Genomic DNA, 57,671 nt, shown 5'->3' on the forward strand with positions numbered 1-57,671 from the left:
TCGCCACGCCCGCTTCCTTCAGGCGCACCGCCTCCTCCACCGCGATTTCGTCGAACGGATTCATCGACATCTTCACGCTCGCGATGTCGACGCCACTGCCGTCGCTCTTCACGCGAACTTTTACGTTGTAATCCACTACCCGTTTGACGGGGACAAGCACCTTCATGCGGAACTCCCTTGATTCAGAAAACCCGGGCGGCGAGCCACGACGACGGCGCCAGGCCCCCGGGAACGTACGACCTTACTCGATCTCGCGCCCTTTCGTTTCAGGCAACAACAAGGCGGTAATCAGCACGACAAGATAGGCACCGCCGGCAAACATGCCGATGGCCGCACCAAGACCGCTGGTCTTGGCCAGATAACCGACCAGACTCGGGAATAGCGCACCGAAGCCGCGCCCGAAGTTGTAGGTGAAACCCTGACCATTGGCGCGCACCGCCGACGGAAACAGCTCGGTCAAGTAAGCCCCCATGCCGCTGAAAATGCCCGACGCCGCGAAGCCCAGCGGGAAGCCGAGGATGAGCATCTGATCATTGCTCAATTGAAGCTGGGTATAAGCGTAGATGGTCACGCCCGACAGCACGGCGAAAATCAGTAGGTTGGCCCGACGCCCCAGACGGTCGGTCAGATAAGCCCCCGTCAGATAGCCGATGAACGACCCCAGAATAATCACGAGCAAATAGCCGCCAGTGCCGATGACCGACAGATGACGCTCCGTCTTCAGGAACGTGGGCAGCCACGTCGTCACGGCGTAGTACCCGCCCTGCACGCCAGTACACAGCAACGCAGCAAGCGCCGTGGTCTTGATGAGCGACGGCGAGAAAATCGCCCATGCCGACGTGCGCTGGGCCGCGGCGGCTTCCTGCTTGCGTGTGCGCTCGAACAGCGCCGGTTCCGGCACATTCTTACGGATGAAGAGCACGAACAGCGCCGGAATCACGCCAATCCAGAAGAGTACGCGCCAGGCATAAGTCTCGGGCAGCAACGAGAAAGACGCCGTGTAGCACAGCGCCGCCACCGCCCAGCCGATGGCCCAGCCGCTTTGCACGGTGCCGACGGCGCGCCCGCGATACTCGGTGCGCACGATCTCGCCCATGAGCACCGACCCCACCGCCCACTCGCCGCCGAATCCCAGCCCCTGCAACGCGCGCAGCACGAAGATCTGCTCGAAGTTCTGTGCGAAGCCGATCAGGACTGTGCAGATCGAGAACCAAAGAATCGTCGCTTGCAGAATGCGCACGCGCCCAAAGCGGTCGGCGAGCACGCCCGCCAGCCACCCGCCGATGGCCGAGAACAACAGGGTCACGGTGGCCAGCATGCCGGCCTGCGCCTTGTCGATCTGGAAGACGGTGATCAACGTCGTGATGACGAAGGTGAACACCATGAAGTCGAGCGCGTCGAGCGCCCAGCCGCCGAACGCCGCAACAAACGTGCGCCGCTCCGTCTTGTTCATCTGCCGATACCAGTCCATCTTGTCTCCTCGTGAAGTTTTGAAGTGCTTTGAAGTGGGGGTCGTACGCGGGCGCGCGGTGCGCCCGACAATGCCGGCAAGGTCAGTGCATCAGGCCGTGGTCGGAAAACCGTAGAGACGCGCCGGGTTGTCCACGAGAATGCGGCGGCGTGTGTCGGCGTCGGGCGCCCACAGCGGCAGCAGATTGCGCAACGCCCCAGTGTTCGGCATACGCGTGAGCGACACATGCGGCCAGTCGCTGCCCCAGACCATGCGATCGGGGGCGTCTTCGATCAACGCTTGCGCAAACGGCGTGACGTCGTCGAACGTCGGGAAACGCTCGCTGATGCGATAGGCGCCCGAGAGCTTCACCCAGTACCCGTGATCGCGCACGAGCGCGCGCAGTGCGGAAAAGCCTGGGGCATCAAGCCCCTGCGCCACCGGCGTGTGCCCCATGTGATCAACGATGCCCGGCACCGGCAGCTTCGTCATGCGCGGCATCAGCTCGGGCAACGTGCTCACATCCATCAGGAACTGCATGTGCCAGCCAAGATCCTTGATTCGATGCGCGAGCGTTTCCATCGCCTTGAAGCCGATGCCGCCCCCGAACAGCACGTTGATGCGCAACCCGCGAACGCCCGCCGCGTGCATCGCCTCGAGTTCGGCGTCGGTCACGTCCGGCGAGACCACCGCGATACCGCGCAGACGGTCGGGATGGCGGCGCAGCGTCTCGAGCAGGTAGCGGTTATCCGTGCCGTACACGCTGATTTGCACTAGCACGCCGTAGGTCATGCCGGTGGCATCGAGCATCGCGAGGTACTTGTCTTCTGGCGCGGGCGGCGGCGTATAGCTGCGCTCGGGCACCATCGGGTACGCATCGCTCGCCGCGACCACGTGCGCGTGCGTGTCGACGGCGCCGAACGGCACCACGAACGACGGCGGATCAATCTCGGCCAGCGGGCCGAGGCACAGCGGCGCGCCGGCGGCGGGGGTGACAATCATATCGACTCCTCAAGGGATGCGAGGGCGACGCTCGGAACGTCGGGCGCACGCCGGGGGAAAACAGATCGAGCGCCGGGGACGCCGGCACTCATCGACAAAGCACGCGCTTACAGCAGCTTGCCCGGATTCATGATGCCGGCCGGATCGAACACGGCCTTGATCTCGCGCATCAAGCGCAACTCCAGCGGCGACTTGTACTTCGCGAAGGACGCGCGCTTGAGCTGCCCGATGCCATGCTCGGCGCTGATACTGCCGCCGTAACGCACCACTTCGTCGAGCACTTCGGCGGTGATCGCCTCGCCGTGCTTCGCCATGAAGTCGGCCGCCTCGCCCGCGGGACGCGACAGGTTGTAATGCAGATTGCCGTCGCCGAAATGCCCGAAGATGAAGGGACGCACCTGCGGGCACACGCGCCGCACGCGCGCTTCGGCGCTCGTCATGAAATCCGGAATCGCTTCGATGGGCAGCGAAACGTCATGCTTGAGGTGCGGTCCGTCGGCGCGCTGCGCCTCGGAGATTTCCTCACGCAACTTCCACATCGCCTCCACCTGCCCGAGCGTGGACGACACCACGGCGTCGGCACACAGATCGCGCTCGATGGCCGTCTCGATCACGCGCTCCAGCAAGGCGGCCAGCGCTAGTTCGTCCGCCGTATCGGCCAGCTCGATCAGCACGTAGCCGGGGTGCCGCTCGCCGAATGGCGCACGCACGTCGGGCACATGCGCCATCACCAGGTCGACACACTCGCCCGTGAAGAACTCGAACGCCTGCATGCGCGGGCCGCACGCCGCAAACAGCAATTCATACAAGGCCAGCGCCTGACGCGGCGACGTGACCGCGGCAATCACCACCTGACGCACGGGGGTCGGCGCATACAGCCGCAATGCTGCGGCAGTGATCACACCGAGCGTGCCTTCCGAGCCGATGAGCAACTGCTTGAGGTCGTAACCGGTGTTGTCCTTGCGCAGGGTGCGCAGACCATGCAGGATCTCGCCGTTCGGCAGCACGGCTTCGACGCCGAGCACCAGTTCGCGCGTCATGCCGTAGCGCACGACGTTCACGCCGCCGGCGTTGGTCGCGAGGTTGCCGCCGAGCTGACACGAGCCCTCGGCCGCGAGACTGAGCGGCAGCAGGCGGTTTGCATCGCGCGCGACGCGTTGCAGGTCTTCGAGAATGCAGCCGGCCTCGGCCACCAGCGTGTTGGCGATGGTGTCCAGACTGCGCACGGCATGCATGCGATCAAGACTGAGCACCACGTTCTGCGCCGACGCGTCGGGCGTGGCACCACCGCACAGCCCCGTGTTGCCGCCACGCGGCACGACCGGCGTGCCCGTGCTCTGACATAGCGCGAGGATCTTCGCGACGTCTTCCGTCGTGCGCGGACGCACAACCGCCTGGGCGTTGCCGCGATACATGCCGCGCCAGTCGACGAGCCACGGCGCAACGTCGTCGGGGGAGGTGAAAACGCTGTCGGCGCCGACGGCGTCGACAAGGCGCTGAGCGAAAGCAGTGAGGGGCATAGGGTCGCGCGTCGGGGGTTACGGTGCGGAGGATGGGATCTGACGACGGGTCAGGCGCGGGTCGACGCGATGGCGCCGGTAATGATGTCGCGCTCGGGCAGCGTCAGCCCGAGACGCGCCGAAGCACGCAGCAGATGCGAGAGCGACGCCGCGCGCGCCAGCAGCGGATCGCGCGCCTTGATGGCGTTGAAAACGGCCACGTGCTCCTGATGCACCTGCGCGGCGAGTCCCTCGTGGCGCAGCGTGTTCGAACGCGCCGCTTGCACGACCTGCCGCATCTGCAGGTTCAGGTACTGAAGAAGATCGGCGTAATAACGATTGTGCGTGGCACGCGCAATCGCGGCGTGAAACGCGGTGTCGTACTCCACGCCATTGTCGGCGTGGTACAGATTCGTCTCGAGTTTCTCCAGGATGTCGGCGAGTCGGCGAATGTCATCGTCGGTATGACGCACTGCGGCGAGTGCGGCGGCCGTGCTCTCCAGATCGAGACGCAGCTCGTAGACGCTCGCGAGGTCGGCAGCGTCTTGCCCGGCCGGCACCTGAAAACCGCTCGACGGCGTGCGCGCCTTCACGGTCACGCCCGCCCCCTGTCGGCTGTCGATCAATCCTTGCGCGCGCAGGCGCTCCGTCACTTCGCGGATCACCGCTTGGCTCACGCCGTACGTCTCGGCGAGTTGCTTGCCGGTCGGCAGCTTGGTGCCGATCGGATATGTCCCTTGCCGGATCGCCTCCTGCAACTGCTGCGCGACTTGTTCGGTCAAGGTCTTGGGCTTGGTGGTCATGCGCTCACGTCACGGAATATTTTTCTGGTTTGCATGTTATATGAAAACTTTTGACAGTCATCACCGAGTTAACCCTAGGTGCGCATCTCGTCTCCCGGTCCAGAAAAGACAAAGGCGGTGAGGGAGATTCCCTTCACCGCCTGCGTTGCTGCGCTTGATGTGCGTAGCCCTTAGAAGCCGATGAGCGCTTCCGTGACATGCCCCACATTCGGCGGCACCGCGAAGCAGTCGCTCACCAGCGCGCGCCATTGCTGGAACGCTTCCGAGTTACGGAAGTGGACGGTGTGATCTTCCAGCGTTTCCCATGTCACGACCAGGCTGTAGTGCGTCGGTTGCTCGATGGACTTGAGCAGACGCATGCCATGGCACCCTTTCGAGCCCTTGAACAACGGCGTCGCCTTGGCGACACCTTGCTCGAACGCGGCTTCGGTGCCGGGCTTCACTTCGATCTGGGCGATTTCAAAGATCATCGGATTTCCTCAGTGATTTGCGCGTGATAGCGCTTATGTCGATCGTGTTCTCGTCGCACGACGGCGCGGTTGGCAGCGCGGCATCGTCGACACCGGACGGGCAGCATGGCCCCGTGAGACCGTCAGATTCTATACCGCGCGTTCACGCGACGCATCGCATGAACGGCCGCACATCCTTTCCGCTTTTTTCGGCCAGTGCGCGTCACGTCGATGCACGGACTTCGCTCATCGACACGCCACACGGCACCATGAACGTGCAGCACGGCGCCGAAAATTTCATATCGCCAGACAAAACATCAATATCAATCAATGGGATACAAATTGCTGGCATTACTCTTGCATATCATCGTTCTTCTCCATGTTTGCACCAAAAGAGCACATTCATGCCCAATTCCAATACACCCGGCGACGTGCTGTTCCTCCTGCTCGGCGCGATCCTGGTGCTTGCCATGCACGCTGGCTTTGCGTTTCTCGAACTCGGCACGGTTCGAAAGAAGAATCAGGTCAACGCCCTCGTCAAGATCCTGACCGACTTCGCGGTCTCGGGTCTCGCCTATTTCTTCATCGGCTATCCGCTCGCGTACGGCGTCGATTTCTGGTCGAGTGCCACGGTGCTCTCCGAGCACAACGGCTACGCGCTGGTTCGCTTCTTCTTCCTGCTGACATTCGCGGCGGCGATACCCGCCATCGTGTCGGGCGGCATTGCGGAGCGCGCCAAGTTTCACCCGCAGTCCGTGGCGACGTTCTTCCTCGTCGGCGTGATCTATCCGTTCTTCGAGGGCATCGCCTGGAATGGCCATCTGGGGGTTCAGGACTGGTTCACGCATGCGCTGGGCGCACCGTTCCACGATTTCGCGGGTTCGGTGGTCGTGCATGCCGTTGGCGGCTGGATCGGGCTGGCTGCGGTGCTGCACCTCGGCGCGCGCCGGGGACGCTACAACGGCCAGGGACAAGTCGCCGCGCATCCGCCGTCGTCGATTCCGTTCCTGGCGCTTGGTGCATGGATCCTGATTGTCGGCTGGTTCGGCTTCAACGTGATGAGCGCACAGCGCGTGGGCGGCATCTCAGGGCTGGTTGCCGTGAACTCGCTCATGGCGATGGTGGGCGGCACGCTCGTGGCCATGTGGGTCGGCAAGGACGACCCCGGCTTTATCCATAACGGCCCGCTCGCGGGACTCGTTGCAGTGTGCGCGGGCTCGGACGTCATGCATCCGTTGGGCGCGCTTGTTGTCGGTGCGGTCGCCGGCGGCCTGTTCGTGTGGCTGTTCACGGTGACGCAGAACCGTCTGCGCATCGACGACGTGCTCGGCGTGTGGCCGTTGCACGGCGTGTGCGGCGTGTGGGGCGGCGTTGCCGCGGGCATCTTTGGACAGACGGCGCTCGGGGGCGTGGGCGGCGTGAGCTTCCTCGCGCAGGTCGCCGGGACCTTGATGGGCGTGGTAATCGCCTTCGCCGGCGGGTATGTCGTGTACGGCGTGATCAAACGCTGTGTGGGCCTACGGCTCGACGACGAACAGGAATACTACGGCGCCGACCTCTCCATCCATAAGATCACCGCGACGCCGGAGCGCGAGACGAACTGGTGAGTGTGTTGGCGGAAGACCAGGGGCGTTGTCGCGGTTTGCGACGACGCCTTTCCCTGCGCACTCGCACGGCGCGTTGACGTTCTGAGGTGGCGCACAGAAGGCGATGCGCCCAGTGATCGAATGCATGCGCACAGGCAGGGACGCCATCCGACCAGTCCGGCGAGGCCGACGAGAGCCACCGTCAGGCGATCATTCGGGCGAGACGGTCCCAGGCCATGTCAAGCCACAACGGCCGGCGCCATCTCCCGAAAGCCGGGCGACGCCGCAATGCGGTTCAGGTCGCCGATCAACCAGTCCAGGCAAAGGGCCGGGAGCGGCGCCAACTGCCGACGGGCGAGCGTCTTGATCTGCATCCGGCGCTGTCGCAGCAGCTCGGTGTCAAAAGGCCGCGCGACAAGCCCGTCCTGCTCCAGGCGTTGCGCCACCGAAAGATAGCCCGACGGCAGCACCGCCCCAGGAATTGTCTGCACGAAGCGATACAGTGCCCCTACGTATCGGCTTGTCACGCGTGGCACGATTTCCAACCCGGCCACATTGCAGGCGATGTCGAACAATTGCCGATTGGTGGTGCCGGCGTCCTGCAGCAACACCGGGTACGCGGCAATGTCCTGCAGGCTCACCGCTTTCTGTGCGGCAAGCGGATGGCCCTCCCTCAGCAGCGCCACCACCGGCGCCGGCAGCGTCAGATGGGCGTGCACGCCCGGCTCCGCCGCGAAGCTGAAGCCCAACGCAATCGACGCCATGCCGGCCAGCAGCATCTGATGCGCCACATCGGCCGGCACCACTTCCAGTTCGACGAGCGCTTCCGGGTGCGCCGCCAGAAACGCCCCCATCGATCGAGGCAGAAAATCGAAGGCATAGCCTTCGGTGCACGCAATTCGAATCGTGCGCAGCCGTTGGTGCTCCTCCCCCTGTATTTCATCGACGACCGACTGGGCATCGACCAGGCTGCGCTGCGCATGGCGCAGCAGCACGCGCCCCGCATGCGAGAGCTCCATGCCTCGGGCATGTCGGTCGAATAGCGGCACGCCGATATCGTCCTCGAGCTTGGAAATGTGCCGGCTGAGGGCCGAGACGGTCAGCCCGAGGCGGTCCGTTGCGGCGGTGAGCGAACCCGCCTGGGCAACGACAGAGAAGTAATAAAGCGACGGTTCAAGCAGTTTGCGCATGGCAAAAACCCGGTTCAGCGAAATTTTGAGAGCTTTGCAAAATTTTCAACGATCTGTTTTTAAATTGCGAATACAAAAAAAATTACCGGGAGGTACGCTGGGCCGTCATCAAAGTTCTGTATGCGCTCCCAGGAAATATGTCCCGCCAACACGCCCTTGACCACATCGATCGTCACTTCGCCTCCGGCGACTTCCTCGCGGATCTGCAGCGCCGCGTCGCGTTGCCCACCGAGAGTCAGCGCCCCGAGCGCGCCGCCGTGCTTCGCGAGTATCTGGAGGCTGAAGTGGCCGCACCGCTCGCCGCGATGGGCTTCACCACCGAGATCGTCGCAAATGCCCAACCCGGCATGCCGCCGCTGCTGATTGCCGAACGCATCGAGGATGCGGCGTTGCCCACGGTCTTGCTCTACGGGCATGGAGACGTGGTCAATGGCGACGACGCCCACTGGAGCCACGACCGCTCGCCCTGGCAACTGAGCGTTGAGGGCGACCGCTGGTTCGGCCGCGGCACCGCCGACAACAAGGGACAGCACAGCATCAATTTCGCGGCGCTCGCCGCCGTGTTTGCCACGCGCGGGCGTCTCGGCTTCAACGCCAAGGCCATCGTGGAGATGGGCGAGGAAGTCGGTTCGCCGGGCTTGGCCGACGCCTGTGAACAGTATCGCCAGCGCCTCGCGGCCGACGTACTGATCGCTTCCGACGGACCGCGTCAGCGCGCAAGCGCCCCGACCGTATTTCTGGGCTCGCGTGGTGCGCTGCACTTCCGCTTGCGCTACCGCAACGACTTCGGTGCTCGTCATTCGGGAAACTGGGGCGGCGTGCTGGCAAACCCGGCGACCGTCATCGCCAATGCGTTGGCAAGTCTCGTCGACGGTCAGGGCCGCATCCGCATCAACGGCCTGGCCACACCGCCGATCCCGCCCCGTGTGCGCGAACTGGTCGCCTCGATGGAGATCGGCGCCGACGCAGGGGATCCGCCGTTGGCCGAGGGATGGGGCGAGCCGGGCCTGACGCCGGCCGAGCGTGTCTACGCCGCCAATACGCTCGAAGTCCTTGCCATGCGCAGTGGCAATTCCGATGCGCCGATCAGCGCCATACCGGCCAGCGCCGAAGCGGTCTGTCAATTGCGCTTCGTGGTCGGAACGCCGTGGCGCAACGCCAAGCGGCTCATCGAGGCGCATCTGGCGCGCGAAGGGCTTGCACGGGTTGAGGTGTCGATCGAAGCGTCGGGCGCCGCAACCCGTCTGGACCCGGATCATCCCTGGACACGATGGGCGCTCGACTCGATAGCGGCCTCCACCGGCAAAGTGCCGACGCTGCTGCCGAACCTGGGCGGCACGATCCCAAACGAAGGCTTCGTCGACACGCTCGGCCTCGCCACCCTCTGGGTGCCGCATTCGTATCCGAACTGCCGCCAGCATGCGCCGGACGAGCATCTGCTGGCCGATGTGACGCACGAGGCGTTGCGCCTCATGACAGGGTTGTTCTGGGATCTGGGCGAGCAAGGGCCGGCCGTGCTGGCACAAGCACGCACCCGCTCACTGGTCTGACTGATTCGATTCGTACTGGCCGCGGCCCCGAAATGGCACGCGTTTACCCCCTTCACGTTGGCTTAATTGCACTGAAAACCCATGGAAACCGTTGCTACCCACAATGCGGTCGTGAAACCTGCGGGCAACCGGCCGCTTCGCCGTCTGATCGTCGCCAGCAGCATCGGCAACGCGCTCGAGTGGTTCGACTTCGCGGCCTACGGCTTCTTTGCCGTGACAATCTCGAGGCTGTTTTTTCCCACGCACGACGACACCATCTCACTGTTGCTGACGTTCGGCACGTTCGGGCTGTCATACGTATTCCGCCCACTCGGCGCGCTCGTATTGGGTCGTTATGCCGACAGGCGCGGACGCAAGGCGTCTTTGCTGATGTCGCTGACGCTCACCACGATCGGCACGTTGATCTGCGCGTGCATTCCGACCTATGCCAGCATCGGCATCGCAGCGCCGATCGGCATGATGATCGCCCGCATCCTGATCTCGTTTTCAACAGGTGGCGAGTTCGGCAGCGGCACGGCGTTAATGATCGAACAGCCGTCCAAGCGCAAGGCATTCCTGGCGAGCTGGCAATTTTCCAGTCAAGGCATGAGCACGCTGCTCGCCTCGTTCGCCGGTCTCTTGCTCTCGACGCAGCTGACGCCGGCGCAGATCGAGAGTTGGGGGTGGCGCACGCCGTTCGTGTTCGGTCTGCTTATCGCACCGGTGGGGCTGTATATCCGCAAGTACATCGACGACACGCTACCTGCCGAGACGTCGCGCGCCTCTCGCTCAAGCGTCGCCCCGATACGCGACTTGCTGCTGCACCATAAGGGTCGCGTTGCCCTGGCCGCCGGCCTCATGGCCGTGTCGACCGCCGCGAGCTACCTGATGATCCTGTATATGCCGACCTACGCCGTGAAGGAGCTTCACATGCCGGCATCGTCGGGCTTCGCCGCCACGGTGGTCACGGGCGCCATCCTGATGATCATGACACCGTTCATGGGCCATCTGGCCGACCGCTATGGTCGCAGCCGCATGATGGTCGCCTCGGCGGCCGGCACACTGATCACGATCGTGCCGTGCTTCTATTGGCTGATCCAAGCCCCGTCGTTCGCGCTGCTCATGAGCATCATGGTGCTCGCCGGCGTGCTCAAGGCTGTGTACTTCGGTCCGCTGGCCGCAGTGCTTTCCTCTCTCTTTCCCACGCAGATGCGCAGTACTGGCCTGGGCTTCTCGTACAACATCGGCGTGATGGTGTTCGGCGGGTTCACGCCGTGGCTGGTCACCGTCCTCATCAAGTGGACCGGCAACGCTGTGTCGCCAAGCTTCTACCTGATGGGGTGCGCCGTGCTGAGCTTGCTCTGCATTGGCATCTACCACGCGAAGACCGACAAGCACGTCTAAGGCATCAACCCGCGGCGGTAACCGCCGCAACCGTCCACGTTCGCCCCGACGCTGCTGTCGTCGCAAGACGCCCTCAGCCAGGGAAATCACTCACCGATACCCGACATCGCACTTGCGATTGTCGACCTGATTAGTACTCCAAAACAGAGGTCGATAATGTTGTTGAAATCACTCACGCACCACCACCCGTCCACTCACCGCAATGCCCGTCGAGCGCACGCGCTGACTGCCGCAAGCCTCGCTGCGGCCTGCCTGCTGTCCTGGCACTCGGCGCAGGCGCAATCGAACGTTCAGGTCTACGGCATTCTCGACGCGGGCCTGACGATGATCAACAACGCCGGCGGCAGCTCGCAGGCATTGCTCGACACGGGTGTCATGCAAGGGAACCGGCTGGGATTCCGGGGCATCGAGGATCTTGGCGGCGGCCTGAAAAGCTTTTTCACGCTCGAAACCGGCTATTCTCTGGCAACGGGCCAGACCGGCCAAGGCGGCGTTTTCTGGGGCCGAAAGGCCTGGGTCGGCTTGACGCAGGCGGGGGTGGGCACGATCACCATCGGGCGCCAATACGACTTCATGTTCGAAGCGCTCGGCGCATACAACCATGCCACGCTCAGCACCGGCGGTTACGGCAACACGCCGCTCGACAATGACCGCGTGAGCGGCCAGCGCTTCAACAATGCGGTGAAGTTCGTCACCGCGGACATGGCCGGCGTCAAGATCGGTGCGGCCTACGGCTTCGCCAACCAGGACAGCACCAATGTCGGTACGGCAGCGCATACGACGAGCTTTGGCGCGAACTACTCGCACGGACCGCTGAACGTGGGCGCGGCGTATACCTATATCGGCAAGGGTTCGGTCGCCATTACCCAATTGGTGACCAACTCGGTCACGACCAACCTCGGTGGCGCGGCCGCGAAGATCGCCGGCGTGGGTGGCACGTACGACATCACGCGTGACATTATCGTCAACGCGATGTTCACGCGCGCGGAATACGTCGGCGCGACCAGCGCCACTTCAGGCACTTTCTTCAACTATCTGGCCGGCATTGCCTGGCAGGCGACGCCGGCATGGCGCTATGGGTTCGGATACACCTACACCGCGTTTCGCGGCGGAAGTTATCAGCAGGGCAACCTGACCGCGGACTATTTCCTCTCGAAACGCACCGATGTGTATGCACAGCTCATCGGTCAGCATGCGGGCGGCACCGCGCCGCGCGCGGACATCATCAGCCTGACGGGCTCATCGACACCGAACCAGGTGCTGATGCGCATCGGCATGCGGCATACGTTCTGAATCGCGGACCGGCAATCAATCAGGGAGTTAGGCGTGACGATGCAATCTCAGTATGGCGACGACGATTTCGGTGGCTGGCTTCTCTATCACTCAGTCGGTGCGTGGCCGGGACGCCAAACGCAGATCGCCGCAGCGCTGAGCGAGTTTGCTCGCGAGTGGTGCGCGCCCGACGACCGGCACTGGGCATCGGCATTGGCCAGCAAGCAGGCGCTTCTGGCCGATCTCACTACCCTGATAGGCGCCCCGCCGCACCAGGTGTCGCAGTGGTATACAGCGCAGAACGTGACCGACGCGCTGCACCGGTTTCTCGATGCGCTCGGTCCGGCGCGCTTGGCCGGCCGCACGATACTGGTGGCGGCAGACGCCTTCCCGAGCCTGCATTTTCTGCTGTCCGGGCTGGCGTCACGCTATGGCTATGCCCTTCGCACCGTGCCGCTGCGACCGAATGCCCACTATCTGCATGACGACGATTTCGTCGACGCCTGGAGCGACGACGTGGCGTTGGCCGTGGTCACGTGGGTCTCGTCGCTGACGTCCAAGCGCGTCGACCTGCCACGGCTAGTGGCGCATGCACACTCGCGCCACAGCTTGCTGGCGCTGGACGTGACCCAAGGTCTCGGCATCGTGCCGTTCGACATCGTTCAGACGCCCGTGGATTTCCTGTGTGGCTCGACGCTCAAGTGGCTGGGCGGCGTGCCCGGCGCGGGTGTCGCGTGGATATCGCCGTCGCTCGATATCGACGCGCTCGCACCCGCCGCGCGGGGATGGTTCAGTCAAGGCAATCCGTTCAACTGGGATCTGGATCGCTTCGCATTCGCCCCCGATGCGCGACGGCTCGACACGGGCACGCCTTCGGTGCTGCCATTCCTCGCCTCGCGGCCCGGCGTGCGTTGGCTGCTCGACCAGCCGCCAGGCGCCTTGCGCGCCCACAACCGGGCGCTGTGCGACGCCATCATCGAAATGTCCGACCGCCTCGGGATCGCGCTGCTCTCGCCACGCGACCCCAGCATGCGTGGCGGTAGCGTGATGCTGGGCTTGCCCGCGCGGACGGATCCCCAATCACTCATTGCGGCACTCGCCGCGCATCATGTGCACGCCGATGTGCGCGGGACCACGTTGCGCCTGTCGCCGGGTCCCTGCACGACGATGTCCGGGGTCCAGCGAATGGCGCACGTGCTGTCGGGCGCACCGTCCGGCGTGGCAGCCCGTGCCGTTCAAGGAACGGGCACATGAGCGTTCTCACCGCGCGCCCTGCCGCCCTTGCCCCGACGCATCGCCACACGCGTCCGCGCTCGCGTGGCATTGCCTGCACATTGACCGGTCCGCCCGCAGGCCCGCTCGCCTGACGCGCATCGCGCACGCTCCACACCTCGCATGGCAATGCCGGCCGATGTCCGGCGCCCCTCCGATCCCGAGATTCGCAAGGAATCTGCATCATGAAACTGGCCAAACGCATCACCAACACCTCACCGAAATCGTTCGGCATGTACGAGATGGCGAGCCGCCTCGACGGCGACACCACCGATCTGATCCATCTCGAAGTGGGTTTGCCGCATGCCGACACGCCGCTGCCCATCAAGCAAGCGGCGGCCGACTCGCTCATGCGCGGCGACGTGCACTACAGCGACATGCGCGGCCTGCCAGCGCTGCGCGAAGTGCTCGCCGACAAGCTGCGTCGCCAGAATCGTCTCGACGTGGGATCGAACGACGTGCTCGTCACGAATGGCTTGACGCACGGTTCGTTCGCGGCTTTTTTTGCACTGCTCGACGAGGGCGATGAAGTCATTCTCCTGTCGCCTTACTATCCGCAACACATTGGCAAGATCGAACTGGCTGGCGCACGCCCTGTCATTGTCCCGCTCGACCGTGAGAACGGCTTCGCGATCGACGCACGGACCATTGCGGCCGCTATCACGCCGCGAACGCGCATGCTTGTGCTGGTCAATCCGGCCAACCCCACCGGACGTGTCTACCGGCGCGACGAACTGGAGGCCGTGGCAAAGCTCGCCATCGCGCACGATCTTGTCGTGGTATCCGATGAAGTCTATGAAGACATCACTTACGACGGGGCACAGCACATCAGCATCGCATCGCTGCCCGACATGCAGGCGCGCACCGTGACGCTGTTTGCATTCACCAAGTCCTATGCGATGGATGGCTGGCGTATCGGGTATCTCACCGCGCCGTCCTGGTTGATGCCCGGCATCGTGAAAATAACGGCGAACGACGTGACGCACGTCAACACCTTCATCCAGGCGGGCGCACTGGAGGCCATCGCCTCGCAAGGCGCAGCGCTGCGCGACATGATTGCGCAGGACGACATCAAGCGCCGCATTATGCTTGAACGCCTCAACGCGATGCCCAACGTGCGCTGCGACCGTGTCGAAGGGACGATCTACGCGTTTGCCGATGTGCGCGCGACCGGTGTGCCCTCGCAGCAGCTCGCGGAGCAAATTCTGCGTGAAGCGCGCGTGGTGGTCGAGGCGGGAAGCTTCTACGGTGGTGAAGGCGAGGGCTTCCTGCGGCTGTGCTTCGGGTCGGCGTCGCGCGACCAGGTGGTGCAAGCGATGGATCGATTGCACGCGTTTTTCGAACGTCTTGCGCATCGCACCGCAACCAACGCCTAAGCCCAGCCATGCCGATCGGGTGGGGCGGCGCCCCGGAGCCGCCCCACCCGAATCTCGGAGCGGCATCCGCCGACGGCTTCAGAAGGTGTGGCGAATGCCGATGCGCGTCACGAATTGCGAATCGGTCGACGACGCCGAGATGACAGGGGCGAGGTTGGCGTATCGGGCGTCACCTGCGGCTTTTTGCCAGACGGCCATGACATAGAGGTCTGTGTGAACCGACAGCAAGTAATCGAGAATGGCATTGACCTCGTGGTACCGAGGTTGTGCGCCTGTCGCCGCCACCTTGCCAAAGGTGTAGTTGTAGCCGCCGCCGAGCAGCAGGGCCGGCGTGAGTTGGTAACTGCCGTCGATTTCCGCCACGTGGAAGGTGACCTTGCCGCCAATGCCGGCGCCCACCGACGGATCGAGATCCTTGAACTGCGTGTTGGTGTACTCCAGCGCCACGGCCGCCTTGCCGAAGCGATAGCGTCCGCCCGCACCGAAGACCTGATACGTGCCCGCAGCAATCCCGTAGTTGCCGTCGACGGTATTGGCGGGCGTCCATACGCCCTCGGGCACGGCGGTGTAAGGGTTCTTGACGCGCAGGTAGGCCACCGCGAACGACACCGGGCCATTGTCGTATTTCACGCCGCCGGTCACGACGCTGTTGCGCTGGAAATCGCCGGCCGTGTTGCCGAAGCCGAACAGTCCGCCGAACTGAAGACCGCTGTAGGAGATGCTCTGGTACTTGACCGAGTTGCTGATGCGGAAATCGATGCCGGTGTTATCGACATCGCCGGCATGCGGGAACAAAATCCCCCATTGCCCAACGGATACGAGCGGCCCCAGATAGTCCGCCACAAAGTCATTCTGTCGGCCAATGGTGATCGTGCCGTACACCGGGTTCGTCAATCCCACATAAGCGGCCCGGCCAAACATCCGACCGCCTTGCAGCAGCGTGCCGCGCATGATGTCGAATCCATTTTCTAACCGGAAGATCGCCTTGGTTCCGCCGCCGAGATCCTCCGCACCGGTCACGCCCCAGCGGCTGCCCTGGATGATGCCGCTCACGGCCTGGGTCGACGACGCCCCACCCTGATTGTTGGCAAAATCGATACCCGCATCGAGAATGCCATACAGCGTTACGCTGCTTTGCGCATGAGCGATCTGGCCGATCGACGCAAGCACGAGGGCCGCCAGCAAGGACTTTTTCATTGGATGCCACCTTTTACGATGAGGAAAGTGCTATGGGCTCGCCCGGCGTCCGGGCGTGAGGAATTCGTCCAGGTACCGAGCGCCGGTGCTGGACGAGCAAAAAAGCGTATTCGGCGACGCCGGCTCAGGCAGCCGGCAAGACCTTGCCTGGATTCAGAATGCCGTGCGGGTCGAGCGCCGCTTTCACCGCTCGCATAGCCGCCAACTCGGCCGGGCTTCGGGTGTAGCCGAGCACATTGCGCTTCTTGGCGCCAATGCCGTGTTCGGCGGACACCGAGCCGCGATACTCCCGCACGATGCCGTAGACGAGTGATTCGACGGCGTCGACGGTGGCCGCGTCGGCGCCGGGCACCTGCACGATCAGGTGCAGATTGCCGTCACCCAGATGGCCATAGGTCAGCACGGTACTCTCGGGCCATCGGGCGCGTAACGCTGCGTCGGTTTGCTGCGCGGCACGTCCGATGTCGGCGATCGCAAAGCTCACATCGAACGCGATGAGATCGGGCATCAGAATCGGAAATTCGGCAGTCGCGTCGCGCACGTGCCAGAATGACGCCGCATCGGACTGGGATTGCGCGAGCGAAGCATTCTCGATCACGCCCGACTCGAACATCTCCCCGAGAAAATTCTCGAACGCCTGCTGGTGTTGCGGGCCATCGGCGCCCGCCGACTCCATCAGCACGTAGAACTGATGCTGGGTGTCGAGCGGCGAGCGCAGGGCCGGCACGTTGGCGAACATATAGCCGGTGAAACTGGGCCACATGACTTCGAAGGCCGACACCCCGGTGGGCAGGCATTGCTGCGCCCGCCTGAGCAGGCGCGTCACGCTGTCGTAGTCCGCCAGCCCGCACCAGGCGGTCGCCACCCCGGCCGCCTGCGCGTGCAGCCGGAGTACCGCGCGTGTGATGATGCCCAGCGTGCCCTCACTGCCGATCATCAAGTGGCGCAGGTCGTAGCCGGCGTTGTTCTTGACCATCTTGTGCGTGCCGTCGAGCACGCTGCCGTCGGCCAGCACGACCTCGATGCCCAGCACCTGATCGCGTGCCATCCCATATTTGATGACGCGGTTGCCGCCGGCGTTGGTCGCGAGATTGCCGCCAATCGTACAACTGCCGCGGGCCCCGAGATCAAGCGCAAACATGAAGCCCGCCGCGGTCGCCGCCTCCTGCACGGCCTCCAGCGTCGCGCCCGTCTGCACGGTGACCGTCGCCGAGATGTCGTCGATGGCTTCGATCTCCCGCATGCGCTCCAGGCTCAAGGCGATGTCGTTCGCTCCGGTACACGCGCCGCCGGCCAGTCCCGTCAACCCGCCCTGCACCACCAACGGCTGGCGAAAGCGGTGGCAGATGGCCAGTGCACGCGAGACATCGGCGGTCGTACGCGGACGCAAAAGCGCAAGCGGAGCTTCGCCGGGCAGGCCGCTCCAGTCGGCTGAACGACGCTCGGCAATTTGCGCGTGCAAACTGACGATGTCGTCACCGAGTTCGGCAAGCAGAACAGACAGTACGTCGGGATACGACATTGGAAGACTCCTTCGGTCGACGGGATCCACGGATGTTCAACGGCCGACAGACGATCGGGAGCGCAAGGCCGATTTGTCGGACAGCAACGCCAGCAACACCACGGCGAGCAGCGACACGGCGGCGAACAGGTACATGGCATCGTCCATGCGGTGGGTCAGCGTCCTGATCCAGCCGACGATGTATGGCGAGAAGAAGCCCGGCACGTTGCCGAGCGACGTGATGAAGGCGATCGCCAGGGCGGCAGCCTTACCTTGGTAGCTTGCGGTCGGCAGGTTCCAGAACACGGGCAACGACGCCATCAGGCCGAACATCGCCAGACTGAGTACCAGCATCGACAGCGGCACGCTGTGAGCGACCGACGGACTCGCCGCCCAGCCAATCGCCGCGAATAGCGACAACCACATCAGCACCGGACGCGTATTCTGGCGGCGATCGACAAACGCCGCGACGAGACACATGGCCACCATCGCCACTGCCCATGGAATGGCGGATAACAGGCCGATGGACAAGGGATCCGTCACGCCGGACGACTTGATGATCGTCGGCAGCCAGAATACGAAGCCGAAGAAGGACATGCCGTAGCATCCGTAAATGCCCGAGAGAATCCACACCCTCGCGGCGCGCAGCACACGCCCGGCCGGCGCATCGTCGACACCCACGCGTTCGGCGCTCAGCAGCGAGGCAAGCTGGCGCTTCTCGGCCGCGTCGAGGAACGTGGCGCGCTCCGGAGACGGCGGCAAATAGAACAGCGTGATCACGCCGAGTACGACCGAAGGCACCCCTTCGATCAGGAACAGCCATTGCCAGCCGGCAATGCCGTGCAGGTTGACCAGGCTATGCAGGATGGCCCCCGACACCGGCCCGACAACCACGCCCGCGACGGCGATCGCCGTCATGAAGATGGCCGTCATGCGGGTACGGTATTCGCGCGTGAACCAGTCGGTCAGGTAGTAGATCACGCCGGGAAAGAAGCCGGCTTCCGCCACGCCGAGCAGAAAGCGCATCACATAAAACTGCGTCGGTGTCTGCACGAACATCATGCCCGCCGAGATGAGGCCCCAACTGATCATGATGCGGGCGATCCAGCGATGCGCACCGAACCGCTTGAGCAAGAGATTGCTGGGTACCTCGAAGAGCACGTAGCCGATGAAGAAGATGCCGGCCCCCAAGCCGTAGACCGTCTCGGAGAAACCCAGTTGATCGAGCATCTCGAGCTTGGCGAAGGCCACGTTCATCCGGTCGACCTGGGCCACCAGGTAGCAAATGAACAGGAACGGCATCAGCCGCCACGCAATCTTGCGAAACAACGCCGTCCCTGCCGCTTGCGTGGGGAGGGTGAACGCGCCTGCGACATCGTCTTTGGAAACCATGCTTGCCTCTCGGGTCTGGTTGCGGGGTACCGCAAGGTATTGCGCACAATGACGGCGATCCTGCCGCCTGACAGCCCAACGGCCGCCGCTACGACTTCGCGACCGCGCACGCCTGCGCGAAGCTTTGCTTGAGCAATTCGATGTCGTTTGCCGCAACGGCCATGTGATAGCCGTTGGCGAACGCCTGACGGGCCGCCCGGGCATCGTTCGTGAAAATGCCGCAAGGTATGCCCCGTTTGCGCGCGGCCGCGAGAATGCGCGCGCAATCGCGGCCGATGACGTCGGCATCGGCGGTGCCTCGCGACAGCGACAGGTCTCCCGTGCCGATAAACAGGAAGTCGACACCCGGCACGGCCGCGATCGCCTCGACCTCGTTGACCCCTTGCACGGTCTCGACCAGCATGCCCACGGCCACCTGACGATCCGCCTCGAACATGGCGTCGATGCCTGCCAGCAAAGGCCTCACGCCACCGGCCGAGCGAGTCCCGACAGGCGGATAGCGGCTAGCTGAAACGGCGCGCCGTGCATCGTCGGCGGTCTCGATCAGCGGCACCAGCACGGCCGATGCGCCCGCATCAAGGGCCTGGGCAATGGCAGGGTGCGAATTGTCGGCGCAACGCGCGATCACCGGCAAGCGGGCGCCGATGGCCGACATTGCGGCCTCGAGCGTCCCGCGTTCCCACAGGCCATGCTGCAAGTCGAGAACGATCGCACCGGGGCCCGCATGCGCCGCAAATTCGGCCATCGGCGCACTGCCCATCGCGAGCCACACGAGATCGATCGGCCCGTGTCGCTGCAACAGCGGCTTGAGTGAGGAAAACAGCATGTCGAGACTCCTGATAGGTCGTTGCGCCGCCGGGTGCGAGTGGCACCCATATTTCTGAATTCAGAATCTAATTTTTTGTGAGATTAGAAACGAAAAAAAAGAATGTCAAACCTAAAATATCTAAACGTGAAACTCATCGGGTAAACGCCAGGAGCCAATATCGGCAGGCGATACAAGCCGAGGGTTAACGTTAGTGCGCGATCGATTTGACACGCTTGACAAGCCACTCACGCAAATCATAATCTGGATTCAGAATGCTGTTTTTCGATCAAGCAATCCATCCTCATGACAGGAGTTGCGATGGAAGTGGCACTTTTCCTGACGTTTCGCACGCCGCCATGTGCAGGCCCAGCCCCGCTCGACGAGGTGGCAGTCCGGTTGAATAACGTCGACGGCCTGCGCCGCGCGTTGATGCATACACCGTCGTCGGCAAACGATCCGTATTTGAAGGACGAAGATGCACCGCCGTTGGCCTTGCAGCTGTATTTCGACAACCTCGCCGCCCTGGAGGCAGCCGCGGCACCTGACGGCGCGTTGCAAACGTTGGCCGAGCGGCGAGCATTCCCCTGGATACGCGACGCGCATCTGTCGCAGCAGGCCATGGTGGTGCGACGATTTCCGGTGGCCGCGCCTGCCGATGCAAGCCGCAGCACGCCGCATTGCACTTATCTCGTCGCCTACGAGGGCACTCCCCGCGACTACAGCGCCTGGCTGGGGCATTACCTCACCTCGCATATCCCGCTCATGCAGCGCATGCCCGGCATTCGCGAGTTGGAGGTGTACACGTGTCTCGACTGGATCAGCGCCCTGCCCGCCCAGCGAGATAACGCGGTTCAGCGCAACAAGGTCGTGTTCGACGACAACGGCGCGCTGAGCGCCGCACTTCAATCCCCGATCCGTCACGAAATGCGTCGCGACTTCGAGGCGTCGCCACCGTTCGACGGCCATAACGTCCATTTCCCGATGACAAGCCATACCGTGCCGCTGAACTCGGCCCGCCCCCATTCGCCCGAGGTAAATTCATGAGCAGCCCCAAGTTGAACCCAATGCGCGGCCCCAGCGCGTTCAAGGTCGGCGTCTTTTCCGCCAACGCCGATGGCGGACTGGCCTTTACGAAGGTCCCGGAGCGCTGGACCGCGCAATGGGACGACGTCCAGCGCGCCGCCATCATTGCCGATCGCGGCGGCCTCGATTTTTTCCTGCCGATCGCGCGGTGGAAGGGATTTGGCGGCCAGACTCATGCGCGCGAGTGGTCGTTCGAAACCTTCACGTTCGCAGCCGGACTGGCCGGCGTGACCGAGCGCATTGCCTTGTTCATGACGGTGCATGTGCCACTGGTGCATCCGATTTATGCCGCGAAAGCGCTTGCCACCGTCGATCACATCAGTCACGGACGTGCGGGCCTGAACATCGTTTGCGGGTGGAACCCCGACGAGTTCGCCATGTTCGGCCAGAAGCTCAGTGAAGCGCCGTACGTTCAGGCCGGCGAGTGGACCGAGATTCTCACGCAGCTTTACGGCGCCACCGAGCCGATCGACTTCGAAGGCCAGTTCTATCAGCTGCGACAAGCCATCTCCAAACCCGCTGCCTTGCAAAACCCGCGCCCGGTCACCATGAATGCCGCATTCGGGCCGCCCGGGCGCGACTTTGCCGCCCAGTACTGCGACTACCTGTTCACGACATTCACCGATATCGACGTGGGCCGGCAGCACATCGCCGACGTACAGGCGCGAGGCCGCAAGGCGGGACGTGACCTGGGCGTGTACACCGTCGCTCACGTCGTTTGCCGCGAAACTGAAGCCGAAGCCCGCCAGTTCTACGACTACTACGCATTGCACAATGCCGACGACGCCGCGCTCGATCATCACATGAAGCAGAAGCAGCAATTCTCGAAGAGCCACGAAGACGATGCCTACCGTTTGTACCGGCAGCGCTTCGCCGCCGGCACCGGCAGCTATCCCCTCGTTGGCACCCCCGAACAGATCGTGGCGGAGATGGTGCGCATGCACGAGGCGGGATTCGGCGGTGCCGCGCTCACCTTTGTCAACTATGCGGAAGAACTTCCCTTCTTTTGCGAACGCGTCGTGCCGCTCATGCGCGAAGCGGGTCTGCGGGTGACGTGAGGACGCGCCATGACCCTGCCTCCCTACCTTCCCAGCGCAGCCACGCCGGCCGACTTTCGCCAGGGCATGCGCCGCCTGGCCGGCGCCGTGACCGTCATCGCCGCACGCCTGGCCGACGGGTCGCGCCTCGGTATCGCAGCCACCGCGGTGTGCTCGGTCAGCGCCGAGCCCGCAGCGCTGTTGGCATGTGTAAATCAATCGACGTCACTCGGCCGCGTCATCGCAGCGGGATTGCCGTTTACCGTCAACGTGCTGGGCGCCAAGCATGAGGAGTTGGCACGCGCCTTCGGTGGCATGCTGAACATGGACCAGACCGAGCGTTTCCGTCTCGGCGACTGGTGCGACGCCACCAACGGCGCGCCGATGCTCGCCGACGCCCTTGTCTCGTTCGCCTGCCATGTATCGCGGACGATCGTGTTCGCCAGCCATGTCATCGTTATCGGCGAAGTGGCGCAAGTGGCATTGCACGACGCCGCGCCGCTGCCGGGCAATCTCGTGTATCACGACGGCAGCTTCCGACGTATCGACAGCATGTAGAATGCCCGACGAGATAATGAATTCAGAATGCCTCTACCACGGAAGCCGCCACCATGGCCGATGACCATGCAAAAGTCGTAAAGCTACCGCGCCGGACAGCGCTAAAGCAGACCACGTTGAGCGAGACCGTCTATCAGGAGATTCGCGCGCGATTGCAACGCGGGGAAGTCGGTCCGAACGACCGGATCCTGGATTACGAGGTGGCCGACGAATTCGGCTGCACCCGCATGCCGGTGCGCCAGGCGCTGCTGCGTCTGGTGAGCGACGGCTATCTCGTCGGCACGACGCGCGGGTTTGTGGTGCCCACGCTGACCAGCGACGATGTCCACGAGCTTTTCGAGCTTCGTCGCTTGCTGGAGCCGAGCGCGGCAGCCGGCACGGTAGCCACGCTTGGCGACGATGAAGACGCGGCGCTCAAGCGCGCCTATCAAAAAGCGCGCAAGGCCTTCGAGAAGCACGACACGGTCGCCATGATCAACGCCAACGTGGAGTTTCGCGAGGTGTGGCTGGGCGCCGTACCGAATGCCCGGTTGCAGAACACCATCCGGCGTTTTGCGGATCACGCACAACAGGTGCGTCTGGCAACCCTGGATAACCGAAACACGCAAAAGATGGTGATCGAGGGCATGCGCGCCTTGCTCGAGGGTTTCCTTGAGCGTGATCCGCGGCAGATCAAGACAGCCATGCTGGAATTTACGGTAGCGGCGGAGCAGCAATACTTCGCGCAGCTCAACGGGCAGGACTGACCTGCCCAACGTGCGCCGCGCCGCCTGTCAGGTCTCGATCAACGCCAGCACGCGACACGGGCTGCCGGAGCCCCGGCGGATTTTCAGCGGTGGCGTGATCAGCAGTGCTCCGGTCGGTGGAAGCTTGTCGAGGTTCACCAGGCTCGCAAGACCGAACTTGTTGTTGCCGTGCATGTTGGCGTGACACGGGAACGGTTGCGAGAAAGCGTAAGCCTGTCCGGCATCGGTGCCGACGCCTTCGGTTCCCCAGCCCATCACGCCGCGCTCCCTGGCCAGGAAGTTCGGCAAGTCGGGGTGGCCGCCCGGCGTGTGACCACCGTCCTCCTTCATGTTCAGGAACGCCTCCGGGTCGGTACGCAGCGACCAATCCGTGCGCATCAACACCCACGCGCCGGCGGGAATGCGGCCGTGCTGCGCCTCCCACTGCTCGACCCGATTGATCGTAAGCAAGTAATCCGGATTCTCACGCGTCTCTGCCGACACATCGATGACGCAGGCCGGCGCCACGAGCTTCTGCACGTCGATCGTCTCAGTCGTGTTGTTCGGGAAGTCCTTCCCGGTAATCCAGTGAATCGGCGCATCGAAATGCGTGCCCGTGTGCTCGCCGCAGGAAATATTGTTCCAGTACCAGCCCGGACCGCGCTCATCGAAGTTGGAAATTTCGTCCAACCGGAACGGCGCGCTCTGCCCGTATTGAGGCGGGAGGGGGATGATGGGCGTGCGCGCGTGCAGCGTCTGACTTAGGTCAATCACGCGGACGGTGCCGCTTTGCAGCGCTTGTGCCAGGGCCTTGAGCATGGAATTCTCCGTAACGTCTATCGGTCAATCGTGGCAATCATCGGGCGACGGCCGCACGCGGCACGTCATGGGACGGGACAGCACGCCCGGCAGTTTGCGTGTCGGCGCGCCACTGTCCGAGCAAATTCGTCAGTTGCTTTCCGGTGTCATCGGACAACGCGGCCTCGCAGGCTTCGCGCACTCGCATGGCCGCATCGCGGGTGTGCCGCAATGCCGGCATGGCCTGCATGATCGCCTCGAAGTTGCGCATGCCACGCGCATGCGTGTCACCGTAACCTTTCACCAGGCGCTGACACTTCGCCACCTCCACGGCCAGTGCATAGTCGGCGGGCGCGATATCCACAACGTTCGCCAGCCATGCTTGCCACGCGGCCATCTCTCGACGATGGCGCAAGGCGCGACGCCGCAGGCTTCGCATCGAGGCGACTGCATACAACTGCAAGAATCCCCGCAGCGACGATGTCCGCACGATCCTCCCGTGCTGCGTGTATCGCTCGACGAGACGGCGTGCCAAGCCGGGCTTCATCAACCAGCGGCCGATGCCAGCCGGCAGCGTGTCCGCGATTTCGTCCACGCGCGGATGAAGGAACTCGTTGATGTGCAACAACTGATCCGGCGCCGCCTTCACTTCCTTCGCAACCCGTGCAAAGCGGCCACTGCGAATCTTCAAATCGGCGACCCGCACGGTGTCCTCGTATGACATCCACAGCGCCAGATGGCGCGCCGTTTCATCGAGCAGTGCCCAGGCCGGCGCGCGGTCACCCCTGTCGAGCTGGCGCACCGGCACGAGCGCGTCGAGGTATTCGTCACCGTAGGCCACATCCTGATAGTCGGCCAGTCGTCGCACGCCAGCGTGCAGGACCGGCCAGACCTCGGCCGGAAACGTTTCATGAATGCGCGCTTCCAGCCGGGCCAGACGGGCATCAGGCGAAAACGCCTTGTGTTCATCACCCGTATCGGGCTGCGCCGATGTCCCCGGCACGGCGGGAGACGCCGCGCCGGCAGCCTCGAAGCCTGCGGCGAACGCCTTCAAACTGGGCTTCACGCCGACGCCGCCTCGCTCAATGGCCGCTTCGAACGCTTCGCGCGAAAATGGCAGCACTTGAGCGCCGGCCAGCGCGCCGAAGAGAACCGCGCTCATGACACTGCCGGCACGCTCGGCAAGGGCGGCAAAGTCGGCGGCGATGAAGCGTTTGGCCGCGCCCCGCCCGGCGTCCAGCAGTCGCGTGGAATCGACTCGGCCGTCGCCCATCGCGGTCTTCTCCGTCATCGAATACACGCGATGCGTCGAGGTCAGCAGCGTGGTGCGGTCGGGCGTGACGATGCCGCGCTGCACGGCGCGCCCGGCCTCCATCAGTTCGGAACAAAGCACGATGTCGACGTCGCCCGCCACCGGCGCCAGCGCAAGAATCGGCTCGGGAGCACCGTCGATCAGCGGCACCGGATAGAACTCGACGTAGTAAATCGTGGCGCCCGTGCGCTGCGCGACGCCCGGCACAGACGTGGTCTGTGCGCGAAATCCGGCGTGTTCGGCCAAATCGACGATCCAGTCGGCGAGCACCCCGCCGCCCTCGCCGCCCATGGCGAGAATGGCGATACTGATCGGTTTGACAGGGTTATGCGACATACGCGACCTCCCGGGCTTTCACTCGACGTTGCAGTGCCGCGATGACCCGGTCAGTCAAGCGTTTCGAGACACGCTCCCACCACCCGGCGTTGCTGACGAGTTCGGCGCGGTAGAACGACGGGCACAGCACGGCGGCGTGAGACACCTCGCCGCACAGCCCGCAGCCCACACAGCTGTCGAGCACGGACGCCACCGGATCGCGGCGCAGCGGGTCGGGATTCTCCTTGACGGTGAGCGAAGGACAGCCCGACAAACGAATGCACGAATGGTCTCCAGTACAGGTGTCCGAATCAACGCCGAATCGCTCGCGCACAACGCGCCGGCCCTCATCGGCCATGCGCTTCATGAGCGGCTTGATTCGGCGCTGCTTGTTCAGCATGCATTCCGACTGCGCGATGATCACCTTCGGCCCCTTCTCCTTGGTGGTGAGCGCCTCGCGAAGCGTATCGCGCATCCGGGCCACGCTATAGGTATGCGTCGTCGTCCTGACCCACTTCACCCCCACGCCCCGCACGGCCGCCTCGATCGGATTGCGCGTTGCGCGAATCTTGTTCTCCGCCTTCGACGACATGATGTCCTGCCCGCCGGTGGCCGCAGAATACCCGTTGTCGACGATCACCAGCACGTTGTCGCTCTTGTTGAACACAGCATTGCCTACGCCGCTGGTCAGCCCGTTATGCCAGAAGCCGCCGTCACCCATCATGCTGATCGTGCGCCGGTCGGTTTCCGATGTATTGAACGCCGCCGCACCGGCCCAGCCCAAACCGTACCCCATCGTCGTCGCGCCCAGGTTGAATGGCGGGAGAATCGAGAACAGATGGCAGCCGATATCGCAACTCACATGGTGAGCGCCCAACTCGCGCTCGACCAGCTTCATCGCGGTGAAGATCGGACGCTCGGGACATCCCGTGCAGAACGACGGCGGTCTGGCATGGACGTCCGGCATGGCTTGCGCGGTGGACACCACCGGCGGCAGGATATCCGGGCCGGTCATGGCCAACGCCGCGCCCGTGGCAACGCCGGCGGTGACGACGGGCACCTCCACCGGCTTGCGCGTGGCAACCGTCGCGCGTACGCCTTCGGGCAATGCGGTGTCGTCTGCCAGTGACGGCGTATAGCGTCCAAGGAATTTGAGCAGACCTTTGATCAGCACGTTCGGCGTGTAGTCGCCCGAGCGCGGCAACATGTCCTTGCCGTGTACGCGCGCCGGCAAATCGGCGCGGCGCAAGACCGTGTTGAGCGACTGTTCGATAAATTCCGGCTGTCCTTCCTCGACCATCAACACGGCACGTTTGCCGGCGCAAAACTCACGGACCTCGTCGTCGATCATCGGATAGGCGACGTTCATAACATAGATCGGTAGATCGGATTGTCCATTGATGTCGGCAAGTCCGAGCAGGGTCAGCGCGCGCATCAGCGTGTTGTAGAGGCCCCCCTGCACGATAATGCCGACATCGTGTGAGCTGTCCGCGCCGAAATACTCGTTGAGCTGATGGCGACGGATGAAGTCGACGGCCGCGGGCCAGCGCGTCTCGACCTTCTCACGCTCATGCTCGAAACTCGCCGGCGGCAACACAATGCGGCCGACATCGCGCACCGGGTTCTCGATGGCGTCCTTGAGCGAGAAGGATGGGCGCACATTCGGCCGCGTGGTGAAGCGACCGTGCACATGACAGGCGCGAATGCGCAACTGCAGCATGACGGGTGTGTGGCTGGCCTCGGACAACTCAAAGCCTTTCTCGACGGCATCGACGATGGACGGCAGGTTCGGCCGCGGATCGAGCAACCACATCTGCGACTTCATGGCGAAGGCATGCGAGCGCTCCTGCATGATGCTCGATCCCTCGCCGTAATCCTCGCCAACGATCACGAGTGCACCGCCCGTCACACCGCCCGAGGCGAGGTTCGCCAGCGCGTCGGACGCCACATTCGTCCCAACGGTGGCCTTGAATGTCACAGCGCCGCGCAACGGGTAATTGACCGATGCGGCCAGCGTAGCCGCGGCCGTTGCCTCGCTCGCGCTGCTTTCGAAATGTACCCCGAGTTCTTCGAGGATCTCGTTGGCATCGGACAACACGTCCATCAGATGAGAGATTGGCGCGCCCTGATAGCCGGCCACATAGGACACACCCGACTGGAGCAACGCCTTCGTCACGGCCAGGATGCCTTCGCCACTAAAAACCTCGCCGGCCGGCATGCGCAGCTTCTGCACCTCTTTTTTGAACGACTTCTCGGCCATGATTTACCTGCTCTGGTTCACGTTCGGTGAGCAACGATGCAATGTGCAACATCGCGTGGGGGGGGGGGCGACGACGCTGTCGGGCTTCGTCAACCGTCTGGCGCGACGTGTCAACGAGACGCCCTTCGGCAAGGAGTCATGCGAACGAGTCTAGGTTTAGGTAATATATCCGTCAAATTAATCAATATTATCTTCGTCATAAACATGACTGATTTTAATCGGATCGACCTGAATCTCTTGCGGGTATTCCAGACGATTCTTGAGGAGCGCAGCCTGACGCGTGCCGGTCAGCGGCTTGGCTTGACGCAGCCGGCGATCAGTTACGCCCTCGGACGGCTGCGAATGCTGTTCGACGATCCGTTGTTCGCCCGCTCGCCCAATGGCATGGTGCCAACACCGACGGCCGAACAACTGTCGATACCGATCGGACGCGCCATTGCATCGATTCGCGAGGCATTGCGCCATGGCGAGCGGTTCGATCCGGCGACGAGTATTCGAGCATTCCGAATGTCGATGTCGGACATCGGCGAGCAGGTTTTCCTGCCGCCGCTATGCGCTGGCTTACAGAAAATTGCCCCCCACGTCAGGCTTGAGGTTTCGCAAGTCCCTGTCGTCGATGCCGCGGAGCATTTGCGCCTGGGCCAGCTCGATTTCGCGATCGGCAACCTGCCGGCGTTGAAGGCCGCAACGCAGCACCGCCTACTGTTCCATGAGGCCTATGTGTGTATTACGCGAAAACGCGACGGCCTTCCGGCGCACCGACTGTCACGCGAGAAATTTCTGGCGATGACGCACGTCGCCGTTGCGTCAAGCGAAAGCAGTCACCGCATGATCGACGACTCGTTGCGTGCGGCCGGCCTGCACCGTCGTATCGGGTTGCGCGTGCCGCACTTCACCGTTATCCCGCAGATTTTGCAGCGCACCGACTGGATGGTCACGCTGCCTCGCCGCGTGGCTCTCCTGTTCAATGAGTCGAAGCAGTTCGCGATCTACTCGCTCCCGGTGGCAATTCCGGAGGTTGAAGTCACGATCCACTGGCACGAAACGTTCGATAGCGATGAAGGCAATCGTTGGCTGCGTGAATTCATTTTTACGACGCTTAGGGAAGACTGACCGGCCTCGGCTTTGGTCTGGACGGCTTGTAGCCTGAGTACGAGGAAAAAATCGTGGGGCGAACAACAATCTCAAGATTGGGGGCATGCAGGAGATCAGCGTAAACGTTAGGGCCGGAGCGCGCAGGTTCGGCCTGGGCACTACCCCGGCACCAAGCTCCCCAACAACGTCGCCACAAACGTTTGCGTGATAGGAGGTAACGTTCTCCCGCGCTTCTTGATCAGGGCAATAGGTCGCAGGAACGCGTCGTGATCGATCGGGCGAACCCGCAATTCCGGTTCCGCCCGGACTTCCCGAGCCGACGCCGGCAGGATGGTCACGCCGAGTCCCGCGCGGACCATGGCGACGGCCGTCATCATGTACGTCGGCTCGCAGGCAATTTCCGGTGCGCACCCGCCGCTCGCGAACGCGCCATCCACCACCGCCCGCACACTCGTGCCCTGCGCCGTCAGCACCAGCGGCACGCTGGCGAGATCCGTCAGCGATACGCGCTTGCGCCGCGCCAGCGCATGTCCCGCCGGCAGCACCGCCACCAAGTGGTCGGCGCCCGCGTACAACACGTCAATCTCCGCGTCGTTCAACTCACCGCCCGTCAGGCCGATATCGACCTCTTCGTTACGCACCAGCGTCTCGACCACCCCGGCCACCGCATCTCTCACATGAAAACCGGCGCGCGGTACCGCCGCCTTCACCTGCTGGATCAACTCCGGCAGCACACTCGCCGCAAACGTCGGCAAACAGGCAATGCGTACCGTGCCGCTCGACCCGTCGCCGAGCGCGCGCGCATCGATCAGCACATGCTCCATGTCATGCAGCGACTTCTGCAACAACGGCAGTAGCTCACGCCCCGTCGGCGTCAGCGCAACATTTCGGCTGTTGCGATCGAACAGCCGAATGCCGACCGTCTCCTCCAACCGCCGGATCTGCACGGTCAATGCCGGTTGCGACAAATGCAATCGCGCCGCCGCTCGCGTGAAGCTGCCGGTCTGCGCCACCGCGATGAACGCGCGGATGTCTCGTAGATTCAAATCCATTATGTTTTTTGATTGCTGCGATCAAATCATTTCAATTGATTTATCAACGCCCCGAACTTACGCTCGTTCGCATCAAAAAACAACATAGGAGACAAGCACATGCTGCCATTACTGGGGCTGGCTACTATCGTCGTGCTGCTCGGCGCGATTCTTTCGAAACGCATGTCGCCGCTCGTCGCGCTCATCATCGTGCCCATCGTGGCGTCGCTGATCGGCGGGTTCGGCTTTCATACCAGCAAATTCGTGATCGACGGCCTCAAGAGCCTCGCGCCGGTCGTCGGCATGTTCGTCTTTGCAATTCTTTACTTCGGCACCATCACCGACGCCGGCACGCTCGATCCGATCATCGATCGCATCCTGAAAGCCGTCGGCACCCGACCCACGCGCATCGTCATGGGCACGACGCTGCTGGCCCTGCTGATCCACCTCGACGGTTCCGGCGCCGTGTGCTTCCTCGTGACGATTCCGGCCATGCTCCCGCTTTACGACCGTCTGGGCATGGACCGCCGCGTGCTGGCAGCCGCCGTGTCGATGGCCGCGGGCATCAACTTCTTGCCGTGGACCGGGCCGATGATTCGAGCGTCGGCGTCGCTCCACCTGCCGGTGTCGAGCCTGTTCAATCCGCTGATTCCGGTGCAAGCCATCGGGCTGGTCTTCGTATTTGGCATGGCCTACTGGCTCGGCCGCCGGGAAGAGAAGCGGCTCGGCCTGAGCGCCACGAGCGGGTCGATCCCAAGCCCCAAGCGAGAACTCTCGCCGGAGCAACAGGCGCTGCGCCGTCCGAAGCTCTTCTGGTTCAACATCCTCCTAACGCTGGTCGTGCTCGGCACGATGGTCGTGATGGGCGAGAAGCTGCCGCCCGCAATCATGTTCATGGTGGGCCTGTGCGTCGCATTGATGGTGAATTACCCGGACGTCGACATGCAACGCAAACGCATCGACGCGCACGCACGCGCGGCGTTGATGATGGCCGGCATTTTGCTCGCCGCCGGGGTCTTCACCGGTGTGATGCAGGGCAGCGGCATGCTCAAGGCGATGGCGCAAGCGGCCGTCGGCTTCGTGCCGCCGGGCATGGCGGGCCACATTCCGGTCGCGCTCGGTCTGCTGTCGATGCCGCTGAGCATGCTCTTCGATCCCGATTCGTTTTACTTCGGCGTACTGCCGGTCATTGCCGAGGTCGCCGGACAACTGGGCGTGCCGGCCGTGCACGTCGGGCAAGCCGCCCTGCTGGGCCAGATGACGACAGGATTCCCGGTCAGCCCCCTCACGCCCGCCACCTTCCTGGTCGTCGGCCTGTGCGGCATCGATTTGGCCGACCATCAGAAGTTCACGTTTCCGCTGCTGTTCGGCGCATCCATCGTCATGACGATCGCGTGTGTCGCACTCGGCATCTTCACGCTTTAAGCCTTACTGAACGGACCCGACCCGCATGAACGGCACGCAACCCACCCCGTCTTCGCGACGAATCCGGATCGGCGCAGGCGCCGGATACTCGGGCGACCGCATCGAGCCTGCCGTTGAACTCGCTCAGCGAGGTGCGCTCGACTATCTCGTCTTCGAATGCCTGGCCGAACGCACGATTGGCATTGCGCAACAGGCACGTCGCCGAGACCCGCAATCCGGCTACGACCCGCTGCTCGAAGCACGCATGACCGCCGTACTGCCGGCAGCGCTGCGCAACGGCGTGCGGATCATCTCGAACATGGGCGCGGCCAACCCGCTCGCGGCGGCACGAAAGACAGCGGAGATCGCTCGCGCACTGGGGCTCGGCGACGTGAAGATCGCCGCCGTCACCGGCGACGACGTGCTCGACGTCGTGCTGCAAGGAGACGCCCACTTCGAAGAAACGGGCGAGCGCGTGGCGTCTTACGGGAATCGTATCGTGTCGGCCAATGCGTATCTGGGCGCGGCCGGCATCGTCGATGCCCTGGCGGCGGGCGCGCAAATCGTGTTGACGGGCCGGGTGGCCGACCCTTCGTTGTTCGTCGCGCCGCTGATCCACGAATTCGGATGGCGCATGGACGATTGGGAAACGCTGGGACAGGCCACCGTCGTCGGACATCTGCTGGAGTGCGCGGGACAGATCACCGGCGGCTACTTCGCCGATCCGGGCTACAAGGACGTGCCCAACCTCGCGACGCTCGGGTTCCCGATTGGCGAAGTCGCGCCCGACGGATCGGTCGTCATCACCAAGGTGCCCGACGCCGGGGGACGCGTGACGCAAGCCACATGCAAGGAGCAGTTGCTTTACGAGATTCATGATCCCCGGCGATATCTTCAGCCCGACGTCGTGGCCGACTTTTCGCACGTGCGTGTGGAAGAGGAAGCCCCCGACCGGATCAAGGTAACGGGCGGACGCGGCACCCCCCGCACGGACACGCTCAAAGTTTCCGTCGGCTACGTCGACGGATTCATTGGCGAAGGGCAGATCTCTTACGGGGGCCCGGGCGCCGTGGCACGGGCGAGGCTAGCGCTCGATATCGTTCGCGAACGACTGGCATTGACGGGCGTGCAGACGAGCGAATTGCGTTGCGATCTGATCGGGGTGAATTCGCTGCACGGAGAAACGGCGGGCGCGCGCCACGCCGAGCCCTACGAAGTCCGTGTGCGCGTAGCGGGACGCACGGCATCGGCCGACCAGGCACTACGCATCGGCAACGAAGTCGAGACGTTGTACACCAACGGTCCGGCCGGCGGTGGTGGCGTGACCAAGTCCGTACGCGAGGTGCTCGCGGTCCAGTCGGTGCTCTTGCCACGCGAGCACGTCAAGCCGTCCTTTACCTTCGTGGAGATGTGAGATGAAGCTGCGTGAACTCGCGCATTCGCGCACGGGCGACAAGGGCAACACACTCAACGTCTCGCTCATCTGCTACGACGCAAAGCATTACGAGCACTTGCGCGCCGAAGTCACGGCCGAGCGGGTGAAGGCGTTTCTGGGGGACGTCGTGCTTGGCGATGTCGTGCGTTACGAACTGCCTTGCCTGGGCGCGTTCAACTTCGTCCTGGGCAAGGCGCTCGGGGGCGGCGTGACGCGCTCGCTCGCGCTGGACGCCCACGGCAAATCGATGAGTTCGGCCTTGCTGGATTTCGAGGTCACGACGCCGGATTGACACGCGACGCGCTCGACGCGCCGACACGCCGACACGCCCCCCCCGAGCCCGGGCGCCCGCGGGACAGGTAACTTCGCCCCCTCGACGACCGACGCCCTACCATTTCGCACCGACCGGCGACGGCCCGTCGGCACGCTGGCCAAGATAGTTGCGCAGATAGTCGACGAAGCAAGTGACCTTCGTCGAGAGGTTCAGGCGCTCCGGATACACCGCGTAGAGGTCGGCCGGCGGCGTATCGTACGCGGGTAGCACGTGCGCCAGTCGACCGGTGCGCAAATACTTCGCCACATCCCACTGGGCACGCATCAGGATGCCGCACCCGTCCAGCGCCCACCTCAGGGCGACCTCCCCCCCGCCGCCCCCAGTCAGCGGTTCCCTTCGGGGTTCCGCTGACTGGGGGGACGTCGGACCAACCGGATGTGACCACGAGGCTCGAAGTAGGTGCCGAATCTCACGAGTCCCGCCGTCTTCAGGTGGCACGTCATTTCGAAACTCATGACGACACCCGGATCGTCGTCTGGAAGCGCCTCGACCTCGACGGCCCGGATACGCGGCTCGTACGCCAGCAACGTTCGCTCCAACTGCGCCTGAAGTCGGCTCGTGGACGCCGGAAGCGCGCGATAGACATTGCCGAGATCGGGTAATCCATAGTCCGGCAAATGCTTGACGGCACCTGCGCGGGTGTTCAGGATGCGATGCACATTGCGCTGGACACTCATGATCTCGAGCGTCTTGTCGTCATGGGCCGCGAGGGGCTCCCCATGGATATGCCCCAGCAACATGTCATAGAGGGACGGCCCTGCCGTCATCGTGCCGACCTCGATGGCGGCACTTGAGCATCGGCGTCACGCTCAGTTGCGACGAACTCGATATCGAGTTGGCCCTCGTCGGATAACGTGAGTGCGATACCCGCGGGCGTCTCGCCCAAAGCCAGTCGCGCGAGCAATTCGCGCGACACCGTAGGCAGCACCTGCGCACGGATGAAGGCATCGATGCCTCGTGCCCCGGATTCACGGCTCAGGCAGCCTTCAGCCAACGTCGCGATCAACGTCTCGTCCACTGTCAACACGACGCGGTGACGGGCAGCCAACCGATCCGTGACCATGGCCAGCTTCATGCCCACAATCGAGTGCAACGCGCGCGTATCGAGCGGCCGGTAGACCAGCGTTTGAAACCGGGCGAGCAAGGCGGGTTGGAAGTGCGACACCAGTTCCGGGCGAATGGCGTCGAACAATGCGCCCTGTGAGATGTCCGGCTGTGCTTCGGTGCGGGTCTCGATGCTCGCACTCCCCAAGTTGGACGTCATCAGAATGACGCAGTGGCGGAAGTCGATCTCGCGCCCTTCCCCGTCGCGCATCGTGCCGCGGTCGAACACCTGGTAGAACATATCCAACACGTCACGGTGCGCCTTCTCGACCTCATCGAGCAACACGACACTGTACGGACGCTGCCGCACGGCTTCGGTGAGCACGCCGCCGCGCCCATATCCGACATACCCCGGCGGCGAGCCTTTCAGTTGGGAGACCGTATGGGCCTCCTGGTATTCCGACATGTTGATGGTGGTCAGGGCGGCAGTCCCGCCGAAGAGTGCGTCAGCCAGCGCACGCGCCGTTTCGGTTTTTCCGACCCCGGACGGCCCGGCAAGCAGAAACACACCCAGCGGCGCGTGGGCCGACGTCAGGCCTGCCTTGGCGGTCCGCAGGCTCTCGGCAAGGGCGCTCAAGGCATCCTCTTGGCCGACGACACGGGTCGCGAGCTGCGTCTCCAACGACAGAAGGCTGCGCAACTCGTCGGCCACCAGGTTGCCGACCGGCACCCCCGTCCATTCGGCGACGACACGCGCGACGGTCCGAGCATCGACGTCGGCGCAGACCAACGGGGATTCGCCCTGCCGCTCGGCCAACGCATCGAGGGCACGCGTCAACGCATCACCGTCGCGCATCTCCGGCCGCGCGTCGCGATGCTCCCGCACGGCATCGACCAGCGCCTGCTCTTGCACGTAGCGCGCCTGCAACGAATCCGCGTGTCCCTTCCCCTGCGCCAATTCCGCCACGATCTCCGTGAGGCGAAGCGCAGTACCGTTCACTCCCTCGGCAGCGTCCGCTTCGAGCATAGTCTGCTCGATTGTCAACGCCCGCACCGCCGCGGCGGCTCGTTGCAGCTCGACCGGCGCCGTCTCCCAACTCATCCGCACGCGTGCCGCCGCGGTGTCGATCAGGTCGACAGCCTTGTCCGGCAACTGACGCGCCGGAATGTAACGGCGCGATAGCGTGACGGCGGCGACGAGCGCTTCGTCGCGAATATGCACACGGTGGAATGCGGCGTAGCGGGCCTGGAGACCGCGCAACATCAGGCATGCGGTCTCATCGTCGGGCTCATCGACCTTGATCATTTGAAAGCGGCGCTCGAGCGCGGCATCTCGCTCGAAGAATGCTTTGTACTCAGCCCAAGTGGTCGCCGCAATCGTGCGCAGTTCCCCCCGCGCCAGGGCGGGCTTGAGCAGATTGGCCGCGTCAGCCCCGCCCGCCGCGTTGCCAGCACCGATGAGCGTGTGCGCCTCGTCAATAAAGAGGAGTATGGGCACCGACGACGCCTGCACCTGCTCGATCACAGTCTTGAGCCTCTGCTCGAATTCCCCCTTCAACCCGGCACCGGCCTGCAACAGGCCCAGGTCGAGCGTCAGCACTCGCACATTGCGCATGACGCTGGGCACGTCGCCATGCGCGACCCGCAGGGCAAGTCCCTCGACCAGCGCCGTCTTTCCTACCCCCGGTTCGCCCACCAGGATCGGATTGTTCTTTCGACGTCGCGACAATACGTCGACCATCTGCTGAATCTCACGATCTCGCCCGAGAACAGGATCGATCTCGGCATTTCGCGCTTTTTCCGTGAGATCGATCGCATAGCGCGACAAGGCATCTGTCTGCGCCGCGCCCCCTACCGAACTCGCGACGGATGGCGCGACGCACGCCGCGCCGGGCGTAGGCACCTCGGAGACTTCCGCTGGCGCGGAGACGGTCTCGGGGGGCGCTTCGAGGGTTGGTGGCGTCTCGCAGGTGCGAGGGCCAAGCCGGGCGACGAGCCGGCGGATCTGCGCGTTGCCGACGCTCAACAACGGCCACGCATCGCGAGCCCGCAGTACGTGCGGCGCGTCGACGATCGCCTGAAGCAGATGGGCAGAGCGAATCGGACCGGGGACGCCCTCCGCTCGGGCATGTGTCCACGCGTCCGACAGGACTGTGGCAAGTTGGGGAGACAGCGAGGGCTTGCCTCGCAAGTTGCGCGGCAGTTTGTCGATGGCGGACAGTAGCGCGTCCCAAACGGTATCCGCATCGATGTCGTAGTGACGCAAGATCGCCGGGATGTCACCGTCACCGGCCTCGAGGAGCTTGAGCAACCAATGCTCGACGGTAATGTCGTCTGCTAGCCGCGTCCTGCAAAGACTCGCGGCAGCCTCGAGGGCCATCGCACAGTGCGCATTGAGGTGTTGCAGCAGATAGGGGGTGTCGCGAGAGGTCATGTCAGGCAGGTGGGAATTCCAGGAGGCCAGAGATCGCTGCCAACGCCGGCGGCAAAAAATGCACGCCGGCGATCGGCAAGCCGTTATCGTCGCAACGCGTCAGGCAGCGCTGCCGCCACGCTCGTTCCACGAGTCCTTGTGCTGGATGTTGCCGTCGGCATACTTCCACTGGATCGTTTCGTAGCGCAGCTCCACCTCTTCGAGATGGTTATGCTTTTCGTAGTCCGGCACCTTGATGTCCAGCATCTTGGCGTTGATGCTGACCACCTTGACGTTCTCCATCACGGTCGTGAAGTACTCCTCCTCTTTGCCGGCACCGTCGATTTCATACTCTCGAATGGTGACCGTCTGCAGCGTCTTGCCCGACGTCAGGGCCTTGTAAAGCTCGGGCGACGAGCGATCCTTGGCCTTGGTCAGCAGGTACGGCTTGTGCACCCGCGTGCCGGTCAGCTTGCCGGTGTTGCCGTCGGTCGGGATATAGACGTTGTGCTCATAGGCGACGAGTTCGACGCTGCCCTCTCGCCCCTTGACGGTGACCGACCCGTCGATTTTCTTACCGGCGTCGTCAGACAGAAACATATAGCCCGGAATTGCCATGCATTGCTCCTAGATTGCTACTACAACAAATGCCCGCGGATTGTGCCTGCGAGCGGTGATATCCCGAAACCCGCGGTTTCGGGGACATTGGGCAGTGAAGTGGCGGAGCGCTCAGGTGCCGAAGTCGGGCACCAGCGTGATCTCGACGCGGCGATTGTTCGCGCGCCCGACGTCGGTATCGTTTCCGGCAATCGGTCGCGTGTCGCCGTAGCCCTGAACCGCGAACTGCGTGGCGGCGAGACCCGACGCCTCGACCAGCCAGTCACGCACCGCCTCGGCACGTGCTGTCGAGAGCCGCAGATTGAATGCCGGCGACCCCGTGTTATCGGTGTACCCCGCAACCAGCACCCGCTTGCGCGCATGCGACTTGATCATCTCCACCGCGTCGACCATGCGCTTGGTCGAACCCGGCTTGAGCGTGGCCTTGCCGCTATCGAACAACGACATGCTGTCGAGCGTGATGACCGACGGCAGCGGCGGCGGCGGAACATACGAGGCAATGGCCTGATGCAGCGGATCCATCAAGTGCGCCCCGCGATACATGCCGAACGAGAACCGAAGCGGGACGCCCAGGCGGGCATGGCGATCCAACTGGTCTCGATCCTCCACCAATCGCTGGAGCGCCTCGCGTTTGGCCAAGTCATGGCCGGGGGCTACCCGGGCATAGCGCGCGAGGTGATCCTGAACCGCGCCAAGCAGGGTCTCGTTGTGCTTTCCTGCCGCCCAGAAGGCGAAGGCACCGGCACAGGCAAACAGGGTCACGAGGTGGACGCACGTGCGCGTCAACGTCGACATATGTGGACGGCGACGCATGGCCGCAATGAATGGATGCGGCATCGGCCAAGGTCGAGGCGACGCTGGAGCGCCCGCAGGTTGCACGCGAATATGCGCCGCGACCGCTTCCTCCCACGCGCGCCGGCCATCGGTCGCGGGACCGCAGTCGATCCACGCAACGCCGTGCACCGTCAAGGGTGCCCAGGGCAGATCCGCGTTGACAAGCTCGGTCAACACCGTACGGTGCGTCCATGGCACGATCGATGCCATGCCTGCGGCGCGGGCAATGCGCGGCGCACCGCCGCCAGCACGCTGCGCGACCTGCTCGGCTGCCGATACGACATGCTCCCACTGTGAAGACTCGACGGGAGCCCGCCCCGATGCCACGCCAAACCATTCCGGCTCCCCCTCCGGCGCGGCATGAGTAAGCCGTTGGTACACGGCCACGTAGCCTGGCAATGCGGCGTCGATGCGTCTCGCCGCCTCTGCCGCCGCCTGACGGATGGTGCGCAGCGTCTGCGCCAGGCTTTCGGTGCGCGCATGACTGCCAGGCGACACGCAAATCATGACGCCATCGGGGGGCAAGCCTTTGCGCCAATGCTTTACGGCCAACGCGAGTCCGGGTAGATCGCCGGGCGTGTCGACGCGCAACCAGATCGCGCCAGCCTCTAGGTGGACAAGGTCGTCGGCACCCGCCCGCTCGAAAATCGCCGACAGTCCGTCGCCCGTCACGAGCACCCATGGCATGCGCATGCGTTGCCTGGCCGACATCTCCCCCAGCGCGAGGCGCACGGCGGCAAAACCCTCCTCCGCTTCGGCGGGCCCAGCCTCGGCGCCAAGCCAAAGCACGAGGATCGCCACTGCCACGATCACAATGCTCACCATCGTGGCAACATCGGTGGCGATCGGGCTGACGACCCACAGCACGGCAAGCGCCAAGGCGGCGGCCAGGACGATCATGGTTCGGCGAGGATAGGCGAAGCTTCCGCCGTGGCGAATGGCGCTCACGGGCGCGCCACCGTCGCCGCGGCCTCGGCGACCGGCGTGTCGGCCGAGAGCTGGACAAGGTGAGCGTCAAGTGCCGTAGTCCAAACGCCCCACACCAGTCCGGCGGCAACACAGGCCATTGCCGCGATCATCCAGGGCGAGAGGAGATAGAGCCAATCGGACAAGCGCCGGCCCTTCTGCTCGATCAAAAACGACGGCGCCACCGGCGGGCGCATTGCAGCGATCCGGTCATTCAACGCGTTCACCAGTTCGCGACGCTTGGCTTCGCCCAACAGCGCGTATCGCCCCACGAAACCCAACCCAAGCAAAGCACTGTAGAACTCGAGGACGTCCACATTCGCGACGGGCGCATTGAGGTGCGCCTCCAGCCGCGTGAACACGCGTTCGCCGGCGTCATGAATATCAAAGCGTTGGATCTGTAACGGCGCAAGCGCCCAGCCACCGCGATCCGATTCACTCAAATGTCGCAGCGCTGTTTCATCGAGCAAGGCACACAGCGCCACACGCAGGTCGTGCTCGATCTCTGCGTGCCTCCATTGTCGCACGAGCGCCGCGTCGAACGAATCGAGCAGTGCTTCGCAGCGCTCGCGCAATGACACAGCGTCCGGGACGGCCCCGCCTGCAGACAGGGTGGCAACAAGCAGCGCAACGTCGCGAACAAGCGGGCGAATCGGACCGGCTGCCGGCACCGAGGCGTGAGTGGACAACGCCGCGTCGCCGGCGTTTGCCGGGTCGGCGACTTCGACGGTGAGGGTATTCATGAGCGTAGGACCGCGTAGAGTTCGACCGACGCTTCCGCCAGCGACATCGGCAAGTAGATTTGACACGCGCGCACCGCCAACATGCGCGCAAGCGCGTCGCTGGCGCCATCGAGCGCGAAGTAGTGGTTGTCCATGCGCACGGGCATCGCGGATGGCACCCGTTGCACCGCCGTCAGGGGAATGCCGGGCAACGCCGAGGTGACAATGCGCTCGACGTCGTCCGGCGCACCGATCTTGCACAGGCGCGGGAACTGTTGCGCAAGCGCCGAGGTCGTGGCCACCGCACTGACAGACACGTACCAGTCCACGCTCCCATCGACAATTCGCTCGTCGAGAATCTGGCCCGCCCAGGTCGTCGCCGTTTTGCGCGCCAGCCCGATCGGGATGACACGAGACGGAATGATCGTATCCAGCAGATCGCGCAGCGTGGTCTCGAGCACGGCGAATACCTCGTCGGCCCGCACGTGGTCGTACTCGGGAATATCGGTGAGTTTCGCCCGGGTCGAAAAGGTCATCAACGTGCTCGTCAGTTGGGCCAGCATCAAATAGAGAGATTCGGTTGGCCGATGCGGATAGCGCGCGAAGTGCCGCAATTGCGGCCATGCCTGGTGAATGCAATGCAGCAACCAGAAGAGCTGGACGTCCGCCACGCCATACTCGATGACCTGATCGGCGCGCTCACCGCGACGCGTGCCGAGGGCAAGACTCTTGGCATGCAGGATGTCGGCAATACGTTGCATCCGTTCGATATGCCGCGCGTGACCCGACAACGCAAGGCAGGGCGGCACAAAATCACGGTCGACATGGAGTCGGCCGCTGGCCGCCCGCGTCAGGCGAGCGATGACGCAGACCGTGTCATCGGCATGCGGTTCGAAGTCGAACAGTAATCGCACCGCGTGGCGCTCGACGGCGATTTCGACCGCTTCCGTGCCGAACTCATCGATCACCTTGACGTACTCGCGATATGAGCGGCGCGGGCGTGAGGTCGCCGTCGTGTCGAGCTGGCTGTTCGAACCGTTGGCGTCGGGAAGCGCCAACGCCGCCAGCACCGTGAGTGACTGAACGTCCGGGGCAGTGCCGTGCGTCAAGTCCCGCGCCGCGGGCAGCGCATCGGCGAGCGTCGTGTCAACCGGCGTGCCATCGGGAAAGCGCAGCTTCAGGCGGTTGAGCTTCAATCGCCCCGCCGCCAAAGCCTGCTCGTCAATGTCGACGTCAAGCGTGCCCCAGGGCGCCGACAGCACCTCGGAAACCATCTGTTGCAGAGAGAAACGAGTCCAACGTTCCTGCTGCTGAAAATGCTGTGGGGCGAGGATGACGCCTTCCTGCCACAGGGGTTTCTCTATCCGCATACTCAATCGTCCAAAACCGGAACACTCAAGGCGCGGAATACTACATCACGTTTTTACAGAAAAAATACGTAGATATCCAAATTAACAAAATTCAATACCAAAATCTATACGAAGCAAAATTAGCTTTTTCCCATGCCAAAACTACCATCAATGGTGTAAACAAGATTTCATATTAATTTGACATATATCGCATAAATTTCGCACCTTCCACCAAACCAATCTCAGTGAAACTCAACGTTGATTTACGCATACAACTCAATCAATACAATTCAATCATACATATCCCATCCATCAATAAATAATTCTAGGATATCTAACCTTTGACGCCATAACGATCGCCGTGTTACATAGCTCCCCTTTCATTCTTTTCGGCCCACATGTGGTCGCAGAGAATCGTTTTTTGACTAACACCTACAGAGAGAGCCAATGGACAGTTTTCAGCGTGAGATTCCGAAATCCAGGGTATCCATCACTCTTGACCTGCATACGGGCGGGGCACAGAAGAAGGTCGAGCTGCCGCTCAAATTGCTGGTCGCGGGCGACTTCAGCGCTGGTCGGGAGCAAGCGCCCCTGGCTGAGCGCGAGAAGGTCAACGTCGACAAGAACAACTTTGATGCCGTACTTGCCGATTACGCCCCCGACCTGAAGTTCGCGACGACCAACACGCTTTCCGACGACAACTCGGACATGCCGGTGAGCCTGTCGTTTCGGTCGATGAAGGACTTCGAGCCCGAGCAGGTGGCTCGGCAGATTCCCGAACTCCAGGCGTTGCTCGCCATGCGCAATCTACTGTGCGATCTCAAATCGAACCTGCTGGACAACACCGGCTTTCGCCGGGAGTTCGAGAAGGTGCTCAAGGACAAGCGTCTGTCGGACAGGCTGCGCGGCGAGTTGGCGCAAATCGCCACGGCGGCCACCCAGGCTGAGGGCCATGCCTGAGCGTAGTACGCCCCAGCGGGCGTGCACGGTTTTGCATACCCCCAACTCCCTTCACGAACTCAAGCGGAACCCGAAATGAAGTCGAAAGAAGCACAACAAAGCGCGCCCCAGGCCGTGGCGTTCGACGCGAACGACGCGTCGAAGGCTGCCATCGACAGCGTGTACGCGTCACTATGCAGCAAGATCCGTCTCCAACCCGTGACCGAGGCGCGGCCGATCGAAGCCTTTCGCGACAACGACATGCTGGCGGAAGCATCGGCTGACGAGCGCATCGCACGCGGCATGGGGGCATTCCTCGAGCTGGTATCGAGATCCAGCCAGGCGGTCGACCGCCTGGACAAGTCGCTGCTGGATTTCCACATTGGGCAACTGGATCGTCAGATCAGCCGCCAACTGGATGCGGTGATGCACGCGCCGGAGTTCCAGGCGCTCGAAGGCCGGTGGCGCGGTCTGAAGATGCTGGTCTCTCGCACCGACTTCCGCAAGAACGTGAAGATCGAGGTGATGGATGTCTCGAAGGCGGCCTTGCAGCAGGACTTCGACGATGCGCCGGAGCTGATTCAGAGCGGGCTATATCGCAAGACCTATGTGGAGGAATACGACACCCCTGGCGGCCAGCCGATCGGGGCCATCATCAGCGATTTCGAGTTCGAGAACTCGCCGATGGACGCCGCACTCCTGCGCAACATCTCGAAAGTCGCAGCGGCGGCACATATGCCGTTCATCGGCGCGGTCGGTGCGGCGTTCTTCGGCAAGCGTTCGATGGAAGAGGTCGCGGCCATCCAGGACATCGCGAACTATCTCGATCGCGCCGAATACATCAAGTGGAAGAGCTTTCGCGAGACTGACGATTCGCGGTATGTCGGCTTGACGATGCCGCGCGTGCTGGGGCGTCTTCCGTACGGCCGCGACACCACGCCTGTGCGTGCCTTCAACTACGAGGAAGCTGTCAAGGGTCCGGACCACGACAAGTATCTGTGGGTCAACGCGTCGTTCGCGTTTGCCGCGAACATGGTGCGCAGCTTCATGAGCAACGGTTGGTGCGTGCAGATTCGCGGCCCGCAGGCAGGCGGGCGCGTTGATGACCTGCCGGTGCATCTGTATGACCTCGGCACGGGGGTGCAGCCGAAGATTCCGACGGAGGTGCTGATTCCGGAGACGCGCGAGTTCGAGTTTGCGAATCTGGGTTTCATCCCGCTGTCGTTCTACAAGAACCACGACTTTGCGTGCTTTTTCTCGGCCAGCTCGACGCAACGACCGGCGCTTTACGAGACGAAGGAGGCGACGGCCAACAGCCGCATCAACGCGCGTCTGCCGTACATTTTCCTGCTCTCGCGCATTGCGCACTACCTGAAGCTGATTCAGCGCGAGAACATCGGCATGACGAAGGATCGTCGCGTGCTCGAGCTGGAAATGAACAGTTGGATCAAAGGGCTCGTCACCGAGATGAACGACCCGAGCGATGCGCTTCAGGCCTCGCACCCGCTGCGCGAGGCGAAGGTCATCGTCGAGGACATCGACGACAACCCGGGCTTCTTCCGCACGAAGCTCTTCATCGTGCCGCACTTCCAGGTCGAAGGCATGGACATCGGGCTCTCGCTCGTGTCGCAACTGCCCAAGGCCAAAGGTTGATTCTGGATTGACGGCATGCTCCCTCGGTGCGCCTCCCGGCGCGCGGAGGGGCGCTTCGCCCGCATTTGTAAGGGAATACACGTGTCGATGGTTTTGCCTTCCCAGGCTTATGAATTGAAACTGGCGCCGCATCCCGCGCCGTTCTCGGTATTAAAGTTCAGCGGACTCGACCGAATCAGTACGCTCTACCGCTACGAGATTGAATTCACAAGCCCGGTCACCAACCTCCCGATGGATGCGGTGCTGGGCAAGTCTGCCCGATTCAACATCGCGCCGATCGTGCCGAACGACGACTGGGTTGTGCACTTGCCGGACGTTCCAGACGAAACTGAACTGGCGTTTACCGTCCACGGCATCATCACGCAGTTCGATGAGTTCGAGACGACCGCCGACCAGACGCGCTATCGCGTGGTTCTAGAACCAAAGCTCGCGGATCTGAACCGGGCGGTGACCAGCCGATTGTTCCAGCGGGTGACGCTGCAGGAGATCGTCACGTCCCTCCTGCGCCACGAGGGGTACGCGGCCGGTGTCGACTTCATTTTCAAGCTGAGAGACGAGCGCTACGCGCGTCACGAGTATGTCACCCAGTATCGCGAAACGACGTTCGCCTTCATTCAGCGCCTTTGCGCGCAAGAGGGTGTCTGGTTTCGCTTCGAGCAGAAAAAAGACCGCGCTGCCATCGTGTTCGGCGATGACATGGACGCGTACGCGCGCAGGCAGCGACTGCTGCCGTATCGACGCGACAGCGGTTTGGAGTCGAGTGGTGCGCAAGCGCTGACAACGCTCGAGAAGCGAACAAGGCGAGTGCCGGAGGCCGTGCGTTTGCACGACTTCAACCATCGTGCGGCAGACGTACCGCTGCTCGTCGAGCAACGTGCGGTGCGCGACGACGCGACAACCCAAGCCGTCGACTACCGCTGGGGCGAACACTACGATACGCCTGAAGAAGGCGAGCGAGTTGCCTATATACGTCACGAAGCGCATCTCGCCCGCCAACTGACGTGGGCGGGAACCGGCAATCCCTTTAGGCTTGAAGCCGGTGAAGTGCTGGGTGTCGACCCCGCACCGAGCGATGCTCGGCACGGCATCCTGGTGACCGCCATCGAGTCGCGGGGCGGTCGCGCCGAACCGTTTTGCCTCGCCTTCGAGGGCATTCCCGCTGACCGCGTGTGGCGCACGCATCTGGACACGATCAGCCGCCCGGTGGTCGACGGAATATTGCCGGCTCGTGTCGTGTCGCCGGGGAATTACAAGTACGCGTACCTTGACGAGCATGGTCGCTACGTGGTCAAGCTGCCGTTCGACCTTGATGAGTGGAGTCCCGGTGGAACAAGTCGTCCGGTGCGACTGGCCAAGCCTTACAGCGGCGGCAAGTACGGCCACCACTTTCCACTCATCGATGGCGCGGAAGTCGCGCTGAGCTTCACCAATGGCGACCCCGACCGGCCAGTGATCGTGGGGGCGATGCATAACAGTGAACAACCGGACCTCGTGACCAGCGAGAACAAATCGCGCAACTTGATCGTCACCGCCGGCGGTAACGTGCAGCGCATGGAGGATCTGGAAGGCGCCGAGCACGTTCACCTGTCCGCGCCATATCAAGCGAGTGAGTTGAATCTCGGTCACTTGGTCGACGGGGAGGACAAGGGGCGCGGCGCGGGCGCGGAGCTTCGGACTGATGGACACGCAGCGACCCGAGGCGCCAAGGGGTTACTCCTATCCGCAGAACCGCAGGCTGGTGGAACGGGTCAACAGTTGGCAATGCCGAGCGCCGACGAAACGCTTCGTCAGGCACAGCAGATACTTGGCTCGCTGAACACCATGGCGTCCGCCGCAAATGCCATTCTCGCCGACGTCGATTCGCAGCGCGTGCTCATTGAACAACATCTGAACAATCTTCGTCGGCCGACCATCGTCGCGAGCGCACCTGAGGGTGTCGGCCTTGCGAGCGGACGGGACATGCAAATCGCTACGAAGAAACAGATGTTTGTCACTGCCGGAGATGGGCTTGACGTCGGTGTCATGAAGCGAATCACCGTCGCAGCCGGTGAGGCACTGTCATTTTTGGCCGGAACACTCGGCATTCGTCTGTTCGCGGCCAAAGGTAAAGTCCAGATCGAAGCACAGGCCGACGGCATGGACCTCTTGTCCATGCGTGACATGTCGATCAGCTCTGCCGACGGAAAAATCACGATCACGGCCAAGCAAGGCGTGACGATCGGCGATGGTGCCGGCGCATACATCACGTTATCGGGCGGGAAAATTGTAGTCGGGAGTCCCGCCGGTGAGATTGATTTGCACGGAAACCTGAGCGTGCTTTCACCGCAAAGTGGGTCGTTCAAGTTCCCATCGTGGGCGGAGTCGCAGCTCACACCACAAACGACATATTTCAACTTCAGCGTTTCCGAGTAGTCATCCGAATGACGATCCCCCCCTCACCACTCCCCGCCCGCACTGCCGCGGCAGAAGACACACGAGTCAAAAGGCTGTCGTTCGCCTTTCCGTTCCTGAGGAACGGACAAGGCGCAGGCTCCAGCGCGACTCACTTCTCCGACGAGCACGAGATCTACCAAAGACTGGCCAATAGTGAATCCGCCGGCGCGTATCTGGTCGGCCGACTCGGCTTGTGGCATGGCGGAATTCACATCACAGCTTCCGGCTTCGGCAGGCACATCGACCTTGCGGCCGGCGTGCGCTGTATCGCCGATGGAGAAGTCGTAGCGTTCCGGATCAACCGTAGCAATCCGACAAGCAAGCGCCCCGGTAACCGCGAACAAGATGCGACCGTTGCTGAGTACAGTACCGGTTTCGTGTTGGTGCGGCACACGATGGCGTTTCCGACGGGAAAAACGCTAACGTTCAACAGCCTATACATGCATCTGATGTCCTATGACGATTACAGAAAGCCAAAACATGTGTCGTGGATGAAACCAGCCTATTGGCCGCAACAGTGGGAGGTCACAAAATACGCACAGGATCTTCCGGCGAGGGGACGACGCGGTCAGACGGCCGCCCAATTCAAGCAGGGCCTGCGGGTGCGCGCCAAGCCTAACGGTCGAATCCTTGCCATCCTCCCCCAAGGTGCGCGGGTCACACTTGATTCCACCAAGAATGGTTGGGGCAAGCTCAAGGCGGTGGAGCTCAATGGCGCGTCGCTATATCCGAGCCACATCGATGGGTATGCCCCATCGTCGTCAATCAGCAACGGGTGGATATCGTTAGGTCAAGAAAATGGCGGCCCGCTCGTTCACGAGACAATGCCCGACGACATCTTCGACACTGTGCAGGTGCCAGGCACGCCCATACCCATCAAAGCTGGAGATTTGGTCGGACACCTGGGCCGCTACGATAGGCTAGAACCCGGATGCGGGCCAAATAGCCAAGTCCATATCGAAACGTTTACCCCGGAAGATATCGATACATTCATCGAAACATGCTGCGATTGGGTCACCCATCACGGCCCTCACAAGGACGATTGGGCACCGCTCGGGTTGCCGGCTGAACCGACGATTCTGCGCATTGCGTCCGGCACAACTCTTTACGAACGCCAGGGAAACACGTTCACCTGCGGAGTCGATCCGCAAGCGCGCAAAACAGGTTTAGTTCAAACCTACGCCATGCCTGTACTCGGTCGCGATAAAGATCGCACCTACACCGAGCCCGAGGTGGATCGAGATGCTCGCCGTCCTGTCAATTGGTGGAACGTCAAAAGCGTAGATATGCGGGGCAACCCTGTGGAAGGATGGGTGCGTGACTTCAACCACTCGCCCGGGAGGGTTACCCGTGAATTTCCACAGAAATGGGTTGATTTCAAATGCATTTCGGAAGATCACGCCCCTACCAACACGATTTTCGCCGACACGGCGAATTGGATCGACTTCGTGACGGCGCCGAATGCGTCAGGGGCTGCTTCGCGAGCAAAGCTGAGTCCGACCATGCAGACGGTGTACGACTCCATTTTCACCGAAGGTCACGGCGAACAGGCCGCCATTCAACTGCGTGATTTATCGGCTGTCAGCGGCGATGGCTATCCGTGGCGCATGCAAGCAGCGTCACGCCTTATCGTCAAGCACGAAAGCGAGTGGGCTGTGACGGAGAAATGGGCGGCACTTTTCGCAGCCCTGAAAGAACAGACCGGCGCCGCTGCCAGGCTCGATGAAGAGAAGAAGCGTATCGAAAACCTAATTTGGTGGGAGGCCGTCAGTACGAAGCTACCGGAATTTTGCAACACTTCTGTATTTCATATCAACCCACTGGCAATTGTCGCAAATTTTGGCACCGCCATTCGCCTGAAGTGCTCGCACTGCGGCACCGATCTTGTTGTCACGCCGAACCTGCTTAAAGAGATATTCCCCCGCATCAGCGAAAATAATGCCGAACGATTTGCTGATCCGCTCACGTTTGCGTTTGCCAAACACAAAATTAACACATGCAACCGAGTGTCTCACTTTTTTGGTCAATGCGAAGTAGAGTGCGCGGGGTTCACGACATTTCGTGAAGTTCTTAATTACACGGATGGCGACCGTCTTTGGAACACGTATCGCACGGCACTGACGGCCGGACTTCGCAGAATCAACCCAACCTGGACACAAGATGAAATTGAATCTTTTGCAAAACAAAACCTAACGCATAACGACAGCAAGCTTGGTCAAGTTCTATTTGGCGACAGTCAGCACCCAGACCGCGATTATCGAGGCCGCGGCTTACTCCACGTGACGTGGCTCACGACTTACAGCGATTACAAAAAAGCAAGTGGGGTCGATGTCGTGGCCGACCCAACCAAACTGCAAAACGATCCCTGCGTTGCAGCCGATTCTGCGGCGTGGTTTTGGAGCGCGCGACGAATCAATACTCCTGCCGACGCCAATAATGCACGCAGAGTCACTCACCCAATCAATCCTGCGATGAAGGACTTTTCCCGGAGAAAGGAAGCCGCCAAAAGAGCATTTCATTTCATAAACAAAGGGGCACAGAATTGCAGGGAAAACTGGGATTTAAATCTCACGCCGGAGAATGGATGGTGATAAAAATAATCGGAACCATAATTCTGACATTTTCGCTATTTTGCACCGCAACAGCATCGCATTCTGTCGAGAATCTGTCGGATGTCATGCCAGCCGATGCCATTCGCTCAGGTTGTTCCGTTTTGATTTCAAGAGATTATCAATCGGATCCCAACGATTCCTTGAGCACGCAAATTTATTCTTTATTGATATCTTGGCAATGTGACGACGGAGAAAATTCTACGATTGGCACCTTTCCGGTAGAAGGCGCAAGTCCGGAGATTGTCACTATTTTCTACTGGGACAATGAGAACATTATCTCACTAGTAAAATGGCCAATGTCATCACAGGCCGCAGATTATTCCGGAAATTATTACAAAATCTATGCATATACATACAACAACCACAAATTCCCACGAAGATTTTTTGAAAATACGAAGATTGAACGAAATTTCCCCCCCGGATTTGATGGGCTATCTCGGGACGGCACCGTTATCAATTACCCGTTCAAAGATATAAAATCAATAAAACGAAAGCTCCGCGAGGCCCGGTAATATTCACGAAATTTGTGCCACGGGAAAGTCACGAATCACTCCCCATCGCGCATGCGGATCATCTCGCCCAACCTCTGATAAGCACATTTAGGCCCCCCCATCGACCAAACCTTTGTCGCTCTATTTGCTCAATACCCAAATCAATGAAAAACATCGCGTGTGAAGGCGATGCGACGACCCACGGCGGAAATATTCTGTCCGGCACTGATCGCATCCAAGTCAATGGACGTCGAGCCGCTCACGTTGGCGCCAAGGTGTCGTGTCCGATGCACGGCGACAACGAGGTCATCGAAGGCAGCAGTCGGATGAGATGCGGATCGACCTTAATTTCTTGCGATGGAGATCAAACGCGCTGCGGCGCACATCTCATCGCATCGGCGGACGGTGCAAGGGTCATCTGAAATGCCCATCGACTTCAACCGCGTTCCTTGTCGGGTGCCTATCCCAGAGACTAAATCGCTGTCCGCTTTGACGTTCATCGCCCTTCTGGCGGTGACGCTTGGCGTCGCTGCGGGGCTCACCTTTACGTTTTGGTCCGCCAGCGCATCGACTAATGCCGCGTGGTTTTGGATCTGTGCCGTAGGCTTCCCCGTTTTGGCATGGGCCTTTATTTGTTGTAGCTGGCTCGGCTACCTCGACGTCAAGCGAAGTGACGCCATTGCCCACAATCGCGCATGCAACGACGTTGAAATGGCATGCCATACCGCAGCGAGTGCGCCGCTGACAGTCCTTGGACAAGCTTGGTGTTTCTCGTCTGAACCATCTCACGCCCAAGTTTCCTGCCTACACGACGGCACGGTTAAGAGAGAGGGGCGCCCAAGTGCAGTGCAAGCCGACCGCGTAGTTGACGCGCGCTGGATTGCCATTCCCGGCCGTCCATTCGCCGCCGGCAATGAGGAAAACGAGCATGCCCGGCACAAGGCACTCCTGGAATGGCTTTACGGACGGCTTTTCGAGCGCATCGGCGCAGCATTACGTTCACTGCCTGTGGGCAGTTCCCTCGATGTCCTCGTCCATGTGTCGTCATCGACGAAACTCGAATGGGCTGTTCAACTGCTAGAACAACGCATCTGTGATCTTCGACCCGACCTCCAGCTATTGGTCACGCCTTCACGAGAAGCTATTCCCTTGTTTCAAATCGATGCCTGGTTAGACGAGACTGCCCCACCCTTCGCGAGACTCGTCGTCAGTGTTCAGTTGCTCGATGCGATCAGTCAGGAGCTTTCGGACGGCGTTGCCGAAGCTGGCGTCGCACTTCTGTTCGGTCCGAGCCGTGGGAAGCGGCAAGCATCCACGCTTTTTGCCCACCGGCCTGCTGCGGGGACTTCGCGAGACGCGTCAACAATTATCACACTCGCTTGTCGGTGGGGATTGTGTGACGCGGAAGCCCCCTTATCGATTTGGATGCATGGGATCCCGGAAAGCCGAAGAGCATCGATCAAGCGATGGGCCTCTTCCAGGCCAACCGATTGTCATGCGCTGGAGGATTCGGTTGGCGACTGTGCAACAACCGGCGCATGGCTAGCTCTCGCCGTGGCGTTGGAAAGCGTCGAACAAAACACGCTACCAAACCTTGTTATGTGCGTCCACCACGACCAACTCGTCGCGTTAGTCTGCAGAAACAATCAATGAACAAACAAAAAGTACGCCCGGCGGGCCTGTTTATCGGGCTGGCCGTGACCATGATTTTCCTGGCACTTTCCATCACGTTCTGGATTAGAGGCTCGCGTTTTGGATGGTCTACGGAGGTCCGGATCATCGTCGAGCTCTTGCTGTTGTCAGCGTTTCTCATCTGCATACTGCTCGTTAAATATCTGGAATTGGCCATTCAGCAGGTTGCTTCGCTGCGAGTTACGCGGTGGGTCCTCCGTTACGACACGCGTGCACGCAATACGTCTTCTAACGACGGCACCATGAATACGCTTGACGTCACAATTGCCAAGCACGGGACGTTACGTCAACTGCTGCGTGACCGACACGGCTGGCGCTGGCGTTATCGGGATCGGTGGATCTTGATCACCGGTAATGAGCAGCTCGTAGAACGTCTTTCGCCCGCGCTCACATCGGTCGGCTTTGCGCTTACCCCCGAGGCCGTGCTGCTTTATATACCTTCCAAGGTCGACGCCGAGGATCAGGACTCCCTTACCAAAATCCGTCGCCTTCGCCGTCGCCCTGTCGATGCCGTCGTCGCGCTGACTGGTGACGCTGTGACAACCGCCCCGCTGATCCCACCCCACGAGCTAGCGCAAACGCTCTCCCGGATCGGGCGCGCGTTGCGCTGGGCCGCCCCCGTCTACTTGCTCGATGTCGCCCCGCTGGACGATGTCGGGCGCGAAGCACACGAAGCCGTCGGGCTAATGTGGACCCGTGAACGTATTCACGCCGGCGACGTTGGCGCATCGCTTTCCGCACTTTCCAACACGCTGGCGGACGCGGGTGTCGCCCGCCTGAGCACCCATCCCACCCAGCGAACCGCGGCCGCCCTGTCGCAACACATCGCGCGGATACACGACGCGTTGACTTCGTTGCTTTCGGAGACGGCGGCCTCACAACAGTGGCGCCATGCCGTACACGGCGTGCTTTTCGCGCCGCTCGCTTCCGAGCCCACCGCGCCGGCCGCACCGGCTTCGGACACTGCCTCTGTCGCGTCTCGTGCCCCGCACCCCACGCTACCACACCAAACTCTCTGGCAAACCGTCGCACGTCACAGCCGCAAGGTCCACGGGCGACGCGTTGGTCTCTCGTTGTCGAGCATCGCCGCCTGGTTCGCCACGAGCGCGACGATCGTCTGGATCATCGGCGTCAATCTGTCCGGCTTTCACAACCGCGCCACCCTGAGCTCAGCCGCCGAGGCCCTGGCCCACTGGCATCGCGCCCCTGACAGAACACAGCAGATGCTGGCGCTGAACGGTCTCGGTCGCCACATGGACACCCTTGAAGTGCGCGAGCGCAACGGCGCCCCATGGTCCACCCGCTTCGGATTGAATCGCGACGGCGCCATTCTCGATGCCATGTGGCCGGTCTACGTCGGTGCCGCCCAAACGTTCCTCATGACGCCCGTGCGCCACGCCCTCGAAGGCCGGCTGATGCGCCTGGCTTCACTCTCGGATGCCGAGATCGCCGACGGAGGCAATATGCAGGCCGACGCGGCGCACAACACCCTGGAGGCCTACCTGATGCTGGCCACGCCGTCGCGCGTCAACGCCAACTTCCTTACGCCACACCTCATCAACACAGCACAGCCCGTACGCCCGAACCGATCCGAGTTGTCGCCGGGGACATGGGCGGACCTCAGTGCCCAAACCATCACCTTCCTCGCCTCCCACTTAAGCACCGAGCGGGGCGGCCTGTCGCTTGCCATGCCCGCCGATCGCGCGCTGGTCGCCTCAACGCGGCAAACGATCATCAGCGTGCGCGGCATCCAGAACTCCACCGACGCACTCTACGAAAAGATCATCGACGACGCACAGGCCAAGTACCCTCCCGTCTCGCTCACAAGCCTGTTGGGCGACACGACCAGCCACGGGCTTTTCACAACCGCGCAAACGCTCCCCGGCGTATACACGCGCGCAGCGTTCGAGGAGCGCATCGCTCGGGCCATCGACGCGGCCGGCGCAGCGCAGGACGTCACCGGCGACTGGGTGCTCTCAGACGCCCAGCGTGCGAAATCCAGCCCATCGGACCTCAAGGCCAAGCTTCGGCAGCGCTACTTCGACGACTTCGCGCGCGCCTGGGAGACGTTTCTCAACAGCCTGCACTGGCAGAGCGCACCAACCCTGACCGGCACCGTCGACCAGCTACTCCTGCTCGGCGATCCACAGCGCTCCCCCATGGTCGCGCTCATGAACGCCATCCACTATCAAGCAAGCACCGGTATCTCATCGCAATCGTTGGCCGCCGGTCTGCTCGACAAGGCCCAGCAACTGGTGGGCAACGACAAAGACCCCGCCACGCGAGAGCCGACCACGGTGGTACCGCTCGGCGGACGGTTCGGGCCGATCCTGCGGCTCACCGGTAGCCCTCTCGTGAGCACCGCAAACAGCGCCGGTGCGCCGCCACCCGCGAGCGCCGCGGATCTGAGCCTGGCCCGCTACCTGGAACGGGTCACGGCCATGCGTCTGAAGCTCCAGCAAATGGTCTCGGCCCCCGACCCCGACGCCATGTCCCGTGTGGCCGCCCAAGCCGTATTACAAGGAAAAACCTCCGAAATCGCAGACAGTCGCGACTACGCCAGTCGCGTGGCCGCAAGCCTCGGTGGACAGTGGGCCGGCTTCGGTGCCGTGCTGCAAGCCCCGCTGGATCAGGCGTGGCAAGTCGTGGTGCAGCCCGCGGCCGCCAGCCTGAACGACATCTGGCACAGCGCTATCGTCGCGGACTGGAACACAACGCTCGGCAGCCGCTATCCGTTCACCGATTCGGATAACGATGCCTCGCTGCCGGAGATGGCACGCTTCATGCACCCGGACGGTGGCGTCATCGCCCAATTTGTCGCCACGCAGTTGGCAGGCGTCATCGAACGGCAAGGCGATCGCTGGGTACCGACCCAAGGACAACACCACGGCGGCCTGGCCCTGGATTCCGAGTTCCTCAGTGGCCTGAATCGACTCACCCGCGTCGCCAACGTGCTGTTTCCGTCGGGCGATGCCCGCGTGCGCTTCGATTTGCGCGGCGTACCCACGCCGGGTATCACGGACGTACGGATTGTGCTTTCCGACAAGGACTTCCACTACTTCAACCAGAAGGAGGAATGGGTCCCCTTCGAGTGGCCAGGTCAAGCCATTGAAAACGTCACGCGGGTGGAGTGGCAGACGGCACACGGCGGTTTGCGCGCCGCGCTCGATGCCCAGGGACGCTTCGGCCTTATCCGTCTGCTCGAACGTGCCCAGCGCGAACCCCACGACAGCGCGCGCTACCTACTGACCTGGGCGCCCGATCAGGCGACGGATACGCCCTTGCGCGTACAGATGCGAAGCGAATCCGGCGCCGGCCCGCTCGAGGTGGTCGAGTTGCGGCACTTTGTGCTGCCCGCCCGTATCTTTGCGGCGGGCACCGTCACGCCCCGCGTTGCCACGCCCGCGAAAAGCCCGCGCGCACCGCGCTCGGAGGTCGAATGATGCTCTCCGGTCTCGTGAATCGACTCATTCCATCCATACGCCATGCCGAACAGTTTGCGCGCGCCCGAATGAAGGTCTGGGACGAGTGGCTGCGGCCCTTGCCTGGCGAATCCGGGGCGGGGCGCGACCCAGGCTATGAAGAGTCGTTCTTCGCCATCAAGGACGAAGCGGGCAAACTCAGCGGTATCGACGACCGCATGATCGCGACCTGCTGCGAACGGCTCACAAAGGACACCGGCAAGGATCTTCGTCTGGCGAGCTATTACGCCGTGGCACGCCTGCGCCGCGACGGTGCCACCGGTTTCGTCGATGGATTGGAGCTGGCGGCCGCGCTGACCGACAGGTTCGGCGATGCCGTCCTGCCCTCGCGTGTCGAAGCGCGCAAGGGCGCGCTGGAAATGCTCGCGACGCCGCGCGTGCTCGAATCGATTGCGTCAAGCGGCGGTTTCGCCGCCGAAGACCTCAAACGCGCCATCGCCGCGCTCGATGTACTGCTCACACATACCGGCGGATGGCCAGCGGCTGCGCGCCCCAACCTGCAGTCGCTCGTGACGCTGTTCGAGCCCAAGGACTCCCCAGACGTGGCCACGACACGACCGAGCGTCGGTCCCGCGAAAACGGCACCGCCCGATGCACTGGCCGCGCTCGCCCCCGCCTCGATCGGCTCGGCGCGCGACGTGCTCGAACAGGCACGCGTCATGGCGGGCTGGTTGCGCGATCAGGATGGCGGCTACCTCGGGGCTGCGCGCCTGGTCAGGAGCGTTCGTTGGGACACACTGCAGGAATTGCCGCCGGCAGACAATCGCGGGCAAACTCGCCTTGCCCCACCGCGTCCGGAGTTTCGCCAGCATCTGAAGCGGCTGGTCCTGCAAAAGCAGTGGCCCGAAGTCCTCGCGCGCGTGGAAGACGCGTACGTGGAGGGCGCCAACCACTTCTGGCTCGACCTCCAGTACTTCCAGCACCTGGCGCTCGATCAGCTCGGACATCCCTACAACGCGTGGCGCGACGTGCTCCGCACGGACGTTGCCCTGTTTCTCGATCGATTGCCCGACGTCGAGCGTCTGACCTTTAGCGATGGCACGCCATTCGCCGACGACGCTACCCTCGATTGGATCGCCAGGCACGCGGTCGTGCGCAATCTGGCGGCCGGGGAAAGCCCGTCAGACCTTCCCGTGTCGGCCCGAAGCGCACACGACGGGGCGGGCGACTGGCCCGAGATCGAGGCCCAAGCGCGGGAAAAGGCTGTCGGCGAGGGGTTGGAGGCGGCCGTTGCGTGGCTTGAGGCGCTGCCGGGCATGACATCCCAACGTCACCATTTTCTCCAACGCTTCCTGATGGCACGCATGGCCGACCAGGCCGGCCGGTCCGACACGGCGATTGCGCTATTGACCGCGCTCGACGCCAGCGCGCGCTCCGTGTCGCTCGCGCAGTGGGAGCCCACCCTCGCTTTCGAGGTCAAGCAGCAGTTGGTCCGTGGCCTCAAAGGCGCGATCCATCGCAAGGACGTCGATCGCGCTGCCCTCACCCGTCGCATTGCCGATCTCCACGCCGACATGACCGTGCTCGATCCGGCACGCGCGCTGACCACCTTTCCCCCTCCTCTCTGACAATGAACGACGACCCTATCCTGCGCTACTACGAAGCGGAGATGCGTTACCTGCGCGAAGCGGGCAAGGAATTTGCGCGCGCGCACCCGGACCGCGCGCGCATGCTCAATATGGATCGGGTGGGCGCGCTGGACCCCTATGTCGAGCGTCTGTATGAAGGGTTCGCCTTTCTGACCGGTCGCCTGCGACAAAAGCTCGACGACGAACTGCCCGAACTGACCGAAGGACTGGTCAGCCTGCTCTGGCCGCACTACCTGCGCATGATTCCCTCGCTGTCGATCGTGGCGCTGCAGCCCGCCAATGCCAAGGTCCAAAGTAGTGAAGTCGTGGATCCCGGCGTCGTCGTGCGTGCCAGCCCCATCGTCGTACCGGGCGCGCACGAGGGCGACGCGCCCAGGACGGTGCAGTGCGAATATCGAACGACGCAATCGGTGACCCTCCACCCCATCGCGGTGACCCATGCCGAACCGGCTGTACGGCAGGACGGTCGTTCCGTCATTCGCCTGGGTTTTTCGATCGAGACCGCGGCACGCCGTGACGAAACCGATTTGTCGCGCCTGCGTCTCTTTTTGAACGCCGATTTGCCGACCGCCTTCTCGATGCACCTCGCCTTGACCCGACAGGTCGATGCAGTGCTGTGTCGCGTGCCTGAAGCCAGCGGTAGCGAAGCGGTACCGCTCACTGGAATCCGCGTAGCCCCCGCCGGGTTCGATGCCGACGACCGCCTGTGGCCCAAGGCCGAGAACGCCTTCTCGGGTTACCAATTGCTGCTGGAGTATTTCTCGTTCCGGGAGAAATTTCTGTTCGTCGACGTCTGCGGCTTCGATATCACCAGCCTGCCCGCGGCGGCCAGCCGGTTCGAGCTGGAGTTCGTGCTGTCGCACCCTTACCCTGGCGACCAGCCGTTCGACGCGCAGAACGTGCGGCTGTTCTGCACGCCGGTCATCAACCTGTTCGAACTCGATGCCGAGCCAATCGAGATCAATCACCACGACGCCGAGTACCGGGTCCGGCCAGCCGGTCATCTGGGCGACTATACCGAGACGTATTGCGTCGATGCAGTAGAAGCGTTCGACCATGCCTCGGCACAGCGATACGGCTATGTGCCCTTCTCGACATTCAAGCATCGCGGCGGCATGCTGCGTCACGAAGCCCCGGAGCGCTATTTCCATACGCGGGTCCGATCTGGCGTCTCGGGCCTTCAGGAGACCTGGCTAGTGTTGGGCGGCCACGCTTGGGAATGCATGAGCACGCTCCCCGAGGAAAGCCTGTCGCTTCGAATGACAGGCACCAACGGCATGCTGCCTCGCAAATCTCTGCGCGCGGCCAATTTGTGCGAGTTGGTGTCGAATACGCCCAATGTCGCGGGCGTGCAGAATCTGGCCGCCCCAACCTTGCCGCTGTATCCTCCGACCGGCGACCGGTTCCAGTGGCGCGTGCTCTCACACCTCGCGCCGAACTTCTTGTCGTTGATGAACGCCGAGGTGCTGCGCGGCGCCCTCTCGCTCTACGACTGGACCCATGCCGAAATCAGCGAGCTGAACCGCCGGCGCCTCGATGGCATTCGCTGGGTTTCGCAGTCGCTGCGCGAGGAAGTGTCGGGCGGCGCCGTGGTGCGCGGCGCGCACATCGAAGTGACCCTGGACTCCCAGGCGTTCGCCGGTGACGGCGACTTGATGCTCTTTGGCGAACTGCTGCATCGGTTCTTCGAGATGTATGCGGAGATCAATCTGTTTAC

At 62.7% G+C, this 57,671-nt stretch carries 45 protein-coding genes and 2 pseudogenes (1 of these 47 running past the window's edge); 25 read left to right on the forward strand and 22 right to left on the reverse strand.

Going from position 1 to position 57,671, the window contains the following annotated elements; all coding sequences use genetic code 11:
• The 6 genes and pseudogenes from PCE31106_RS14440 to PCE31106_RS14465 form a co-directional block, all read right to left on the reverse strand.
• Positions 1-166 (reverse strand): annotated as a pseudogene (locus tag PCE31106_RS14440) (electron transfer flavoprotein subunit beta/FixA family protein); the annotation flags it as partial.
• A gap of 75 nt (positions 167-241) precedes the next feature.
• Positions 242-1,471 (reverse strand): MFS transporter, encoded by a 1,230-nt coding sequence (locus PCE31106_RS14445; protein WP_150563716.1) that lies wholly within the window; start codon positions 1,469-1,471, stop codon positions 242-244.
• A 90-nt stretch (positions 1,472-1,561) separates the two neighbouring features.
• Positions 1,562-2,452 (reverse strand): amidohydrolase family protein, encoded by an 891-nt coding sequence (locus PCE31106_RS14450; protein WP_174975198.1) that lies wholly within the window; start codon positions 2,450-2,452, stop codon positions 1,562-1,564.
• A gap of 107 nt (positions 2,453-2,559) precedes the next feature.
• A complete protein-coding gene (locus tag PCE31106_RS14455) occupies positions 2,560-3,972 on the reverse strand; it encodes an FAD-binding oxidoreductase (protein WP_150563717.1) in 1,413 nt (470 codons plus the stop codon).
• A gap of 50 nt (positions 3,973-4,022) precedes the next feature.
• Positions 4,023-4,754: a FadR/GntR family transcriptional regulator gene (locus PCE31106_RS14460; RefSeq protein ID WP_150563718.1), complete on the reverse strand. Its 732-nt coding sequence runs from the start codon at positions 4,752-4,754 to the stop codon at positions 4,023-4,025.
• 170 nt (positions 4,755-4,924) lie between these two features.
• Positions 4,925-5,224 (reverse strand): antibiotic biosynthesis monooxygenase family protein, encoded by a 300-nt coding sequence (locus tag PCE31106_RS14465; RefSeq protein WP_017233725.1) that lies wholly within the window; start codon positions 5,222-5,224, stop codon positions 4,925-4,927.
• A 383-nt stretch (positions 5,225-5,607) separates the two neighbouring features.
• Between PCE31106_RS14465 and PCE31106_RS14470 the strand changes: the two genes are divergently transcribed.
• The gene (locus PCE31106_RS14470) at positions 5,608-6,810 is read left to right on the forward strand and encodes an ammonium transporter (protein ID WP_150563719.1); all 1,203 of its coding nucleotides are present in this window, start codon (positions 5,608-5,610) and stop codon (positions 6,808-6,810) included.
• Between the two features lie 218 nt (positions 6,811-7,028).
• Here the strand turns inward: PCE31106_RS14470 and PCE31106_RS14475 are convergent, their stop codons facing one another.
• Positions 7,029-7,979 (reverse strand): LysR family transcriptional regulator, encoded by a 951-nt coding sequence (locus PCE31106_RS14475; protein ID WP_150563720.1) that lies wholly within the window; start codon positions 7,977-7,979, stop codon positions 7,029-7,031.
• 137 nt (positions 7,980-8,116) lie between these two features.
• On the opposite strand from PCE31106_RS14475, the gene PCE31106_RS14480 reads away from it, so the two are divergent.
• From PCE31106_RS14480 to PCE31106_RS14500, 5 genes are all read left to right on the forward strand, one after another.
• Positions 8,117-9,529 carry a M20 family metallopeptidase gene (locus tag PCE31106_RS14480; RefSeq protein WP_150563721.1) on the forward strand — a complete coding sequence of 471 codons (1,413 nt, stop codon included), beginning with the start codon at positions 8,117-8,119 and terminating at the stop codon, positions 9,527-9,529.
• Between the two features lie 81 nt (positions 9,530-9,610).
• On the forward strand, positions 9,611-10,912 hold the full coding sequence (locus PCE31106_RS14485; protein WP_150563722.1) for an MFS transporter: 1,302 nt from the start codon (positions 9,611-9,613) through the stop codon (positions 10,910-10,912).
• Between the two features lie 156 nt (positions 10,913-11,068).
• Positions 11,069-12,205, forward strand: coding sequence for a porin (locus PCE31106_RS14490; protein WP_150563723.1), 1,137 nt, complete (start codon positions 11,069-11,071; stop codon positions 12,203-12,205).
• Positions 12,206-12,244: 39 nt separating this feature from the next.
• Positions 12,245-13,438 (forward strand): aminotransferase class V-fold PLP-dependent enzyme, encoded by a 1,194-nt coding sequence (locus tag PCE31106_RS14495; protein ID WP_150563822.1) that lies wholly within the window; start codon positions 12,245-12,247, stop codon positions 13,436-13,438.
• Positions 13,439-13,641: 203 nt separating this feature from the next.
• A complete protein-coding gene (locus PCE31106_RS14500) occupies positions 13,642-14,832 on the forward strand; it encodes a pyridoxal phosphate-dependent aminotransferase (protein ID WP_217425911.1) in 1,191 nt (396 codons plus the stop codon).
• A 78-nt stretch (positions 14,833-14,910) separates the two neighbouring features.
• Here the strand turns inward: PCE31106_RS14500 and PCE31106_RS14505 are convergent, their stop codons facing one another.
• The 4 genes from PCE31106_RS14505 to PCE31106_RS14520 all read right to left on the reverse strand — a co-directional run bounded on the left by PCE31106_RS14505 (position 14,911) and on the right by PCE31106_RS14520 (position 19,748).
• Positions 14,911-16,029, reverse strand: a complete 1,119-nt coding sequence (locus tag PCE31106_RS14505) for a porin (protein ID WP_150563725.1) — start codon at positions 16,027-16,029, stop codon at positions 14,911-14,913.
• Positions 16,030-16,153: 124 nt separating this feature from the next.
• Positions 16,154-17,551, reverse strand: coding sequence for an FAD-binding oxidoreductase (locus tag PCE31106_RS14510; protein WP_150563726.1), 1,398 nt, complete (start codon positions 17,549-17,551; stop codon positions 16,154-16,156).
• Between the two features lie 36 nt (positions 17,552-17,587).
• On the reverse strand, positions 17,588-18,922 hold the full coding sequence (locus PCE31106_RS14515; protein WP_150563727.1) for an MFS transporter: 1,335 nt from the start codon (positions 18,920-18,922) through the stop codon (positions 17,588-17,590).
• Between the two features lie 88 nt (positions 18,923-19,010).
• Positions 19,011-19,748, reverse strand: coding sequence for an HpcH/HpaI aldolase family protein (locus PCE31106_RS14520; RefSeq protein ID WP_150563728.1), 738 nt, complete (start codon positions 19,746-19,748; stop codon positions 19,011-19,013).
• A gap of 300 nt (positions 19,749-20,048) precedes the next feature.
• On the opposite strand from PCE31106_RS14520, the gene PCE31106_RS14525 reads away from it, so the two are divergent.
• The 4 genes from PCE31106_RS14525 (at position 20,049) to PCE31106_RS14540 (ending at position 23,154) form a co-directional block, all read left to right on the forward strand.
• A complete protein-coding gene (locus tag PCE31106_RS14525) occupies positions 20,049-20,774 on the forward strand; it encodes an EthD family reductase (protein ID WP_150563729.1) in 726 nt (241 codons plus the stop codon).
• Positions 20,771-21,871: an LLM class flavin-dependent oxidoreductase gene (locus tag PCE31106_RS14530; protein WP_150563730.1), complete on the forward strand. Its 1,101-nt coding sequence runs from the start codon at positions 20,771-20,773 to the stop codon at positions 21,869-21,871. The genes PCE31106_RS14525 and PCE31106_RS14530 overlap by 4 nt, the downstream gene beginning before the upstream one ends.
• Positions 21,872-21,880: 9 nt before the next feature.
• Positions 21,881-22,408 (forward strand): flavin reductase family protein, encoded by a 528-nt coding sequence (locus tag PCE31106_RS14535; protein WP_150563731.1) that lies wholly within the window; start codon positions 21,881-21,883, stop codon positions 22,406-22,408.
• A gap of 116 nt (positions 22,409-22,524) precedes the next feature.
• A complete protein-coding gene (locus PCE31106_RS14540) occupies positions 22,525-23,154 on the forward strand; it encodes a GntR family transcriptional regulator (RefSeq protein WP_174975200.1) in 630 nt (209 codons plus the stop codon).
• A gap of 27 nt (positions 23,155-23,181) precedes the next feature.
• Here the strand turns inward: PCE31106_RS14540 and PCE31106_RS14545 are convergent, their stop codons facing one another.
• Genes PCE31106_RS14545 through PCE31106_RS14555 form a run of 3 tightly spaced genes read right to left on the reverse strand, consistent with a single transcriptional unit; the run spans position 23,182 to position 27,818 of the window.
• Complete coding sequence (locus PCE31106_RS14545; RefSeq protein ID WP_150563733.1) at positions 23,182-23,952, reverse strand: cyclase family protein; 771 nt, start codon at positions 23,950-23,952, stop codon at positions 23,182-23,184.
• A 37-nt stretch (positions 23,953-23,989) separates the two neighbouring features.
• Entirely contained in the window at positions 23,990-25,579 is a 1,590-nt protein-coding gene (locus tag PCE31106_RS14550) for an indolepyruvate oxidoreductase subunit beta family protein (RefSeq protein ID WP_150563734.1), read from the reverse strand.
• A complete protein-coding gene (locus PCE31106_RS14555; RefSeq protein WP_150563735.1) occupies positions 25,569-27,818 on the reverse strand; it encodes a thiamine pyrophosphate-dependent enzyme in 2,250 nt (749 codons plus the stop codon). Before PCE31106_RS14555 ends, PCE31106_RS14550 begins: the two co-directional genes overlap by 11 nt.
• Between PCE31106_RS14555 and PCE31106_RS24015 the strand changes: the two genes are divergently transcribed.
• The gene (locus PCE31106_RS24015) at positions 27,817-27,972 is read left to right on the forward strand and encodes a hypothetical protein (protein ID WP_174975202.1); all 156 of its coding nucleotides are present in this window, start codon (positions 27,817-27,819) and stop codon (positions 27,970-27,972) included. The genes PCE31106_RS14555 and PCE31106_RS24015 overlap by 2 nt on opposite strands.
• A 50-nt stretch (positions 27,973-28,022) precedes the next feature.
• Positions 28,023-28,931: a LysR family transcriptional regulator gene (locus PCE31106_RS14560; RefSeq protein ID WP_150563823.1), complete on the forward strand. Its 909-nt coding sequence runs from the start codon at positions 28,023-28,025 to the stop codon at positions 28,929-28,931.
• A 140-nt stretch (positions 28,932-29,071) separates the two neighbouring features.
• Here PCE31106_RS14560 and PCE31106_RS14565 read toward each other — a convergent pair whose 3' ends face one another.
• Positions 29,072-29,965, reverse strand: coding sequence for a LysR family transcriptional regulator (locus PCE31106_RS14565; RefSeq protein WP_150563736.1), 894 nt, complete (start codon positions 29,963-29,965; stop codon positions 29,072-29,074).
• A 99-nt stretch (positions 29,966-30,064) separates the two neighbouring features.
• On the opposite strand from PCE31106_RS14565, the gene PCE31106_RS14570 reads away from it, so the two are divergent.
• From PCE31106_RS14570 to PCE31106_RS14580, 3 genes are read left to right on the forward strand one after another with little or no spacing between them, the layout of a single operon-like run.
• Positions 30,065-31,369 carry a CitMHS family transporter gene (locus PCE31106_RS14570; protein ID WP_150563737.1) on the forward strand — a complete coding sequence of 435 codons (1,305 nt, stop codon included), beginning with the start codon at positions 30,065-30,067 and terminating at the stop codon, positions 31,367-31,369.
• A gap of 25 nt (positions 31,370-31,394) precedes the next feature.
• Entirely contained in the window at positions 31,395-32,762 is a 1,368-nt protein-coding gene (locus PCE31106_RS14575; RefSeq protein WP_150563738.1) for an acyclic terpene utilization AtuA family protein, read from the forward strand.
• A gap of 1 nt (position 32,763) precedes the next feature.
• Positions 32,764-33,075 (forward strand): AtuA-related protein, encoded by a 312-nt coding sequence (locus tag PCE31106_RS14580; protein WP_150563739.1) that lies wholly within the window; start codon positions 32,764-32,766, stop codon positions 33,073-33,075.
• Positions 33,076-33,171: 96 nt separating this feature from the next.
• Here PCE31106_RS14580 and PCE31106_RS14585 read toward each other — a convergent pair.
• From PCE31106_RS14585 to tssK, 7 genes and pseudogenes are all read right to left on the reverse strand, one after another.
• Positions 33,172-33,426, reverse strand: a pseudogene (locus PCE31106_RS14585) (LysR substrate-binding domain-containing protein); the annotation flags it as partial.
• 14 nt (positions 33,427-33,440) lie between these two features.
• A complete protein-coding gene (gene tssE, locus PCE31106_RS14590; RefSeq protein WP_150563741.1) occupies positions 33,441-33,884 on the reverse strand; it encodes a type VI secretion system baseplate subunit TssE in 444 nt (147 codons plus the stop codon).
• Positions 33,881-36,595, reverse strand: a complete 2,715-nt coding sequence (tssH, locus tag PCE31106_RS14595; protein WP_150563742.1) for a type VI secretion system ATPase TssH — start codon at positions 36,593-36,595, stop codon at positions 33,881-33,883. Before tssH ends, tssE begins: the two co-directional genes overlap by 4 nt.
• A gap of 99 nt (positions 36,596-36,694) precedes the next feature.
• Positions 36,695-37,192: a type VI secretion system tube protein TssD gene (gene tssD / locus PCE31106_RS14600; RefSeq protein ID WP_150563743.1), complete on the reverse strand. Its 498-nt coding sequence runs from the start codon at positions 37,190-37,192 to the stop codon at positions 36,695-36,697.
• Positions 37,193-37,303: 111 nt separating this feature from the next.
• Positions 37,304-38,974, reverse strand: a complete 1,671-nt coding sequence (locus PCE31106_RS14605; protein ID WP_254441060.1) for an OmpA family protein — start codon at positions 38,972-38,974, stop codon at positions 37,304-37,306.
• Positions 38,971-39,735 carry a DotU family type IV/VI secretion system protein gene (locus PCE31106_RS14610; RefSeq protein ID WP_254441062.1) on the reverse strand — a complete coding sequence of 255 codons (765 nt, stop codon included), beginning with the start codon at positions 39,733-39,735 and terminating at the stop codon, positions 38,971-38,973. The genes PCE31106_RS14605 and PCE31106_RS14610 overlap by 4 nt, the downstream gene beginning before the upstream one ends.
• Complete coding sequence (tssK, locus tag PCE31106_RS14615; protein ID WP_150563744.1) at positions 39,732-41,084, reverse strand: type VI secretion system baseplate subunit TssK; 1,353 nt, start codon at positions 41,082-41,084, stop codon at positions 39,732-39,734. Before tssK ends, PCE31106_RS14610 begins: the two co-directional genes overlap by 4 nt.
• 426 nt (positions 41,085-41,510) lie before the next feature.
• Here tssK and tssB point away from each other — a divergent pair, with 426 nt between their 5' ends.
• From tssB to tssF, 10 genes are all read left to right on the forward strand, one after another.
• Positions 41,511-42,023, forward strand: a complete 513-nt coding sequence (gene tssB, locus PCE31106_RS14620; RefSeq protein WP_150563745.1) for a type VI secretion system contractile sheath small subunit — start codon at positions 41,511-41,513, stop codon at positions 42,021-42,023.
• 75 nt (positions 42,024-42,098) lie between these two features.
• The gene (gene tssC / locus PCE31106_RS14625) at positions 42,099-43,655 is read left to right on the forward strand and encodes a type VI secretion system contractile sheath large subunit (RefSeq protein WP_150563746.1); all 1,557 of its coding nucleotides are present in this window, start codon (positions 42,099-42,101) and stop codon (positions 43,653-43,655) included.
• A gap of 81 nt (positions 43,656-43,736) precedes the next feature.
• A complete protein-coding gene (locus PCE31106_RS14630; RefSeq protein WP_150563747.1) occupies positions 43,737-46,067 on the forward strand; it encodes a type VI secretion system Vgr family protein in 2,331 nt (776 codons plus the stop codon).
• Between the two features lie 8 nt (positions 46,068-46,075).
• Positions 46,076-48,679, forward strand: a complete 2,604-nt coding sequence (locus tag PCE31106_RS14635; RefSeq protein WP_150563748.1) for a glycoside hydrolase family 19 protein — start codon at positions 46,076-46,078, stop codon at positions 48,677-48,679.
• A gap of 86 nt (positions 48,680-48,765) precedes the next feature.
• A complete protein-coding gene (locus tag PCE31106_RS14640; protein WP_150563749.1) occupies positions 48,766-49,212 on the forward strand; it encodes a hypothetical protein in 447 nt (148 codons plus the stop codon).
• Between the two features lie 143 nt (positions 49,213-49,355).
• The gene (locus PCE31106_RS14645) at positions 49,356-49,613 is read left to right on the forward strand and encodes a PAAR domain-containing protein (protein WP_150563750.1); all 258 of its coding nucleotides are present in this window, start codon (positions 49,356-49,358) and stop codon (positions 49,611-49,613) included.
• Positions 49,549-50,844 carry a KPHS_23130 family T6SS system protein gene (locus PCE31106_RS14650; protein ID WP_174975197.1) on the forward strand — a complete coding sequence of 432 codons (1,296 nt, stop codon included), beginning with the start codon at positions 49,549-49,551 and terminating at the stop codon, positions 50,842-50,844. The genes PCE31106_RS14645 and PCE31106_RS14650 overlap by 65 nt, the downstream gene beginning before the upstream one ends.
• 50 nt (positions 50,845-50,894) lie before the next feature.
• Complete coding sequence (locus tag PCE31106_RS14655) at positions 50,895-54,326, forward strand: ImcF-related family protein (RefSeq protein ID WP_150563826.1); 3,432 nt, start codon at positions 50,895-50,897, stop codon at positions 54,324-54,326.
• A complete protein-coding gene (gene tssA / locus PCE31106_RS14660) occupies positions 54,323-55,933 on the forward strand; it encodes a type VI secretion system protein TssA (protein ID WP_150563752.1) in 1,611 nt (536 codons plus the stop codon). The genes PCE31106_RS14655 and tssA overlap by 4 nt, the downstream gene beginning before the upstream one ends.
• A gap of 2 nt (positions 55,934-55,935) precedes the next feature.
• Positions 55,936-57,671: the 5' portion of a type VI secretion system baseplate subunit TssF gene (tssF, locus tag PCE31106_RS14665; protein ID WP_150563753.1), read on the forward strand. It continues 79 nt past the right edge of the window; 1,736 of the gene's 1,815 nt are visible here — the first part of the coding sequence; its start codon is at positions 55,936-55,938; its stop codon lies beyond the right edge, outside the window.

The organism is Pandoraea cepalis, assembly GCF_902459665.1.
Taxonomy (GTDB): Bacteria; Pseudomonadota; Gammaproteobacteria; order Burkholderiales; family Burkholderiaceae; genus Pandoraea; species Pandoraea cepalis.

Bases quoted from the DNA above. Each gene is read 5' to 3' on its own strand.
- PCE31106_RS14445 (WP_150563716.1), bottom strand. From the start codon at position 1,471: ATGGACTGGTATCGGCAGATGAACAAGACGGAGCGGCGCACGTTTGTT.
- PCE31106_RS14450 (WP_174975198.1), bottom strand. From the start codon at position 2,452: ATGATTGTCACCCCCGCCGCCGGCGCGCCGCTGTGCCTCGGCCCGCTG.
- PCE31106_RS14455 (WP_150563717.1), bottom strand. From the start codon at position 3,972: ATGCCCCTCACTGCTTTCGCTCAGCGCCTTGTCGACGCCGTCGGCGCC.
- PCE31106_RS14460 (WP_150563718.1), bottom strand. From the start codon at position 4,754: ATGACCACCAAGCCCAAGACCTTGACCGAACAAGTCGCGCAGCAGTTG.
- PCE31106_RS14465 (WP_017233725.1), bottom strand. From the start codon at position 5,224: ATGATCTTTGAAATCGCCCAGATCGAAGTGAAGCCCGGCACCGAAGCC.
- PCE31106_RS14470 (WP_150563719.1), top strand. From the start codon at position 5,608: ATGCCCAATTCCAATACACCCGGCGACGTGCTGTTCCTCCTGCTCGGC.
- PCE31106_RS14475 (WP_150563720.1), bottom strand. From the start codon at position 7,979: ATGCGCAAACTGCTTGAACCGTCGCTTTATTACTTCTCTGTCGTTGCC.
- PCE31106_RS14480 (WP_150563721.1), top strand. From the start codon at position 8,117: ATGTCCCGCCAACACGCCCTTGACCACATCGATCGTCACTTCGCCTCC.
- PCE31106_RS14485 (WP_150563722.1), top strand. From the start codon at position 9,611: ATGGAAACCGTTGCTACCCACAATGCGGTCGTGAAACCTGCGGGCAAC.
- PCE31106_RS14490 (WP_150563723.1), top strand. From the start codon at position 11,069: ATGTTGTTGAAATCACTCACGCACCACCACCCGTCCACTCACCGCAAT.
- PCE31106_RS14495 (WP_150563822.1), top strand. From the start codon at position 12,245: ATGCAATCTCAGTATGGCGACGACGATTTCGGTGGCTGGCTTCTCTAT.
- PCE31106_RS14500 (WP_217425911.1), top strand. From the start codon at position 13,642: ATGAAACTGGCCAAACGCATCACCAACACCTCACCGAAATCGTTCGGC.
- PCE31106_RS14505 (WP_150563725.1), bottom strand. From the start codon at position 16,029: ATGAAAAAGTCCTTGCTGGCGGCCCTCGTGCTTGCGTCGATCGGCCAG.
- PCE31106_RS14510 (WP_150563726.1), bottom strand. From the start codon at position 17,551: ATGTCGTATCCCGACGTACTGTCTGTTCTGCTTGCCGAACTCGGTGAC.
- PCE31106_RS14515 (WP_150563727.1), bottom strand. From the start codon at position 18,922: ATGGTTTCCAAAGACGATGTCGCAGGCGCGTTCACCCTCCCCACGCAA.
- PCE31106_RS14520 (WP_150563728.1), bottom strand. From the start codon at position 19,748: ATGCTGTTTTCCTCACTCAAGCCGCTGTTGCAGCGACACGGGCCGATC.
- PCE31106_RS14525 (WP_150563729.1), top strand. From the start codon at position 20,049: ATGGAAGTGGCACTTTTCCTGACGTTTCGCACGCCGCCATGTGCAGGC.
- PCE31106_RS14530 (WP_150563730.1), top strand. From the start codon at position 20,771: ATGAGCAGCCCCAAGTTGAACCCAATGCGCGGCCCCAGCGCGTTCAAG.
- PCE31106_RS14535 (WP_150563731.1), top strand. From the start codon at position 21,881: ATGACCCTGCCTCCCTACCTTCCCAGCGCAGCCACGCCGGCCGACTTT.
- PCE31106_RS14545 (WP_150563733.1), bottom strand. From the start codon at position 23,952: ATGCTCAAGGCCCTGGCACAAGCGCTGCAAAGCGGCACCGTCCGCGTG.
- PCE31106_RS14550 (WP_150563734.1), bottom strand. From the start codon at position 25,579: ATGTCGCATAACCCTGTCAAACCGATCAGTATCGCCATTCTCGCCATG.
- PCE31106_RS24015 (WP_174975202.1), top strand. From the start codon at position 27,817: ATGATTTACCTGCTCTGGTTCACGTTCGGTGAGCAACGATGCAATGTG.
- PCE31106_RS14555 (WP_150563735.1), bottom strand. From the start codon at position 27,818: ATGGCCGAGAAGTCGTTCAAAAAAGAGGTGCAGAAGCTGCGCATGCCG.
- PCE31106_RS14560 (WP_150563823.1), top strand. From the start codon at position 28,023: ATGACTGATTTTAATCGGATCGACCTGAATCTCTTGCGGGTATTCCAG.
- PCE31106_RS14565 (WP_150563736.1), bottom strand. From the start codon at position 29,965: ATGGATTTGAATCTACGAGACATCCGCGCGTTCATCGCGGTGGCGCAG.
- PCE31106_RS14570 (WP_150563737.1), top strand. From the start codon at position 30,065: ATGCTGCCATTACTGGGGCTGGCTACTATCGTCGTGCTGCTCGGCGCG.
- PCE31106_RS14575 (WP_150563738.1), top strand. From the start codon at position 31,395: ATGAACGGCACGCAACCCACCCCGTCTTCGCGACGAATCCGGATCGGC.
- PCE31106_RS14580 (WP_150563739.1), top strand. From the start codon at position 32,764: ATGAAGCTGCGTGAACTCGCGCATTCGCGCACGGGCGACAAGGGCAAC.
- tssE (WP_150563741.1), bottom strand. From the start codon at position 33,884: ATGACGGCAGGGCCGTCCCTCTATGACATGTTGCTGGGGCATATCCAT.
- tssH (WP_150563742.1), bottom strand. From the start codon at position 36,595: ATGACCTCTCGCGACACCCCCTATCTGCTGCAACACCTCAATGCGCAC.
- tssD (WP_150563743.1), bottom strand. From the start codon at position 37,192: ATGGCAATTCCGGGCTATATGTTTCTGTCTGACGACGCCGGTAAGAAA.
- PCE31106_RS14610 (WP_254441062.1), bottom strand. From the start codon at position 39,735: ATGAATACCCTCACCGTCGAAGTCGCCGACCCGGCAAACGCCGGCGAC.
- tssK (WP_150563744.1), bottom strand. From the start codon at position 41,084: ATGCGGATAGAGAAACCCCTGTGGCAGGAAGGCGTCATCCTCGCCCCA.
- tssB (WP_150563745.1), top strand. From the start codon at position 41,511: ATGGACAGTTTTCAGCGTGAGATTCCGAAATCCAGGGTATCCATCACT.
- tssC (WP_150563746.1), top strand. From the start codon at position 42,099: ATGAAGTCGAAAGAAGCACAACAAAGCGCGCCCCAGGCCGTGGCGTTC.
- PCE31106_RS14635 (WP_150563748.1), top strand. From the start codon at position 46,076: ATGACGATCCCCCCCTCACCACTCCCCGCCCGCACTGCCGCGGCAGAA.
- PCE31106_RS14640 (WP_150563749.1), top strand. From the start codon at position 48,766: ATGCCAGCCGATGCCATTCGCTCAGGTTGTTCCGTTTTGATTTCAAGA.
- PCE31106_RS14645 (WP_150563750.1), top strand. From the start codon at position 49,356: ATGAAAAACATCGCGTGTGAAGGCGATGCGACGACCCACGGCGGAAAT.
- PCE31106_RS14650 (WP_174975197.1), top strand. From the start codon at position 49,549: ATGGAGATCAAACGCGCTGCGGCGCACATCTCATCGCATCGGCGGACG.
- PCE31106_RS14655 (WP_150563826.1), top strand. From the start codon at position 50,895: ATGATTTTCCTGGCACTTTCCATCACGTTCTGGATTAGAGGCTCGCGT.
- tssA (WP_150563752.1), top strand. From the start codon at position 54,323: ATGATGCTCTCCGGTCTCGTGAATCGACTCATTCCATCCATACGCCAT.